The 56,798-nt window shown below is 60.6% G+C and carries 54 protein-coding genes (2 of these 54 cut by a window edge); 19 read left to right on the top strand and 35 right to left on the bottom strand.

Annotated elements, in window-relative coordinates; translation table 11 throughout:
- The 14 genes from lpxB to rpsB form a co-directional block, all read right to left on the bottom strand.
- Positions 1–407, bottom strand: the beginning of a protein-coding gene (gene lpxB, locus V3W39_RS23035; protein ID WP_177042027.1) for a lipid-A-disaccharide synthase. It extends 733 nt beyond the left edge of the window; the window shows 407 of its 1,140 coding nt (coding positions 1–407); its start codon is at positions 405–407; the stop codon falls past the left edge of the window.
- Between the two features lie 2 nt (positions 408–409).
- Positions 410–1,186 carry an acyl-ACP--UDP-N-acetylglucosamine O-acyltransferase gene (lpxA, locus tag V3W39_RS23030; RefSeq protein ID WP_177042025.1) on the bottom strand — a complete coding sequence of 259 codons (777 nt, stop codon included), beginning with the start codon at positions 1,184–1,186 and terminating at the stop codon, positions 410–412.
- Positions 1,183–1,623: a 3-hydroxyacyl-ACP dehydratase FabZ gene (fabZ, locus tag V3W39_RS23025; protein WP_003219309.1), complete on the bottom strand. Its 441-nt coding sequence runs from the start codon at positions 1,621–1,623 to the stop codon at positions 1,183–1,185. The genes lpxA and fabZ overlap by 4 nt, the downstream gene beginning before the upstream one ends.
- A 110-nt stretch (positions 1,624–1,733) precedes the next feature.
- Positions 1,734–2,789 carry a UDP-3-O-(3-hydroxymyristoyl)glucosamine N-acyltransferase gene (gene lpxD / locus V3W39_RS23020; RefSeq protein WP_330213381.1) on the bottom strand — a complete coding sequence of 352 codons (1,056 nt, stop codon included), beginning with the start codon at positions 2,787–2,789 and terminating at the stop codon, positions 1,734–1,736.
- Between the two features lie 3 nt (positions 2,790–2,792).
- A complete protein-coding gene (locus V3W39_RS23015; protein WP_003219314.1) occupies positions 2,793–3,296 on the bottom strand; it encodes an OmpH family outer membrane protein in 504 nt (167 codons plus the stop codon).
- 45 nt (positions 3,297–3,341) lie between these two features.
- Positions 3,342–5,729 (bottom strand): outer membrane protein assembly factor BamA, encoded by a 2,388-nt coding sequence (gene bamA, locus V3W39_RS23010; RefSeq protein WP_177042021.1) that lies wholly within the window; start codon positions 5,727–5,729, stop codon positions 3,342–3,344.
- Between the two features lie 74 nt (positions 5,730–5,803).
- Positions 5,804–7,156 carry a sigma E protease regulator RseP gene (gene rseP, locus V3W39_RS23005; protein WP_177042019.1) on the bottom strand — a complete coding sequence of 451 codons (1,353 nt, stop codon included), beginning with the start codon at positions 7,154–7,156 and terminating at the stop codon, positions 5,804–5,806.
- 53 nt (positions 7,157–7,209) lie between these two features.
- On the bottom strand, positions 7,210–8,400 hold the full coding sequence (gene ispC / locus V3W39_RS23000) for a 1-deoxy-D-xylulose-5-phosphate reductoisomerase (RefSeq protein ID WP_330213380.1): 1,191 nt from the start codon (positions 8,398–8,400) through the stop codon (positions 7,210–7,212).
- On the bottom strand, positions 8,397–9,203 hold the full coding sequence (locus V3W39_RS22995) for a phosphatidate cytidylyltransferase (protein WP_177042014.1): 807 nt from the start codon (positions 9,201–9,203) through the stop codon (positions 8,397–8,399). Before V3W39_RS22995 ends, ispC begins: the two co-directional genes overlap by 4 nt.
- Complete coding sequence (gene uppS, locus V3W39_RS22990; protein WP_177042013.1) at positions 9,203–9,958, bottom strand: polyprenyl diphosphate synthase; 756 nt, start codon at positions 9,956–9,958, stop codon at positions 9,203–9,205. The genes V3W39_RS22995 and uppS overlap by 1 nt, the downstream gene beginning before the upstream one ends.
- 17 nt (positions 9,959–9,975) lie before the next feature.
- Complete coding sequence (gene frr, locus V3W39_RS22985) at positions 9,976–10,533, bottom strand: ribosome recycling factor (RefSeq protein WP_177042011.1); 558 nt, start codon at positions 10,531–10,533, stop codon at positions 9,976–9,978.
- Positions 10,530–11,273, bottom strand: coding sequence for a UMP kinase (gene pyrH, locus V3W39_RS22980; RefSeq protein ID WP_003219327.1), 744 nt, complete (start codon positions 11,271–11,273; stop codon positions 10,530–10,532). The genes frr and pyrH overlap by 4 nt, the downstream gene beginning before the upstream one ends.
- A 210-nt stretch (positions 11,274–11,483) precedes the next feature.
- Entirely contained in the window at positions 11,484–12,347 is an 864-nt protein-coding gene (gene tsf, locus V3W39_RS22975) for a translation elongation factor Ts (protein WP_088423000.1), read from the bottom strand.
- Positions 12,348–12,539: 192 nt separating this feature from the next.
- Positions 12,540–13,277, bottom strand: coding sequence for a 30S ribosomal protein S2 (rpsB, locus tag V3W39_RS22970; protein ID WP_003219330.1), 738 nt, complete (start codon positions 13,275–13,277; stop codon positions 12,540–12,542).
- 385 nt (positions 13,278–13,662) lie between these two features.
- Here rpsB and map point away from each other — a divergent pair, with 385 nt between their 5' ends.
- From map to dapC, 3 genes are all read left to right on the top strand, one after another.
- On the top strand, positions 13,663–14,445 hold the full coding sequence (gene map, locus V3W39_RS22965) for a type I methionyl aminopeptidase (protein WP_003219332.1): 783 nt from the start codon (positions 13,663–13,665) through the stop codon (positions 14,443–14,445).
- A 62-nt stretch (positions 14,446–14,507) separates the two neighbouring features.
- Positions 14,508–17,210 carry a [protein-PII] uridylyltransferase gene (locus V3W39_RS22960; RefSeq protein ID WP_177042009.1) on the top strand — a complete coding sequence of 901 codons (2,703 nt, stop codon included), beginning with the start codon at positions 14,508–14,510 and terminating at the stop codon, positions 17,208–17,210.
- 137 nt (positions 17,211–17,347) lie between these two features.
- Positions 17,348–18,547, top strand: a complete 1,200-nt coding sequence (gene dapC / locus V3W39_RS22955) for a succinyldiaminopimelate transaminase (protein ID WP_330213379.1) — start codon at positions 17,348–17,350, stop codon at positions 18,545–18,547.
- Between the two features lie 158 nt (positions 18,548–18,705).
- On the opposite strand, the gene V3W39_RS22950 is transcribed toward dapC, so the two are convergent.
- On the bottom strand, positions 18,706–20,349 hold the full coding sequence (locus V3W39_RS22950; RefSeq protein ID WP_177042006.1) for a Na+/H+ antiporter: 1,644 nt from the start codon (positions 20,347–20,349) through the stop codon (positions 18,706–18,708).
- A gap of 213 nt (positions 20,350–20,562) precedes the next feature.
- On the opposite strand from V3W39_RS22950, the gene V3W39_RS22945 reads away from it, so the two are divergent.
- From V3W39_RS22945 to V3W39_RS22930, 4 genes are all read left to right on the top strand, one after another.
- Positions 20,563–20,925 carry an ArsC family reductase gene (locus V3W39_RS22945; protein ID WP_053137275.1) on the top strand — a complete coding sequence of 121 codons (363 nt, stop codon included), beginning with the start codon at positions 20,563–20,565 and terminating at the stop codon, positions 20,923–20,925.
- A gap of 33 nt (positions 20,926–20,958) precedes the next feature.
- Positions 20,959–21,993: a 2,3,4,5-tetrahydropyridine-2,6-dicarboxylate N-succinyltransferase gene (gene dapD / locus V3W39_RS22940; RefSeq protein WP_010176763.1), complete on the top strand. Its 1,035-nt coding sequence runs from the start codon at positions 20,959–20,961 to the stop codon at positions 21,991–21,993.
- A gap of 69 nt (positions 21,994–22,062) precedes the next feature.
- Complete coding sequence (locus V3W39_RS22935) at positions 22,063–23,268, top strand: aminotransferase class V-fold PLP-dependent enzyme (RefSeq protein WP_177042004.1); 1,206 nt, start codon at positions 22,063–22,065, stop codon at positions 23,266–23,268.
- Entirely contained in the window at positions 23,265–23,675 is a 411-nt protein-coding gene (locus V3W39_RS22930; RefSeq protein WP_177042002.1) for a SufE family protein, read from the top strand. Before V3W39_RS22935 ends, V3W39_RS22930 begins: the two co-directional genes overlap by 4 nt.
- Before the next feature lie 120 nt (positions 23,676–23,795).
- Here the strand turns inward: V3W39_RS22930 and tcdA are convergent, their stop codons facing one another.
- Positions 23,796–24,605: a tRNA cyclic N6-threonylcarbamoyladenosine(37) synthase TcdA gene (gene tcdA, locus V3W39_RS22925; protein WP_177042000.1), complete on the bottom strand. Its 810-nt coding sequence runs from the start codon at positions 24,603–24,605 to the stop codon at positions 23,796–23,798.
- 219 nt (positions 24,606–24,824) lie between these two features.
- On the opposite strand from tcdA, the gene V3W39_RS22920 reads away from it, so the two are divergent.
- From V3W39_RS22920 to V3W39_RS22905, 4 genes are all read left to right on the top strand, one after another.
- Positions 24,825–27,416: a glycosyltransferase gene (locus tag V3W39_RS22920; RefSeq protein ID WP_177131720.1), complete on the top strand. Its 2,592-nt coding sequence runs from the start codon at positions 24,825–24,827 to the stop codon at positions 27,414–27,416.
- Between the two features lie 91 nt (positions 27,417–27,507).
- Entirely contained in the window at positions 27,508–28,659 is a 1,152-nt protein-coding gene (gene dapE, locus V3W39_RS22915) for a succinyl-diaminopimelate desuccinylase (protein ID WP_063032923.1), read from the top strand.
- Complete coding sequence (locus V3W39_RS22910; protein ID WP_177115764.1) at positions 28,659–29,468, top strand: putative RNA methyltransferase; 810 nt, start codon at positions 28,659–28,661, stop codon at positions 29,466–29,468. Before dapE ends, V3W39_RS22910 begins: the two co-directional genes overlap by 1 nt.
- A 78-nt stretch (positions 29,469–29,546) precedes the next feature.
- Positions 29,547–29,924 carry a hypothetical protein gene (locus V3W39_RS22905; protein WP_010176770.1) on the top strand — a complete coding sequence of 126 codons (378 nt, stop codon included), beginning with the start codon at positions 29,547–29,549 and terminating at the stop codon, positions 29,922–29,924.
- 171 nt (positions 29,925–30,095) lie between these two features.
- Here the strand turns inward: V3W39_RS22905 and V3W39_RS22900 are convergent, their stop codons facing one another.
- On the bottom strand, positions 30,096–30,305 hold the full coding sequence (locus V3W39_RS22900; RefSeq protein ID WP_003219353.1) for a cold-shock protein: 210 nt from the start codon (positions 30,303–30,305) through the stop codon (positions 30,096–30,098).
- 193 nt (positions 30,306–30,498) lie between these two features.
- On the opposite strand from V3W39_RS22900, the gene plsB reads away from it, so the two are divergent.
- The 3 genes from plsB to V3W39_RS22885 are packed head-to-tail and all read left to right on the top strand — an operon-like array spanning position 30,499 to position 34,174.
- Positions 30,499–33,003, top strand: a complete 2,505-nt coding sequence (gene plsB, locus V3W39_RS22895) for a glycerol-3-phosphate 1-O-acyltransferase PlsB (RefSeq protein ID WP_177076710.1) — start codon at positions 30,499–30,501, stop codon at positions 33,001–33,003.
- 51 nt (positions 33,004–33,054) lie between these two features.
- Positions 33,055–33,456: a YbaY family lipoprotein gene (locus V3W39_RS22890; RefSeq protein WP_017479432.1), complete on the top strand. Its 402-nt coding sequence runs from the start codon at positions 33,055–33,057 to the stop codon at positions 33,454–33,456.
- A 28-nt stretch (positions 33,457–33,484) separates the two neighbouring features.
- A complete protein-coding gene (locus tag V3W39_RS22885) occupies positions 33,485–34,174 on the top strand; it encodes a DUF4197 domain-containing protein (RefSeq protein ID WP_010176773.1) in 690 nt (229 codons plus the stop codon).
- A gap of 99 nt (positions 34,175–34,273) precedes the next feature.
- Here the strand turns inward: V3W39_RS22885 and V3W39_RS22880 are convergent, their stop codons facing one another.
- The 3 genes from V3W39_RS22880 to V3W39_RS22870 all read right to left on the bottom strand — a co-directional run bounded on the left by V3W39_RS22880 (position 34,274) and on the right by V3W39_RS22870 (position 39,270).
- Positions 34,274–34,504, bottom strand: a complete 231-nt coding sequence (locus tag V3W39_RS22880; protein ID WP_177041990.1) for a type III secretion protein — start codon at positions 34,502–34,504, stop codon at positions 34,274–34,276.
- 593 nt (positions 34,505–35,097) lie between these two features.
- Complete coding sequence (locus tag V3W39_RS22875; RefSeq protein ID WP_177041988.1) at positions 35,098–38,163, bottom strand: efflux RND transporter permease subunit; 3,066 nt, start codon at positions 38,161–38,163, stop codon at positions 35,098–35,100.
- Positions 38,164–38,169: 6 nt separating this feature from the next.
- On the bottom strand, positions 38,170–39,270 hold the full coding sequence (locus V3W39_RS22870) for an efflux RND transporter periplasmic adaptor subunit (protein ID WP_330213378.1): 1,101 nt from the start codon (positions 39,268–39,270) through the stop codon (positions 38,170–38,172).
- Between the two features lie 92 nt (positions 39,271–39,362).
- On the opposite strand from V3W39_RS22870, the gene V3W39_RS22865 reads away from it, so the two are divergent.
- Positions 39,363–39,998, top strand: coding sequence for a TetR/AcrR family transcriptional regulator (locus tag V3W39_RS22865; RefSeq protein WP_177041984.1), 636 nt, complete (start codon positions 39,363–39,365; stop codon positions 39,996–39,998).
- Positions 39,999–40,864: 866 nt separating this feature from the next.
- Here the strand turns inward: V3W39_RS22865 and V3W39_RS22860 are convergent.
- Positions 40,865–41,647: a class I SAM-dependent methyltransferase gene (locus tag V3W39_RS22860; protein WP_177115532.1), complete on the bottom strand. Its 783-nt coding sequence runs from the start codon at positions 41,645–41,647 to the stop codon at positions 40,865–40,867.
- A 96-nt stretch (positions 41,648–41,743) separates the two neighbouring features.
- Here V3W39_RS22860 and V3W39_RS22855 point away from each other — a divergent pair, with 96 nt between their 5' ends.
- Entirely contained in the window at positions 41,744–42,364 is a 621-nt protein-coding gene (locus V3W39_RS22855) for an energy transducer TonB (protein WP_177047380.1), read from the top strand.
- A gap of 3 nt (positions 42,365–42,367) precedes the next feature.
- Here the strand turns inward: V3W39_RS22855 and V3W39_RS22850 are convergent, their stop codons facing one another.
- From V3W39_RS22850 to ppc, 7 genes are all read right to left on the bottom strand, one after another.
- Positions 42,368–43,066: an extensin-like domain-containing protein gene (locus V3W39_RS22850; protein WP_330213377.1), complete on the bottom strand. Its 699-nt coding sequence runs from the start codon at positions 43,064–43,066 to the stop codon at positions 42,368–42,370.
- 6 nt (positions 43,067–43,072) lie between these two features.
- Complete coding sequence (locus V3W39_RS22845; RefSeq protein WP_177047384.1) at positions 43,073–43,900, bottom strand: isocitrate lyase/PEP mutase family protein; 828 nt, start codon at positions 43,898–43,900, stop codon at positions 43,073–43,075.
- Positions 43,901–43,927: 27 nt separating this feature from the next.
- Complete coding sequence (locus V3W39_RS22840) at positions 43,928–44,788, bottom strand: DUF72 domain-containing protein (protein ID WP_330213376.1); 861 nt, start codon at positions 44,786–44,788, stop codon at positions 43,928–43,930.
- Positions 44,788–45,099 carry a hypothetical protein gene (locus V3W39_RS22835; RefSeq protein ID WP_010176783.1) on the bottom strand — a complete coding sequence of 104 codons (312 nt, stop codon included), beginning with the start codon at positions 45,097–45,099 and terminating at the stop codon, positions 44,788–44,790. The genes V3W39_RS22840 and V3W39_RS22835 overlap by 1 nt, the downstream gene beginning before the upstream one ends.
- A gap of 160 nt (positions 45,100–45,259) precedes the next feature.
- Positions 45,260–45,946: a tRNA (adenosine(37)-N6)-threonylcarbamoyltransferase complex dimerization subunit type 1 TsaB gene (gene tsaB / locus V3W39_RS22830; RefSeq protein ID WP_330213375.1), complete on the bottom strand. Its 687-nt coding sequence runs from the start codon at positions 45,944–45,946 to the stop codon at positions 45,260–45,262.
- Between the two features lie 100 nt (positions 45,947–46,046).
- On the bottom strand, positions 46,047–46,694 hold the full coding sequence (adk, locus tag V3W39_RS22825; RefSeq protein ID WP_010176785.1) for an adenylate kinase: 648 nt from the start codon (positions 46,692–46,694) through the stop codon (positions 46,047–46,049).
- 268 nt (positions 46,695–46,962) lie between these two features.
- Positions 46,963–49,608 (bottom strand): phosphoenolpyruvate carboxylase, encoded by a 2,646-nt coding sequence (gene ppc, locus V3W39_RS22820; RefSeq protein WP_177047389.1) that lies wholly within the window; start codon positions 49,606–49,608, stop codon positions 46,963–46,965.
- Positions 49,609–49,795: 187 nt separating this feature from the next.
- Here ppc and V3W39_RS22815 point away from each other — a divergent pair, with 187 nt between their 5' ends.
- From V3W39_RS22815 to V3W39_RS22805, 3 genes are all read left to right on the top strand, one after another.
- Positions 49,796–50,140: a pilin assembly protein gene (locus tag V3W39_RS22815; protein ID WP_177047391.1), complete on the top strand. Its 345-nt coding sequence runs from the start codon at positions 49,796–49,798 to the stop codon at positions 50,138–50,140.
- Positions 50,141–50,426: 286 nt separating this feature from the next.
- Complete coding sequence (locus V3W39_RS22810) at positions 50,427–50,855, top strand: DUF4398 domain-containing protein (protein ID WP_177047393.1); 429 nt, start codon at positions 50,427–50,429, stop codon at positions 50,853–50,855.
- Positions 50,856–50,910: 55 nt separating this feature from the next.
- Positions 50,911–51,696, top strand: a complete 786-nt coding sequence (locus V3W39_RS22805; RefSeq protein WP_177047395.1) for an OmpA family protein — start codon at positions 50,911–50,913, stop codon at positions 51,694–51,696.
- 96 nt (positions 51,697–51,792) lie between these two features.
- On the opposite strand, the gene V3W39_RS22800 is transcribed toward V3W39_RS22805, so the two are convergent.
- From V3W39_RS22800 to lysS, 7 genes are all read right to left on the bottom strand, one after another.
- The gene (locus tag V3W39_RS22800; RefSeq protein ID WP_177077427.1) at positions 51,793–52,101 is read right to left on the bottom strand and encodes a hypothetical protein; all 309 of its coding nucleotides are present in this window, start codon (positions 52,099–52,101) and stop codon (positions 51,793–51,795) included.
- Between the two features lie 37 nt (positions 52,102–52,138).
- Positions 52,139–52,465 carry a hypothetical protein gene (locus V3W39_RS22795; RefSeq protein WP_177115536.1) on the bottom strand — a complete coding sequence of 109 codons (327 nt, stop codon included), beginning with the start codon at positions 52,463–52,465 and terminating at the stop codon, positions 52,139–52,141.
- Positions 52,462–53,367: an alpha/beta hydrolase gene (locus tag V3W39_RS22790; RefSeq protein WP_177047399.1), complete on the bottom strand. Its 906-nt coding sequence runs from the start codon at positions 53,365–53,367 to the stop codon at positions 52,462–52,464. Before V3W39_RS22790 ends, V3W39_RS22795 begins: the two co-directional genes overlap by 4 nt.
- 157 nt (positions 53,368–53,524) lie before the next feature.
- A complete protein-coding gene (locus tag V3W39_RS22785; protein WP_177077433.1) occupies positions 53,525–54,802 on the bottom strand; it encodes a flavohemoglobin expression-modulating QEGLA motif protein in 1,278 nt (425 codons plus the stop codon).
- A 21-nt stretch (positions 54,803–54,823) separates the two neighbouring features.
- A complete protein-coding gene (locus tag V3W39_RS22780; RefSeq protein WP_177047401.1) occupies positions 54,824–55,372 on the bottom strand; it encodes a hypothetical protein in 549 nt (182 codons plus the stop codon).
- Between the two features lie 136 nt (positions 55,373–55,508).
- Entirely contained in the window at positions 55,509–56,225 is a 717-nt protein-coding gene (locus V3W39_RS22775; protein WP_177047402.1) for a TetR/AcrR family transcriptional regulator, read from the bottom strand.
- Between the two features lie 109 nt (positions 56,226–56,334).
- On the bottom strand, positions 56,335–56,798 hold the 3' end of the coding sequence (lysS, locus tag V3W39_RS22770) for a lysine--tRNA ligase (RefSeq protein ID WP_177047403.1). Its footprint extends 1,036 nt past the window's final position; only the last 464 of its 1,500 coding nucleotides appear in the window; its start codon lies beyond the right edge, outside the window; the stop codon is at positions 56,335–56,337.

The raw sequence follows: 56,798 nt of genomic DNA, 5'->3' as shown, positions 1-56,798 counted from the left end.
CCTTCGCGGATCTTCAGCACGCGCTTTTGCCGCCACGCCCACACGGACGGGCTGACGTAATGCACGGTCTTGATCCCGGCCTGACGCAACTTGAGTTCGATATTGAGGGTGAAGTCCGGAGCGTCGATTCCGATAAAGACGTCGGGCTTTTCTTCGATCAGGGTCTGGATCAGTTTCTTGCGGCGGGCCAGCAGCTCGCGCAAGCGGCCCAGTACCTCCACCAGCCCCATGACCGACAAGCGTTCCATGGGAAAGTAGGACGTCAGGCCTTCAGCCTGCATCAGCGGACCGCCGACACCGATGAATTCAACCGCAGGATGCTGGGCCTTGAGGGCTCGCATCAGGCCTGCACCGAGAATATCGCCGGAAGCTTCTCCGGCCACCAACGCTATACGCAGCTTGGCCATGATCAGCGGGTGATGCCGCGAGTCGACGACTGGATCGAGTCACGGAATGTCGCAACTTCGGGAAACAGTGCGGCCGGCTCCGTCAGTTCGGTCAAGGCCTGGTCCACCGTCAGCCCCTGGCGGTAAACCACTTTGTAGGCACGGCGCAGGGCATGGATCGCGTCTTCGCTGAAGCCACGACGGCGCATGCCTTCGAAGTTCATGCTGCGGGCTTCTGCCGGGTTGCCGAATACCGTGACAAACGCCGGAACGTCCTTGCCAATGGCGGTACCCATGCCTGAAAAGCTATGGGCGCCGATATGGCAGTATTGATGCACCAGGGTGAAGCCGGACAGGATCGCCCAGTCATCAACGTGCACGTGGCCAGCCAACGCAGTGTTGTTGACCAGGATGCAGTGGTTGCCGATCACGCTGTCATGGCCGATGTGCGCATAGGCCATCACCAGGTTGTGATCGCCCAGAGTGGTCTCGGCGCGGTCCTGGACGGTGCCGCGGTGAATGGTCACGCCTTCACGGATGATGTTGTGATCACCGATTACCAGGCGCGTTTCTTCACCCTTGTACTTCATGTCCGGGGTGTCTTCGCCTATCGATGAAAACTGATAGATGCGGTTGTGTTTGCCAATCCGCGTCGGGCCTTTGAGGATCACGTGCGGCCCGATGACTGTCCCCTCGCCGATTTCCACACCTGCGCCGACGATCGACCAAGGGCCGACCTCAACGTCGGCGGCCAACACGGCCGTCGGATCGATGATTGCGCGAGGGTCAATCAAACTCATAGTTTGCGTTCCGCACAGATGATTTCAGCCGAGCACACCGGCTTGCCGTCGACCGAGGCCTGGCATTCGAACTTCCAGATCTGGCGCTTGCAGCTGATGAACTTGGCTTCCAGGATCAACTGATCGCCCGGGGTGACCGGGTTGCGGAAGCGCAGTTTGTCGGAGCCCACGAAATAGTAAAGCGTGCCATCGGCAGGCTTCAGGTCGAGCATTTTGAAACCAAGGATACCGGCAGCCTGGGCCATTGCTTCGATGATCAAGACGCCCGGCATGATGGGATGCGCAGGGAAGTGACCGTTGAAGAACGGTTCGTTGATGCTGACATTCTTGTAGGCACGAATGCGCTTTTCCTCAACATTGAGGTCCGTCACCCGGTCCACCAGCAGGAACGGATAACGGTGAGGCAGGTATTCGCGAATCTCGTTGATGTCCATCATTTCGGGGGGAAGCCTGTAATAAAGATTGGGAGCGTGCGGACTAAGGCACGCCCCTCTAGCAAATCAAGGAGGCAGTCTAGCGGCTGTGCACACTTGATATGGAAATGGTATCAGCCATCTGATGAAGCATTACCGCCAGGGGTCACGTCCCCAACACGCTTTTCCAGATGTTTCAGGCGCCGAGCGATGTCGTCGAGCTGCCTCAGACGCGCCGCGCTCTTGCGCCATTCGGCCGCAGGCTGCATGGCCGTACCGGATGAATAGGCCCCAGGTTCGGTAATCGAATGGGTCACCATGGTCATGCCGGTGATGAATACGTTGTCGCACACTTCGATATGACCTACCAGGCCAACACCGCCGGCGAGCATGCAATGCTTGCCAATCTTGGTGCTACCGGAAATCCCTACGCAGGCTGCCATGGCAGTGTGATCGCCAATCTGCACGTTGTGAGCAATCTGAATCTGGTTATCCAGTTTCACGCCGTTACCTATGACGGTATCGGCCAAGGCGCCGCGGTCAACAGCGGTATTGACGCCAATTTCAACGTCATCGCCGATCAACACGCCGCCCACCTGGGCAATCTTGTTCCATACACCTTTGGAATTGGCGAAGCCGAAGCCCTCGCCACCGATCACGGCACCCGACTGAATCACTACACGTTCGCCAATGCGTACGTCGTGGTACAGGGTCACACGCGGGGCCAGCCAGCCACCGGCACCAATCTCGCTACGGGCACCGATAAAGCTTTGCGCGCCGATCGTCACGTCCGCCCCGATGCGCGCACCACTTTCGATCACCACAAAAGCACCGATGCTCGCGGCAGGATCGACCTGCACGTCATCGGCGATCACCGCCGTAGGATGGATACCGGCAGCAGCCTTGGGTTTTGGATCGAACAGGTGCGAAACCCGGGCATACGCCAGGTACGGGTCGGCAACAACCAACGCATCCCCGGCAAACCCTTCGGCATCAGCGGCCTTCAGCAACACGGCTGCGGCACGGCTGTCGCCCAGGTATTTACGGTATTGTGGGTTTGCCAGGAAGCTCAACTGAGCTGGGCCAGCCTCCTGCAAGGTGGCTAGCCCAGTGATTTCCTTCTCCGGGGAGCCACGCAAGGTGGCCCCCAGGAACTCGGCCAATTGACCGAGCTTGATAGTCGCAGTCATGGCTTACTTCAGCTGATTCATGCGCTCGATCACCTGACGGGTGATGTCGTACTGAGGTTTAACGTCGATGACGGCACCGCGTTCGAATACCAGGTCAAAGGCACCTTTCTTGATGACTTCTTCCACAGCGCTGTCGAGTTTCGGCTTGAGCTGCTTGAGCATTTCACGGTCAGCAACAGCTTTGGCTTCGTTCAGCTCCTTGGACTGGAACTGGTAGTCACGGGCCTTTTGCTTGAATTCAAGCTCCAGACGCTCGCGCTCACCTTGCTGCATCTTGTCACCACCGGCAACCAGACGGTCCTGGATACCCTTGGCGCTGCTTTCCAGAGTCTTCAGCTTGGTCAGTTGCGGACCGAACTTCTTCTCGGCATCCACGGCGTATTTCTTGGCCGCGTCGGATTCCAGCAGGGCCATCTGATAGTTCAGAACAGCAATCTTCATTTCGGCAAAGGCCGGGGTCGCTACCAGGACAGTCGCCAGGAGAACCAATTGAGTCAACTTACGCACGATGCACTCCTACAGAATCCGTTGTCGTTATCTTGGGTCAGACGCTTAGAACGTCTGGCCGAGGGAGAATTGGAAAATCTGGGTTTCAGCGTTATCCGGTTTCTTGATCGGCATGGCCAGAGCAAAGCTCAACGGGCCCAGCGCCGTCACCCAGGTCACGCCCACACCGACAGAACTCGCCAGGTTGCTCAGACTTACGTCGTTGCACTGCGTGTTGGACTTCGAGCCATTGGGGTTGGTGACCTGTTCGCACTTGGAGTCGAACACGTTACCCACATCCCAGAAGACCGAAGTACGCAGGGAACGTTGATCTTTCACGAATGGCAGCGGGAACAGGATCTCCGCACCACCCTGGATCAGAACGTTACCACCGAATGGCAGCGGGTCGTTGTCCGAGTCAGCCACAGTACCTTGGTTACCGGTCACACCCACGCCACGGCTTGGAGTACCACGAGGACCCAGGGTGCTGTCCTTGAAGCCACGTACCGAGTTGAAACCACCAGCATAGTAGTTCTCATAGAACGGCAAGCCGCTGGTCGAACCATAACCATCGCCATAACCCAGCTCGGTGTGCAGGCGCATGGTGTAGTTTTCGCTCAATGGCTGGAACAACTGGCCACGGTAGTCGAGTTTGAAGAACGACAGGTCGCTGCCCGGCGTGGTTGCTTCCAGAGTCAGGCTCTGGGAATGGCCACGGGTTGCCAGTACACCTTTGTTCAGGGTCGATTCCGACCAGCCGGCCGAAGCCTTGAAGTTCAGGAACTGGTCGCCTTCTTTACGCACGAAGTTGAAGATCTCATCCACGGTGTACACACCGGTCTTGATCTTGTCTTGTTGCGCGGTCAGGCCGAAGGTCAGACGCGAGGTCTCACTGATCGGGTAACCAATGTTGGCGCCAACACCCAGGCTGTCGATTGCATAGCTTGCAACGTCGACGTCGAGGTCTTTGTAGTCGGTTGTGCGGTAGAAGGCGTTGTAGCCCAGGCTCACACCGTCAGCAGTCCAGTAGGGGTCGACATAACCGAAGTTATAGCGGCTCTGGTATTCGCTTCGGGTCAGGCCGATGGAAACCTTGTTACCGGTACCGAGGAAGTTGTTCTGGGTGATCGAACCACCGAGGATCAGGCCGGCGCTCTGGGCGAAACCGACACTGGCGGTAATCGAACCGGAAGCCTGCTCTTCTACGGCGTAGTTCACGTCAACCTGGTCATCCACACCCGGTACAGCCGGGGTTTCGACGTTGACTTCTTTAAAGAAGCCCAGACGCTCAAGGCGAACCTTGGACTGGTCGATCAGGTAAGTCGACGCCCAGCCACCTTCCATCTGACGCATTTCACGGCGCAGCACTTCGTCGGCAGACTTGGTGTTGCCACGGAAGTTGATGCGGTTCACGTAGGCGCGCTTGCCCGGATCGACGACGAAGGTGATGTCCACGGTGTGGTCTTCATCATGCGGGGTCGGTACGCCGTTGACGTTGGCGAAGGTATAGCCTTCGTTACCCAGGCGACGGGTGATCAGCTCGGACGTGGTGGTCATCAGCTTGCGCGAGAACACCTGGTCTTTCTGCACCAGCAACAGGGACTTGACCTGGTCTTCAGGCACTTTCAAGTCGCCGCTGAGCTTGACGTCACGAACCTTGTACTTCTCGCCTTCGTTGACGTTGACAGTGATATAGACGTGCTTCTTGTCCGGGGTGATGGACACCTGGGTCGAAGCAATATCCATGTTGATATAGCCACGGTCCAGGTAGTAGGAACGCAGGCGCTCCAGGTCACCGGACAGTTTTTCACGAGCGTACTTGTCATCGTTCTTGAAGAACGACAGCCAGTTGGTGGTCTTGAGTTCGAACAGGTCGATCAGGTCATCATCGGAGAACTTGGTGTTACCCACCACGTTGATGTGCTGGATGGCCGCCACGGTGCCTTCGTTGATGTTCACCTTCAGGCCGACGCGGTTACGCGGCTGCGGCACGACCTCGGTCTCGACAGTAGCCGAGTAACGACCCTGCGCGACGTACTGGCGTTGCAGCTCGTTACGTACGCCTTCGAGGGTGGCACGCTGGAAGATCTCGCCTTCGGCAAGGCCCGATTGCTTCAGGCCTTTCATCAAGTCTTCAGTGGAGATCGCCTTGTTGCCTTCGATCTCGATACTGGCGACAGACGGCCGCTCGACGACAGTGATGACGAGGACGTTACCTTCGCGACCCAGTTGGATATCTTGAAAGAACCCGGTTTTGAACAGCGCACGAGTGGATTCCACCAGGCGACGGTCATCAGCCTGTTCCCCGACGTTCAACGGCAAGGCACCAAAGACGCTACCCGCGGAAACCCGCTGGAGGCCGTTGACGCGAATATCGGAGATGGTGAAGGACTCGGCGTGAACTTCGGCGATCATCAATACGGTGAGAACCGCAGTTAGCAGCAGACGTTTCATGAAGTCCTTTCTTATTCCAACTGGCAATAAACAAACTGCCGCAAAATGCGGCAGATTCGCAATTCAGCGAAGCGTTACAGTCGTCCCAGATCGTTGACCAAGGCTAACAACATCACCCCGACCACCAAACTGATACCGATCTGTATCCCCCAACCCTGCACCCGATCCGACAAGGGGCGACCACGCACCCACTCGACCAGATAAAACAACAGATGCCCCCCATCCAATACTGGAATGGGCAACAAATTCAGAACCCCAAGGCTAATACTCAGATAAGCCAGGAAATTCAGGAAATCTACAACGCCCGACTGTGCAGAAGCGCCCGCCACTTTAGCAATGGTTATCGGTCCACTCAAGTTTTTTACCGAGAGCTCGCCGAACAACATTTTCTTGAGGGAATCGAGGGTCAGCACACTCATGGTCCAGGTGCGTCTCGCGCCCTCGCCAATTGCCGCCAACGGCCCGAAACTGACCTCTCGCACCATCGAAGGTGGCCACTCGACACCCTTGACCCCTGCACCCAGGTAACCCCCGGCTGCCTTGGCTTCCCCGCGAACCGCCAGGGTCACAGGGATGTCGATTTGAGCACCCTCGCGCTCAACTTTCAGCACAATTTTGGTATCAGGGCGTACACGCACCAGGTCGACCACTTGCTGCCAATCGTTGAGCGCCTGGCCATCCAGCGCCAGCAGGCGATCACCGGTTTTCAGACCCGCGGCCTGGGCCGGCCCCTTCGGATCCAACTCTGCCAGTACCGGCGGCAAGGCCGGGCGCCATGGGCGAATACCCAGGGACTTGATCGGATCAGGCTCATCGGAGCCCTTCAGCCAGTGGTCCAGGGTGAGCTCGCGCGGCGTTTCAGCCGTGGAGTCCGGCTCGCGCACCACCAACTTGACGATGCCGCTTTCACCCAGGCGACGCACCAACTGCAAATTGACCGCCCCCCAACCCGTGGTTGGCTCGCCATCAACTGCAACAATTTCTTGACCGGCAGTCAGGCCAGCCTTGGCCGCCATGCTGTCCGCCTCGACGGCACCAATGACCGGGCGCACCTGCTGGCTGCCCAACATGGCCAGGACCCAGAAAAACACCATGGCCAACAGAAAGTTGGCGATCGGGCCTGCCGCCACAATGGCAATACGCTGACGAACGGTCTTGCGATTAAAGGATTGGTCCAACTGATCAGCTGGCACTTCGCCTTCACGCTCATCGAGCATCTTGACGTAGCCGCCCAGCGGAATGGCAGCAATCACAAACTCGGTACCGCGACGGTCGTGCCAACGCAGCAAGGGCATGCCGAAGCCTACGGAAAAGCGCAGTACCTTGACGCCGCAACGACGCGCGACCCAGAAATGGCCGAACTCGTGGAAGGTGACCAGCACACCCAGAGCAACCAGGGTGCCGACAATCATGTAGAGCGCACTCATCTAATTTCTCCGCATTTCAATCCAGTGCCTGAAGGCTCAAACACGCCAAAAGGCTAACGCGTATTGCGGTTCAACCATTGCTCGGCCAAGGCCCGGGCCTTGGCATCCGCCTCGAACACCGCGCCAAGGTCATTCACGGCGACGACGGGCTCAACGCTTAAAACGTCCTCGATGATACTCGCGATCTGCGGAAAGCGGACGCGCCGATCAAGAAACGCCGCCACGGCCACTTCGTTGGCCGCATTCAGCATCGCCGGCGCACTATTACCCGCATCCGCAGCTTGCCGCGCAAGACGCAGGCAAGGGAAGCGCTGCTCGTCAGGCGCTTCGAAATCCAGGCGGGCAATGGCAAACAGATCCAGGGGTGCAACACCCGAGTCAATGCGCTCCGGCCAGGCCAGTGCATTGGCGATCGGCGTGCGCATGTCCGGGTTGCCCAACTGGGCCAAGACCGAACCGTCCACGTAATCCACCAGGGAATGAATCACACTTTGCGGGTGAATCACCACCTCGACCTGATCCGGCCGGGCGTCAAACAGCCAGCAGGCCTCGATCAACTCCAGGCCCTTGTTCATCATGCTTGCCGAGTCCACCGAGATCTTGCGCCCCATGGACCAGTTCGGATGAGCACAGGCCTGGTCAGGGGAAACATGCTCCAGCTCGGCCAGCGGCGTCTGCCGGAACGGACCGCCAGAGGCTGTCAGCAGAATCCGACGCACACCCACCTGGCTCAGCCCACGGGCGAAGTCAGCGGGCATGCACTGGAAAATCGCGTTGTGTTCGCTGTCCAGCGGCAACAGCACGGCGCCGCTCTTGCGCACGGCCTGCATAAAGAGCGCGCCGGACATCACCAGGGCTTCTTTATTGGCCAGCAGAATCTTCTTGCCTGCATCAACGGCGGCCAGGGTCGGACGCAAACCGGCAGCGCCGACAATCGCGGCGACCACGGTGTCGACATCAGGATCAGCCGAAACCTGGCACAACCCCTCCTCCCCTACCAACACCCGGGTCGCCAGGCCCGCCGCGCGCAGGTCATCCTGCAAACCACGCGCAGCTGTCGCTTGCGGCACGACTGCGTATTGCGGCGTGTGCCGCACACACAGCGCCAACAGCTCGCTCAGGCGACTGAAGCCGGTCAATGCGAATACTTGATAACGCTCGGGATGACGGGCAATCACATCGAGTGTGCTGAGCCCCACCGAGCCGGTAGCCCCCAGCACGGTGACCTGTTGCAGGCGGCTCACGAGGCAGCCATCCACAACAGAACGGCAAAAATCGGGATCGCAGCCGTCAGGCTGTCGATACGGTCAAGCACACCACCGTGACCCGGCAGCAGGTTGCTGCTGTCCTTGATCCCGGCCTGACGCTTGAACATGCTTTCGGTGAGGTCACCGACCACCGAGATGAACACGACCACCGCCGCACCCACCAGGGCCAGGAGCATTTCCTTGACGGTCCAGCCGCGCACCACACCGACCACAATCGTAATCACCAGGGTCAATGCCAGGCCGCCATACACGCCTTCCCAGCTTTTGCCCGGGCTGACAGCCGGCGCCAGCTTGCGCTTGCCGAAAGCACGGCCGGAGAAGTAGGCTCCGATATCGGCGCCCCACACCAGCACCATCACCGCCATGATCAGCCAGTTACCCAACTGCATGTGCTTGATGTAGACCAGGCCTTGCCAGGCAGGCAGCAGAATCAAAAGGCCGATCACCAGCTTGCAGGCGACACTGGACCAGTGACTGCTGGTGCCTGGATAGGTCAGCACCAGATACGTCGCCAACGCCCACCACAACACCGCCGCACCCAGCACCCAAGGTGCCACGCCCGGCAGGATGTACATCAGGAACATCAACAGCGCCACGACAGCGGCGTACACCACACGAGGCAACTGCGCGGCGAAACCCGCCAGGCGCGCCCACTCCCATGCACCCAGCGTCACAACCAGGCCGATGAACAGCGCGAAATTCGCCCCTTCAAGCAGGAAAAACCCGCACAGGGCAATAGGCAGCAGGATCAGCGCCGTGATGATTCGTTGTTTAAGCATTAAACCCGGGCTCCAGCTTCGATCTGCTCGCTCGTTTTACCGAAGCGACGCTGACGGGAAGCGAAATCGGCCAGCGCGTTGCGCATGGCATCGTGTTTGAAGTCCGGCCAGAACAGGTCGGAGAAGTACAATTCGGTATAGGCCAACTGCCACAACAGGAAGTTGCTGATGCGGTGGTCGCCACCGGTACGAATGCACAGATCGGGCAGCGGCAGGTCGCCGGTCACCAGACAGGTTTGCAACAGTTCGGGCGTGATGTCTTCCGGACGCAAATGGCCGGCCTGCACTTCGCGCGCCAGACGCTGCGCAGCCTGGGCGATATCCCACTGGCCGCCGTAGTTGGCTGCAATCTGCAGCACAAAACGGTCACTGCCGGCAGTGATTGCCTCGGCTTCGCGCATCGCCGCCTGCAACTCTGGATGGAACCGCGAGCGGTCGCCGATGATGCGCAGGCTGATGTTGTTCTCGTTCAGGCGCTTGGCCTCACGACGCAGGGCCTTGAAGAACAGGTCCATCAAGGCACTGACCTCCTCGGCCGGGCGCTGCCAGTTTTCACTGGAGAACGCGAACAAGGTCAACACTTCGACCTTGGCCTCGGCACACACCTCGATCACGGCACGCACAGCATCGACACCCGCTTTATGCCCGGCAACACCCGGCATAAAGCGCTTCTTCGCCCAGCGATTATTCCCATCCATGATGATCGCGACATGGCGCGGCACCACGGAGGGCACAGTCTGCTTGGTCTTTTCCATGAAGGCGTCCTGACCCTTTATACGGCCATCAGGTCCTTTTCTTTATCTTCCGTGGCCTTGGTGATCTGGGCCTCGGCGTCTTTCGTCAGCTTGTCGATATCAGCAACGGCACGGCGCTCTTCGTCTTCGCTGATTTCCTTGTCCTTGACCAGTTTCTTCAGGTCACCCAAGGCATCACGACGGATGTTGCGCACGGCAACACGTGCATCTTCAGCGGCGCTGCGGGCCTGCTTGGTGAAGCCCTTGCGGGTTTCCTCGGTCAGGGCCGGCATGGAGATCAGCAGCAATTCGCCCAGGTTGGTCGGATTGAGGTTCAAGCCGGCGCTCTGGATGGCCTTGTCGACAGCGCCGAGCATGTTGCGCTCGAACGCCACGACCTGCAGGGTACGGGAGTCTTTTACGGTGATGTTGGCCACTTGGGTGATGGAGGTATCAGTGCCGTAGTACGGCACCATCACACTGCCCAGAATGCTTGGGTGGGCCTTGCCGGTACGAATCTGGCCAAATGCATGGTTCAGAGACTCCAGGGATTTGTGCATGCGCTCTTGAGCGTCTTTTTTGATTTCGTTGATCATTGTTCGATTTCCTCGATCAGAGTCCCTTCCGCGCCGCCGTGTACGATGTTCAGCAGGGCGCCGGGCTTGTTCATGTTAAATACGCGCAACGGCATCTTGTGGTCGCGGCACAAGCAAATTGCCGTCAGGTCCATCACGCCCAGCTTGCGATCCAGTACTTCATCATAAGTCAGATGATCGAACTTCTCGGCATGCGGGTCTTTGAATGGGTCTGCAGTGTAAACACCGTCAACCTTGGTGGCCTTGAGCACCACGTCCGCGTTGATCTCGATACCACGCAGGCACGCAGCCGAATCGGTGGTGAAGAACGGATTACCGGTACCGGCAGCAAAAATCACTACCTCCTTGGCATCCAGATGACGCATGGCTTTGCGACGATCATAGTGATCGGTTACGCCAACCATGGAAATAGCCGACATCACGATCGCGGTGATATTGGCGCGCTCCAGGGCGTCACGCATGGCCAGGGCGTTCATCACAGTGGCCAGCATGCCCATGTGGTCGCCCGTCACCCGATCCATGCCAGCGGCGCTGAGTGCCGCACCGCGGAACAGGTTGCCGCCGCCGATCACCAGACCGACCTGAACACCGATACCGACCAGTTGGCCGACTTCCAGTGCCATGCGGTCGAGTACTTTGGGATCAATCCCAAACTCTTCCGACCCCATCAGGGCCTCGCCGCTAAGCTTGAGTAGAATGCGTTTATAGCGAGCCTGATGACCACTGCCCTGCTGAGCCATTGCGAATCTCTCCTGCGGCGTATTTTTGAAAATTCTTGGCAAGCCGTTTACGGCCTGCGTTCACTCTAGCTTGACGCTGTCACAGCGCCATCGGAACACGGCTTTGTAAGCCAGTTCCAAAGGGAAACCAATAAAAATTGATCACCCCATTTGAAAAGAGGCTGCGCGCGTAAGCGGGCAGCCTCTTTTGGGCGACAGTTGAAAACTGTCTTACTGCTTGGCGGCAGCCAGCTGGGCGGCAACTTCTTCAGCAAAGTTGTCGACCGGCTTCTCGATACCGTCGCCTACTTTGTAGTAGGTGAAGGAAACGATTTCAGCACCGGCTTTCTTGGCCAGCTCGCCAACCTTGATTTCAGGGTTCTTGACGAACGCCTGCTCAACCAGGGAAGCCTCAGCCAGGAACTTGCTGATACGGCCCTTGATCATGTTTTCAACGATGTTTTCCGGCTTGCCGGCGATTTTGTCAGCGTTGAGGCTCAGGAACACGGCTTTTTCGCGTTCGATTGCTTCAGCGGACACTTCCGATGGCAGCAGGAATTCAGGGTTGCTGGCCGCTACGTGCATAGCGATGTCTTTGGCCAGTTCAACGTTGCCGCCTTTAAGGGCAACCACAACGCCGATCTTGTTACCGTGCAGGTAACCACCGACAACATCACCTTCAACGCGAGCCAGGCGACGGATGTTGACGTTTTCGCCAACCTTGCCGACCAGTACCAGGCGAGCAGCTTCTTGAGCTTCGATCAGCGGAGCGACGTCAGTCAGCTTGTCAGCGAACGCTTTTTCAACGCTTGCAGCAACAAATGCCTTGAAGTCGTCCTGCAGAGCCAGGAAGTCGGTCTGGGAGTTCACTTCCAGCAGAACGGCGGTCTTACCGTCTTCTTTAAGAGCGATAGCGCCTTCAGCAGCAACGTTGCCTGCTTTCTTGGCAGCCTTGATGGCGCCCGAAGCACGCATGTCATCAATGGCTTTTTCGATGTCGCCGCCGGCCTTGGTCAAGGCCTTTTTGCAATCCATCATGCCTTCGCCGGTACGCTCACGCAGTTCTTTAACCAACGCTGCAGTAATCTCTGCCATTTTCAAAATCCTCTTGGATAGGTTTTCAACCATTCCACCCGATTGAACGGGCGATCAATTCTTCCCGAACCACCCTTGTAGGCCGCTGCACGTTACAGATGTTGTAGCTGCGCTGCAGACAAATGGTTTTCGAGGTGGCAAAAAGGGGGCCAAGCCCCCTTTTTGCTTACTGAGTCAACGCCAAGGCGTCAGTTACTCAGCTGCTGCTACCGGAGCTTCTTCAACGAACTGCTCGGTGCCGCCAGCAACGTGGTTGCGGCCACGGATTACAGCGTCAGCCATCGAACCCATGTACAGCTGGATAGCGCGGATTGCGTCATCGTTGCCTGGGATGATGTAGTCAACGCCTTCCGGGCTGCTGTTGGTATCGACTACGCCGATAACCGGGATGCCCAGCTTGTTGGCTTCGGTGATCGCGATGCGCTCGTGATCAACGTCGATAACGAACAGTGCGTCAGGCAGACCGCCCATGTCCTTGATACCACCCAGGGAACGATCGAGCTTTTCCAGGTCGCGAGTGCGCATCAGCGCCTCTTTCTTGGTCAGCTTGGCGAAAGTACCGTCTTCGGCTTGCACTTCAAGGTCACGCAGACGCTTGATGGAAGCACGGATGGTTTTGAAGTTGGTCAGCATGCCGCCCAACCAGCGGTGATCGACGTACGGCGAACCGCAACGTGCTGCTTCTTCAGCAACGATCTTGCCAGCGGAACGCTTGGTGCCGACGAACAGAATCTTGTTTTTGCCCTGGGCCAGGCGCTCTACGAAAGTCAGAGCTTCGTTGAACATTGGCAGGGTTTTTTCAAGGTTGATGATGTGGATCTTGTTACGCGCGCCGAAAATGTATTTACCCATTTTCGGGTTCCAGTAACGGGTCTGGTGACCGAAGTGCACACCGGCCTTCAGCATATCGCGCATGTTGACTTGGGACATGATAGTTCCTTAATAAGTCGGGTTTGGCCTCCACGTATCCCAATGACCAACCAGTGGCATTCGCCTCCGGCACCCAGGTCATCGTGTCGACACGTGTGTGGATTTAAGCTTTGCGGGGTATCCCCGGAAAGCGGCGCATTTTATACCACACAGCTTGCAAAAACGAAACCCGCAATCACATTTGCCGCCTGTCGCTTTTGCCTAAGCCTTTGAATAAAGCCAGAATGCCCCCATCCTTATAGACAGAAGCGATCGCCAGACGCTCATGGTTTCACCCCTGCGTCTGCTAGAATCGCGTTTTTTGGGCTTGTGCGAATTCTGCAACCTTTTGTCGCACACCCGTAAACCGTATTGATTTCAGCGCGTCGCGCTAGAGAGAGCCTGTATGACCGTCACCCTCAAAACCGCCGAAGACATCGCTGGCATGCGCGTTGCCGGCAAACTGGCTGCCGACGTGCTGGAAATGATTGCCGAACACGTCAAGCCCGGCGTCACCACCGAAGCGCTGGACCGCATCTGCCATGACTATATTGTCGATGTGCAAAAAGCCATCCCGGCGCCACTGAACTACAAGGGCTTCCCCAAGTCGATCTGCACCTCGATCAACCACGTGGTGTGCCACGGGATTCCCGGCGACAAGCCCCTGAAAGACGGTGACACCCTGAACATCGACGTCACCGTGATCAAGGACGGCTACCACGGCGACACCAGCCGCATGTTCCACGTCGGCACCGTGCCAGTGTGGGCTGAGCGCCTGTCGCAAGTGACCCAGGAATGCATGTACAAGGCCATCGAAATCGTCAAGCCCGGCTGCCGCCTGGGCGACATCGGTGAAATCATCCAGAAGCACGCCGAAAAGAACGGCTTCTCGGTGGTCCGTGAGTTCTGCGGCCACGGCATCGGCAAGGTGTTCCATGAAGAGCCACAGATCCTGCACTACGGCCGCGCCGGCACCGGCATGGAGCTCAAGGCAGGCATGACCTTCACCATCGAGCCGATGATCAACCAGGGCAAGGCCGACACCAAGGTGCTGGGCGACGGCTGGACCGCCATCACCAAGGACCGCAAGCTCTCGGCCCAGTGGGAACACACCCTGCTGGTGACCGACACCGGCTACGAGATCTTCACCCTGCGCGCCGATGACACGATTCCTCGCGTTTCGGCGTAATGTTTGCACCGGTTTTCTGATTAGCAACGCTGTGCCCCATAGATAGATAGGAAAACCGATCGATGCCCCAGGTGGATCCCGAACTGTTTGACCGCGGCCAGTTCCAGGCGGAGCTGGCGCTGAAGGCAAGCCCCATCGCCGCCTTCAAGAAGGCCATCCGTCAGGCCCGCGAGGTGCTCGACGAGCGCTTTCGCACTGGCCGGGACATTCGCCGGCTGATCGAGGACCGCGCCTGGTTCGTCGACAACATCCTGCAAAAGGCCTGGGAACAGTTCAGCTGGAGCGAAGACGCCGATATCGCCCTGGTGGCCGTCGGCGGCTATGGCCGGGGCGAACTGCACCCCTACTCCGACATTGACCTGCTGATTTTGCTGGACAGCGCCGACCACGAGATCTTTCGCGACTCCATCGAGCGTTTTCTGACGCTGCTGTGGGACATCGGCCTGGAGGTCGGCCAAAGCGTGCGCTCGGTGGACGAATGCGCCCAGGAAGCCCGTGCCGACCTGACGGTGATCACCAACCTGATGGAAAGCCGCACCATCGCCGGCCCCGAGCACCTGCGCCAGCGCATGCTGGAAGTCACCAGCACCGCGCACATGTGGCCGAGCAAGGAGTTCTTCCTGGCCAAGCGCGCCGAGCAGAAGGCCCGGCACCACAAGTACAACGACACCGAATACAACCTGGAACCCAACGTCAAAGGTTCACCGGGCGGCCTGCGGGATATCCAGACGATCCTCTGGGTTGCCCGTCGCCAGTACGGCACCCTGAACCTGCGGGCCCTGGCCGGGGAAGGCTTTCTGGTAGAGAGCGAAAACGCCCTGCTGGCCTCCTCCCAGGAATTCCTCTGGAAAGTGCGCTACGCGCTGCACATGCTGGCCGGCCGCTCCGAAGACCGCCTGCTGTTCGATCACCAGCGCTCCATCGCGACCTTGCTGGGGTTTGAAGGCGAAGACGCGAAGACCAGCATCGAAAGCTTCATGCAGCAGTATTACCGGGTGGTGATGAGCATTGCCCAGCTCAGCGACCTGATCATCCAGCACTTCGAAGAAGTGATCCTGGCCCCGGAAGACGAAGCACCGCCGCAGCCGATCAACTCGCGCTTCCAGTTGCACGATGGCTACATCGAAGCCCGCAACGACAACGTGTTCAAACGCACGCCGTTCGCCATGCTGGAAATCTTCGTGCTGATGGCCCAACAGCCGGAAATCAAGGGTGTGCGCGCCGACACCATTCGCCTGCTGCGGGAAAATCGTCACCTGATCGACGACGATTTCCGCCACGACATCCGCAACACCAGCCTGTTTATCGAACTGTTCAAGTGCAAGATCGGTATCCACCGCAACCTGCGGCGCATGAACCGTTACGGGATCCTGGGGCGCTACCTGCCGGAGTTCGGCTTTATCGTCGGGCAGATGCAACACGACCTGTTCCACATCTATACCGTGGACGCCCACACCCTGAACCTGATCAAACACCTGCGTAAGTTGCAGTACACCCAGGTGTCAGAGAAATTCCCGCTGGCCAGCAAGCTCATGGCGCGCTTGCCCAAGCCTGAATTGATCTACCTCGCCGGCCTGTACCACGACATCGGCAAGGGCCGTCACGGCGATCACTCGGAAATTGGCGCCGTGGATGCCGAAGCGTTCTGCCAGCGTCACCAGTTGCCGCTGTGGGACAGCCGCCTGATCGTATGGCTGGTGCAAAACCACCTGGTGATGTCCACCACCGCCCAGCGCAAGGACTTGTCCGACCCGCAGGTGATCCATGATTTCGCCCAGGCCGTCGGCGACGAAACCCGTCTCGACTACCTGTACGTGCTCACGGTGTCCGACATCAACGCCACCAACCCGACGCTGTGGAACTCCTGGCGCGCCAGCCTGTTGCGCCAGCTCTACACCGAGACCAAGCGTGCCTTGCGTCGCGGCCTGGAGAACCCGGTGGACCGCGAGGAGCAGATCCGTCGCACCCAAAGCGCAGCCCTGGATATCCTGGTGCGTGGCGGCAACGACCCGGACGACGTCGAGCAGCTCTGGTCGCAACTGGGGGACGACTACTTCCTGCGCCACACCGCCGGCGACGTGGCCTGGCACAGCGACGCGATCCTGCAGCAGCCGGCCGATGGCGGGCCGCTGGTGCTGATCAAGGAAACCACCCAGCGCGAGTTCGAGGGCGGCACGCAGATCTTCATCTACGCACCCGACCAGCACGACTTCTTCGCCGTGACCGTGGCCGCGATGGACCAGCTCAACCTGAACATTCACGACGCCCGGGTCATCACCTCCAGCAGCCAGTTCACCCTCGACACCTACATCGTGCTCGACACGGAAGGCGAGTCCATCGGCGACAACCCGGAACGGGTGAAAAAAATCCGCAAAGGCCTCACCGACGCCCTGCGCAACCCCGACGACTACCCGACCATCATCCAGCGCCGGGTGCCGCGCCAGCTCAAGCACTTTGCATTCGCCCCCGAGGTGACGATCCACAACGACGCCCAGCGCCCGGTGACCGTACTGGAGCTCAGCGCGCCGGACCGCCCGGGCCTGTTGGCGCGGATCGGCACGATCTTCCTGGAATTCGACCTGTCGTTGCAGAACGCCAAGATCGCGACCCTGGGCGAACGGGTGGAAGACGTGTTCTTTATTACCGATGCCGACAACCAGCCGCTTTCCGACCCTGAACTGTGCCGACGCTTGCAGGAAGCCATCGTCCAGCAGTTGAGCGTCAACCAGGAGACCGGCGTCGAGATGTCCAGACTGACGATTTGATTTTTTAACTGTATAGATGCGGTTCCTGTAGGAGCTGGCTTGCCTGCGATGGCATCACCTCGGCGTACCTGATACACCGCGGTGCCTGCATCGCTGGCAAGACAGCTCCTACAGGGAGCCCCGTGATAGAGGCCCTCATGAACAACGCTCTGAACCAGCTGCAGCCTTACCCGTTCGAAAAACTGCGCGTCCTGCTGGGCAGCGTCACGCCGAACCCGGACAAACGCCCGATCGCCCTCTCCATCGGCGAGCCGAAGCACAAATCCCCGCAGTTCGTCGCCGATGCGCTGGCCAACAACCTGGACCAGATGGCGGTGTACCCGACCACCCTGGGCATCCCGGCCCTGCGCGAGGCCATTGGCACCTGGTGCGAACGCCGCTTCAGCGTGCCCAAGGGCTGGCTCGACCCGGCGCGCAATATCCTGCCGGTGAACGGCACCCGTGAAGCGCTGTTCGCCTTCACCCAGACCGTGGTCAACCGTGGCGACGACGCACTGGTGGTCAGCCCGAACCCGTTCTACCAAATCTACGAAGGCGCGGCCTTTCTTGCCGGCGCCAAGCCGCATTACCTGCCGTGCCTGGATGAAAACGGCTTCAACCCGGATTTCGACGCAGTCTCGCCAGACATCTGGAAACGCTGCCAGATCCTGTTCCTGTGCTCCCCTGGCAACCCGACCGGCGCACTGATTCCCGTCGACACCCTGAAAAAGCTGATCGCCCTGGCCGACGAATACGACTTCGTGATCGCCGCCGATGAGTGCTACAGCGAGCTGTACTTCGACGAACAAACCCCGCCGCCGGGCCTGCTCAGCGCCTGCGTGGAACTGGGCCGCCAGGACTTCAAGCGCTGCGTGGTGTTCCACAGCCTGTCCAAGCGCTCCAACCTGCCGGGCCTGCGTTCAGGTTTTGTGGCCGGTGATGCGGATATCCTCAAGGGTTTCCTGCTGTACCGCACCTACCACGGCTGCGCGATGCCGGTGCAAACCCAGCTGGCGAGCATTGCCGCCTGGCAGGACGAAGCCCACGTGCAGGCCAACCGTGACCTGTACCGGGAAAAATTCGATGCCGTGCTGGCGATCCTGAAGCCGGTGCTGGACGTGCAAAACCCCGACGGCGGTTTCTACCTGTGGCCGAATATTAAAGGTGATGACGCCGCCTTCTGCCGCGACCTGTTCGTGGAAGAACACGTGACCGTGGTGCCGGGTTCGTACCTGTCCCGGGAAGTCGATGGCGTCAACCCGGGCGCCGGGCGTGTGCGCCTGGCGCTGGTTGCGCCGCTGGCCGAGTGCGTGGAAGCAGCCGAGCGGATTCGCGACTTCATCACCCGCAATAAATAACTGCTCTGAACGTGGCGAGGGAGCTTGCTCCCGCTCGGCTGCGCAGCAGTCGTAGACCGGCTGACGCTGTTTCCCTGCATGAATGAAGTCGCCAGCGTTGGGGCGACTTCGTCACCCAGCGGGAGCAAGCTCCCTCGCCACAAGTAAGCACCGCGGTGTTATTTGACGTGACCCAGATTCGCCTCACTCATATCCAGATCCGCCAACACCTCCCGCAGCACGTCATCACCAATCTGGTGGTGACGACTCAGGCTATACAACTCCAAGCGCTGCGCCCTCAGGGCCTTGAGCCGTAACTTGCGCTCCAGTTGATCCATCTGAAACGCCAGCGCCTGGGCTTCCGCCGAGTCGTTGAACACTTCCAGCTGATGACGATATTCCGACATCAACCGCGCCTTGAGCTCAGTGGCCAAGGCTGCCTGGGCGGCATCCTGGGGTGCCGCTTCAGCAGGTTCTTCGGCTTCCAGGGCATGGATCGCCGCTTCAGCGGTTTTCTTCCAGGCGTCACGCACCTCGCTGCGGCGCCTGTCGTCCGGGCTCTTTTCGATTCCCCGCAGCAGAAGCGGCAAGGCAATGCAGGCAGCGACCAGAGACAGCAAAATCACACCCGCGGCAATAAAGATCAGCAGATCACGCTCCGGGAACGCCTCACCGGGCGCCAACAGCAACGGCACCGACATCACACCCGCCAACGTCACCGCACCCCGCACCCCGCCCACGGTCAACAACCAGCAGGAACGGGCTGTGGGCACCAGCGTCAGCTCACTTTTGCCACGCAGACGGCGCAGTAAACCTGACAGGCGCCAGATGCTCTGCACCCAGATAAACCGCAATACCACCAGCACCAGGAAAATCGCGATCACGTCCAGGCAGCGGTACAGCAACGTCGGCCACAGTGTTGGCTCATGGCTGACTACGGCCTTGATGATGTCGGGCAATTGCAGGCCCAGCAGCAGGAAGATCAACCCGTTAAACGCAAACTCCAGCAGCGACCACACGCTGCGATTGAGCAGCCGGGTGCTGGTCTGGCGCGGCAGCAGGTCCAGCCAGCTTTGCATCATCCCCGCGGCCACCGCTGACAAGATCCCCGATGCGCCTAGGCGTTCCGCCAGCACGTAGGCGGCAAACGGCAGCAACAACATGAACACCACGTGCGTCGCCGGGTCATCCCAGCCGCGGGCGATCATCCAGGACCGCAGGCGGCCCACCAGCCAGCTCAAGGCCACACCAATGGCCAGGCCACCGACCGCAACGAGCACAAAGGTCAGGCTGGCATCCGCCAGGGAAAACACCCCGGTCAGCGCCGCCGCCAGGGCGAACTTGAACGTCACCAAACCCGACGCGTCATTCATCAACGCCTCGCCCTGGAGCATATGCATCAACGGCGTCGGCAAGCGATTCTGGGAAATCGCCGACACCGCCACGGCATCCGTCGGCGACAATACCGCCGCCAGGGCGAAGGCCACCGGCAGCGGGATCGTAGGCAATATCCAATGGATGAAGTAACCGGCGCCCACTACCGTGAACAACACCAGCCCCACCGCCAGCGTCAGGATCGGCCCGCGCAGGCGCCACAGTTCACGCTTGGGCATACGCCAGCCATCGGAGAACAGCAGCGGCGGCAAAAACAGGAAAAGAAACAACTCAGGGTCCAGGGCCACATGCAGCCCCAGGGTCGGCCACGCCAGCAAGGCGCCGGCGGCAATCTGCACCAGCGGCAACGGCAGTGGGATAACACGCCCGACCAGACGCGAAACGCTGACCAGCATCAGCAGGATAAGTACGGTGTAGGCGGTTTGCATAAAGCGGGATTCCCAGACAATCAACTTGCAACAACACACATCAGGCAACAACTCGCCTTTGAAGTGCCATATTAGCCGCCTATGCTGCGCGATGGCCTTTGCACAAAAGTCGCACGTGGGCAAAACACGTTTGTGACGAGCGGCGCCGAAAGCTGCTGGCCATGGCATAATCCGTGACCTTTCATCTCCGTCAGCCCAAAGGGGGGCAATTCCTTGACCGCTTCAAGCAAAACGTTGCACCTTTTCGGCATCAAAGCCTGCGACACCATGAAAAAGGCGCGCACCTGGCTCGATGAACACGCTGTCAGCTATGAGTTTCATGACTACAAAACGGCCGGTATCGACCGCGAACACTTGACCCAATGGTGCAATGAGCACGGTTGGCAGGTGGTTTTGAACCGTGCGGGCACCACCTTTCGCAAACTCGAAGACGAACGCAAAGCCGATCTCGATCAGTCGAAAGCCATTGAATTGATGCTCGCACAACCCTCGATGATCAAGCGCCCGGTGCTTGATCTCGGTGACAGAACCCTGATTGGCTTCAAGCCAGATAGTTATTCGGCGGCCCTCAAGTAGGCCAGCCCACTTCATTTTTGTAGAGGTAATAGCATGTCCAATTCCCTGTTCAGCCTGGGCTTCGGCGTCGGCACTCAGAACCGCCAAGGTGCTTGGCTGGAAGTGTTTTACGCACAACCGCTGCTCAATCCATCGGCTGAAATCATCGCAGCCATCGCTCCAATCCTCGGTTACACCGAAGGCAACCAGGCGATCACCTTCACCGTCACCCAGGCCCTGCAACTGGCTGACGCGCTCAAGGGTGTCGACGCCGCCCAAGCCGCCCTGTTGAGCCGCCTGGCTGAAAGCCACACGCCACTGGTCGCCACGCTGCTGGCCGAAGACGCCGCGCTGACCTCCACCCCCGAGGCTTACCTCAAGCTGCATTTGCTGTCCCATCGCCTGGTCAAGCCACACGGCCTGAGCCTGGCCGGTGTGTTCCCGCAACTGCCGAACGTGGCCTGGACCAGCCAGGGCGCCATCGACATCGCCGAGCTGGCTGAGCGTCAACTGGAAGCACGCCTGCGTGGCGAGCTGCTGGAAGTGTTCTCGGTGGACAAGTTCCCGAAAATGACCGACTACGTAGTGCCAAGCGGCGTGCGTATCGCTGATGCCGCGCGCATCCGCCTGGGCGCCTACGTGGGTGAAGGCACCACCGTGATGCACGAAGGTTTCGTCAACTTCAACGCCGGCACCGAAGGCCCGGGCATGATCGAAGGCCGTGTGTCGGCTGGCGTATTCGTCGGCAAGGGTTCCGACCTGGGCGGCGGTTGCTCCACCATGGGCACCCTGTCGGGCGGCGGCAACATCGTGATCAAGGTGGGCGAAGGCTGCCTGATCGGCGCCAACGCCGGTATCGGTATCCCGCTGGGCGACCGCAACACCGTGGAGTCGGGCCTGTACGTCACCGCCGGCACCAAGGTTGCGCTGCTGGACGAGGCCAACCAACTGGTCAAAGTGGTCAAGGCCCGTGAGCTGGCCGGCCAACCGGACCTGCTGTTCCGCCGCAACTCCGAGACCGGTGCCGTGGAGTGCAAAACCCACAAATCGGCCATCGAACTGAACGCAGCGCTGCACGCTCACAACTAAGCAGCGACTCGATGCCACTGACGGCCCTCACCTGACCGGTGCGGGCCGTTTATACGAGCCTTGATCACCATGCTTGTGCCCTCTCCCTGGCGCGCCGACTTTCCGGCCATCGCCACCCTGCAACGGCAAGACCAGACCTATCTGGACAACGCCGCTACCACGCAAAAACCTCAAGCCTTGCTGGACGCCATCAGCCATTACTACGCCAATGGCGCAGCCAATGTGCACCGTGCCCAGCATCTGCCGGGCGCTCACGCGACCCAGGCCTTCGAGGACAGTCGCAGCAAGGTGGCACAGTGGCTGAACGTCGGTGACGACGGGCAAATCATCTTTACCCACGGCGCGACTTCGGCGCTGAACCTGCTGGCTTATGGCCTTGAGCACCTATTCAATCCGGGCGACGAGATTGTCATCAGCGCCCTGGAGCACCACGCCAACCTGCTGCCGTGGCAGCAACTGGCCAAACGTCGCGGGCTGGAACTGGTGGTACTGCCGCTTGACGATGACGGCTTGATTGACCTGCAAGCCGCCGCACGTTTGATCGGCCCTCGCACCCGATTGCTGGCGGTGAGCCAACTGTCCAACGTGCTTGGCGCCTGGCAGCCATTGCCGCAATTGCTGGCGCTGGCCAAGGCCCAGCAAGCACTGACCGTTGTCGATGGCGCCCAGGGCATCGTCCATGGCCGCCATGACATGCAGGCCCTGGGCTGCGACTTCTATGTGTTTTCCAGCCACAAGCTCTACGGGCCGGACGGGGTCGGCGTGCTGTATGGCCGCACTGAAGCCCTGCATCACCTGCGTCACTGGCAGTTTGGTGGCGAGATGGTGCAACAGGCTGACTATCAAAGCGCCAGCTTCCGCCCCGCGCCCCTTGGCTTCGAAGCGGGAACACCCCCGATCGCCAGCGTGATCGGCCTAGGCGCAACCCTCGATTACCTGAGTTCCCTGGATCAACAGGCGGTGACGGCCCACGAAGCCGCCCTGCACGACTACCTGCTGCGTGGCCTGCAAGCGCGCAACGGCGTGCGCCTGCTGGGCTCTCCGCAAGTCGCCCTGGCCAGCTTTGTGGTGGAGGGCGTGCACAACGCCGACCTCGCCCACTTGCTGACCGAGCAGGGGATTGCCGTGCGCGCCGGCCATCACTGTGCGATGCCGCTGCTCAAGCAGATGGGGCTCTCCGGGGCGATTCGGGTGTCGCTGGCGCTGTACAACGACTCCGACGACCTGGAGCGTTTTTTTGAAGCGCTGGATCAGGCCATGGATATGTTGCGATGAGCTTGCCGACGGACGCGGTTGTCGCGTTGGAAGCGTTCCAGGCGGTCGGCAGTTGGGAACAACGCGCCCGCCTGCTGATGCAATGGGGCGAGCGGTTGCCCGCCTTGCCGGCTGAAGACAAGGTCGACGCCAACCTAGTGCAGGGCTGTGAAAGCCTGGTGTGGCTGGTGGGGCGTTTGCAGGACGGCCACTGGCAGTTTGCCGCCAGCAGCGATGCACGGCTGATTCGCGGGTTGGTGGCGCTGTTGCTGGCGCGGGTTAATGGTTTATCGGCCGCCGAACTGCACTCCGTCGACTTGCCCGACTGGTTTGACCAACTGGCCTTATCGCGGCAGTTATCACCGTCGCGCAGCAATGGCCTGAATGCAGTCTTGCAGCGTATGCGCGACCTGAGCTCAAACACATAACTACTGTGGGAGCTGGCTTGCCTGCGATTGCGGTGTATCAGTCATCGTTGTAGTAACTGACAGACCGCCATCGCAGGCAAGCCAGCTCCCACATTTTTTGATTTGTGTAAGGTGCCAGAATTAAGGGGCCTTGACCCGATCCGAAGGCCGGCGCACCCCGGCCACAATCTTGTCCACCGCCTTGGTCGCCGCCACCATGCCGAAGGTCGCGGTGACCATCATCACCGCGCCAAACCCGCCGGCGCAGTCCAGCTTCACGCCATCCCCGACAAAACTTTTCTGCAAACAGATGCTGCCGTCCGGCTTCGGATAGCGCAGTTGTTCGGTGGAGAACACGCAAGGCACGCTGTAATGGCGGGTCACGGTGCGCGAGAAGCCATAGTCGCGGCGCAAGGTGGAGCGCACTTTCGACGCCAGCGGATCGTTGAACGTACGGTTCAAGTCACACACCTGGATCAGCGTCGGATCAATCTGCCCGCCCGCGCCGCCGGTGGTGATGATCTGGATCTTGCGCCGCTTGCACCAGGCAATCAGCGCCGCCTTGGCGTTTACGCTGTCGATGCAGTCGATCACGCAGTCAATGTTCGGCGTGATGTACTCGGCCATGGTCTCGCGGGTCACGAAGTCCGCCACCGCATGCACGGTGCAGTCGGGGTTGATGCCCTTCAGGCGCTCGGCCATGACCTCGACCTTGGCCCTGCCCACGGTGCTGTCCAGCGCATGTAACTGGCGGTTGCTGTTGCTGACGCACACGTCGTCCAGGTCAAACAGCGAAATCTCGCCTACGCCGCAACGGGCGATGGCTTCCGCCGCCCACGAGCCAACCCCGCCCACGCCGACGATGGCCACATGGGCCGCCTTCAGGCGTTCCAGGCCTTCAATGCCATACAAGCGGGCGACGCCGGCAAACCGTGGATCTTCTGTACTCATGACCATTACCCCAAAAACCGGCGCGCATTATAGGGCGTTGCCGCGACAAGTTCGACGCATCCAGCTACAAGTAAAGAACTTAGGTGAAGTTTCGCTGCCCAATGTCCGGTTTTTCTCGGCTTGCTGTACGGTCAGTGAAAGGCCGGTGTAGGATGCGCGCCGTTCGGCGTTAGGCCGACACCTCTTTTCGTTCCACACCTTTTGGAACCCGAAATAGCCATGTCATCGCGTAAATTTGGACTCAACCTGGTGGTGGTGCTGGCAATTGCCGCGCTGTTCACCGGCTTCTGGGCGCTGATCAACCGCCCGGTCACTGCCCCCAACTGGCCTGAACAGATCTCCGGTTTTTCCTACTCGCCGTTCCAGCAAGGCCAGTTCCCACAGAAAGACCAGTATCCGACTGACGATCAAATGCGTCAGGACCTTGCGATCATGAGCAAGCTGACGGACAACATCCGTACCTACTCGGTCGACGGCACCCTGGGGGATATCCCCAAGCTGGCGGAAGAGTTCGGCCTGCGGGTGACCCTGGGGATCTGGATCAGCCCGGACCTTGCGCGCAACGAGCGCGAAATCCAGCGTGCCATCGAGATCGCCAACAGTTCCCGCAGCGTCGTGCGGGTGGTGGTGGGTAACGAAGCGCTGTTCCGTGAGGAAATCACCCCGGAGGCGCTGATTGTGCTGCTGGACCGGGTGCGCGCCGCCGTGAAAGTGCCGGTGACGACTTCCGAGCAATGGCACATCTGGGAAAAGAACCCGCAACTGGCCAAGCACGTCGACCTGATCGCCGCGCACATCCTGCCGTTCTGGGAATTTATCCCGATGGACAAGGCCGGCCAGTACGTACTTGATCGTGCCCGGGACCTGAAGAAACTGTTCCCGAAAAAGCCGCTGCTGCTGTCGGAGGTTGGCTGGCCGAGTAACGGACGCATGCGCGGTGGCAATGAAACGTCTCCGGCCGACCAGGCGATTTACCTGCGCACACTGGTAAACAAGCTCAATCGCCAGGGCTACAACTACTTCGTGATCGAGGCCTTCGACCAGCCTTGGAAAGTCAGCGACGAAGGCTCGGCGGGCGCCTACTGGGGCGTGTACAACGCCGCACGCCAGCAGAAATTCAACTTTGACGGCCCGGTTGTCGCGATCCCGCAATGGCGCGTGCTGGCCATCGGTTCGGTGGTGCTTGCGCTGCTGTCCCTGACCCTGCTGATGATCGACGGCTCGGCCCTGCGCCAGCGTGGCCGCACCTTCCTGACCTTTATCGCGTTCCTGTGCGGTTCGGTGCTGGTGTGGATCGGCTACGACTACAGCCAGCAATACAGCACCTGGTTCAGCGTCACCGTGGGCATCCTCCTGGCCCTCGGCGCCCTCGGCGTGTTTATCGTGCTGCTCACCGAAGCCCACGAACTGGCGGAAGCGGTCTGGACCCACAAACGCCGGCGCGAATTCCTGCCGGTTGAGGGGGATTCGGACTACCGCCCGAAAGTCTCGATCCATGTGCCGTGCTACAACGAGCCGCCGGAGATGGTCAAACAGACCCTCGACGCCCTGGCCGCCCTCGACTATCCGGACTACGAAGTCCTGATCATCGACAACAACACCAAGGACCCGGCCGTGTGGGAGCCCGTGCGCGACTACTGCGAAACCCTGGGCCCGCGCTTCAAGTTCTTCCACGTCTCGCCCCTGGCCGGTTTCAAGGGTGGCGCGCTGAACTACTTGATACCGCATACCGCCAAGGATGCCGAAGTTATCGCCGTGATCGACTCTGATTACTGCGTGTCGCCGAACTGGCTCAAGCACATGGTGCCGCACTTCGCCGACCCGAAAATTGCCGTGGTGCAGTCGCCACAGGATTATCGCGACCAGAACGAAAGCACCTTCAAGAAGCTCTGCTACGCGGAATACAAAGGCTTCTTCCATATCGGCATGGTCACCCGCAACGACCGTGACGCAATCATCCAGCACGGCACCATGACCATGACCCGTCGCTCGGTCCTGGAAGAACTGGGCTGGGCCGACTGGTGCATCTGTGAAGATGCCGAGCTGGGCCTGCGGGTCTTCGAGAAAGGCCTGTCGGCGGCGTACTACCACGACAGCTACGGCAAGGGCCTGATGCCCGATACCTTTATCGACTTCAAGAAACAGCGTTTCCGCTGGGCCTACGGTGCGATCCAGATCATCAAGCGTCACACCGCGAGCCTGTTGCGCGGCAAGGACACCGAGCTGACCCGTGGCCAGCGTTATCACTTCCTCGCAGGCTGGTTGCCGTGGGTGGCGGACGGCATGAACATCTTCTTCACCGTGGGCGCCCTGTTGTGGTCGGCGGCGATGATTATCGTGCCGACGCGGGTTGACCCGCCGCTGCTGATTTTCGCGATCCCGCCCCTGGCGTTGTTCGTGTTCAAGGTCGGCAAGATCATCTTCCTCTACCGTCGTGCGGTGGGTGTGAACCTCAAGGATGCGTTCTGCGCGGCATTGGCCGGGTTGGCGTTGTCCCACACCATCGCCAAGGCGGTGCTGTACGGTTTCTTCACCACCAGCATTCCGTTCTTTCGTACACCGAAGAACGCCGATAACCACGGTTTCTGGGTGGCGATTTCCGAAGCCCGGGAAGAGATGTTCATCATGCTGCTGTTGTGGGGCGCGGCACTGGGGATTTACCTGGTGCAGGGCCTGCCAAGCAATGACATACGCTTCTGGGTGGTGATGTTGCTGGTGCAGTCGCTGCCGTATGTGGCGGCGCTGATCATGGCGTTCCTGTCGTCGCTGCCGAAACCGGCGCCGGCGCAAGAGCCCGCAACCGCAGCTTAAAATCCTGCGCAATGCACTAAACGGCGGCCTCTGGCCGCCGTTTTGCTATAAGATAACGGCCATTTTGCGCGCCCTGCACTGGAGTTTTTACATGACGGCCCACGCCGACCTTTCGCCAACCCTCCAACTTGCTATCGACCTGATCCGTCGCCCGTCGGTGACGCCGATCGACGCCGATTGCCAGAAGCTGATGATGCAGCGCCTGGGCGACGCCGGTTTTGCGCTTGAGCCGATGCGCATCGAGGATGTGGATAACTTCTGGGCCACCCACGGCAAACACGAAGGCCCGGTATTGTGCTTCGCCGGCCACACCGACGTGGTGCCGACCGGCCCGGTCAAGGCCTGGCAGAACGATCCGTTTGATGCGTTGATCGACGAAAACGGCATGCTCTGCGGCCGTGGCGCGGCGGACATGAAAGGCAGCCTGGCGGCAATGCTGGTCGCGTCCGAGCGTTTCGTCACCGACTACCCGGACCACAAGGGTTCGGTGGCTTTCCTGATCACCAGCGATGAAGAAGGCCCGGCGCACCACGGCACCAAAGCCGTGATCGAACGCCTGGCGGCCCGCAAGGAACGCCTGGACTGGTGCATCGTTGGCGAGCCGTCGAGCACCACTCTGGTGGGCGACGTGGTCAAGAACGGCCGTCGCGGCTCCCTCGGTGCCACCCTGACCGTGCGCGGCGTGCAAGGCCATGTGGCCTACCCGCACCTGGCAAAGAACCCGATCCACCTGGCCGCTCCGGCGCTGGCGGAACTGGCCGCCGAGCACTGGGACGATGGCAACACCTTCTTCCCGCCCACCAGCTTCCAGATTTCCAACCTCAATTCCGGCACCGGCGCCACTAACGTGATCCCGGGTGACCTGACGGCGGTGTTCAACTTCCGTTTCTCCACCGAGTCCACCGTCGAAGGCCTGCAGCAGCGGGTCGCGGCGATTCTCGACAAGCATGGCCTGGACTGGCATGTGGAGTGGGCGCTGTCGGGCCTGCCGTTCCTTACCGAACCGGGCGCGTTGCTCGATGCGGTTTCCGCCAGCATCAAGGCCGTCACCGGCCGCGAGACCAAGGCCTCTACCAGCGGCGGCACCTCCGACGGGCGCTTCATCGCCACCCTCGGCACCCAGGTCGTGGAGCTGGGCCCGGTCAACGCGACGATCCATCAGGTCAACGAGCGCATCCTCGCCAGCGACCTCGACGTGCTGACCGAAATCTACTACCAGACCCTGATCAAGTTGCTCGCCTGATGCTTGCTTGCCCCATTTGCAGCGCACCGCTCCATGAAGTGGACAACGGCGTGGCCTGCCCGGTCGGGCACCGTTTCGACCGCGCGCGCCAGGGTTACCTGAACCTGCTGCCGGTGCAGCACAAGAACAGCCGCGACCCGGGGGATAACCTGGCGATGGTGGAAGCGCGCCGCGACTTCCTCAACGCCGGGCATTACGCCCCGGTGGCCAGGCGCCTGGCCGAACTGGCCGCTGAACGCAAACCCCAGCGCTGGCTGGACATCGGTTGTGGCGAGGGTTACTACACCGCGCAAATCGCCGATACCCTGCTGCGCGCCGATGGCTATGCGCTGGATATTTCCAAGGAAGCGGTCAAGCGCGCCTGCAAGCGCAACCCCACGGTGACCTGGTTGATCGCCAGCATGGCCCGGGTGCCGTTGGCCGATGCCAGCTGCCAGTTCCTGGCCAGCGTCTTCAGCCCGCTGGACTGGCTGGAGGCCAAGCGCCTGCTCAGCCCGGGCGGCGGCTTGATGAAGGTTGGCCCTACCAGCGGCCACCTGATGGAGCTGCGCGAGCGTTTGTACGACGAAGTGCGCGAGTACACCGACGACAAGCACCTGGCGCTGGTGCCTGACGGCATGAGCCTGCAACACAGCGAAACCCTGGAGTTCAAACTCAGCCTGGCCGACCCCCAGGATCGCGCCAATCTGCTGGCCATGACGCCCCACGGCTGGCGCGCCAGTGCCGAGCGCCGGGCCCAGGTGATCGAGGCCGCCGAACCGCTGCTGGTCACTGTGTCGATGCGCTACGACTATTTCGTGCTTCAATAACCCATTATTTTGAGGGCCTCTTGGGGCCCGCACCGAATCCGCGAATGGATTTTCAAAATCCCGCAATGAGGAACATCCATGCGCCAACCTGATATCGAGATTTACCTCAAGGACGCCGACGTCGACCACAAGGCCATCGCCGCCTGGCTGGGCGCCGCCCTGGGCCCGTGCACCGACTGGGTCCAGCGCGGCCAGACCTACAAGTGCACCGCCGGCAGCGTGCCGGTCACCTGGTTGCCCAAAGCCGTAGGCAAATGGAACAGCCTGTACCTGGAAAGCGACCAGACCCCGTGGGAAGACGACATCGCCTGCGCCCGTGCGGCCTTTGCCGCGCTGAACGTCGAAGTGCGTTGCGCGCCCGGTAGCTGGGTTGAGGAAGAAGGCGAAGAAAGCGCGGATACCTGGATTCGTATCAGCGAAGACGGTGAAGAGCAGATCACCTGGAAAACGGCGTAAGTCAGGCTAACAAAGCCTCGATGTGCAAACCCAATCAAATGTGGGAGCTGGCTTGCCTGCGATGGGCGCACCTCGGTCATTCAGCCAAACCGCGGCGATGCTATCGCGGGCAAGCCCGGCTCCCACATTCGGCCGGGCTCCCACATTTAAAGGTGTGTTGTGCCTATCGGGTTACAGGCCCACCACATCCTCAGCCTGCAAGCCCTTCTCGCCCGTCACCACGGCGTATTCCACCTGCTGGCCTTCAGCCAATGAACGATGCCCCTCACCGCGAATGGCGCGGTAGTGCACAAACACGTCCTTGCCATCTTCCCGCTGGATAAAGCCGTAGCCCTTTGCGTCGTTGAACCACTTCACATTGCCGGTTTCGCGCGTTGCCATCTGTTTTGCTCCCACATGCTTTTTATAAGTACGTTTATTGTTGAGTCGTCGCAGTTGAACTGCCGAGTATAAGACAGGCTCAAAAAGCTTCAACTCAAGATTACTTCGCCGCTTTTTTGCCGATTTTCGGCTAATACTGCACACTAGCGCCCCGAGCATCTGCTCGGTATTCCCCACTCAAAGCAGAAGCCGTATGACCCGTTCTCCTTTTCGCCGTCTGGTATTTGGCACCTTGCGCCGGCTGTTGTACCTCTGGGTTCGCTCAGAGACGATCAACCAGTCGTCCCTTACCCTGAACCTCGACCGCAGCCGCCCGGTGTTTTACGTCCTGCAATCCCCGTCCCTCACCGAATTGGCGGTGGTTGATACCGAATGTACCAAGGCCGGCCTGCCGCGCCCGGTGCTGCCGGTATCGGTCGGCCCGTTGATGGAACCCGCGGCCTTTTTCTACCTGACCCCCGAGCCAGACTGGCTCGGCCGCCAGGACAAGCGCGGCGCACCGCCCACCCTGACCCGCCTGGTGGACGTGCTCACCGAACACGCCGAAGAGAATGCACAGATCATTCCAGTCAGCGTGTTCTGGGGCCAGTCGCCCGACAGCGAGTCCAGCCCGTGGAAACTGCTGTTCGCCGACAGCTGGGCCGTGACCGGCCGCCTGCGCCGGCTGCTGAGCATCCTGATCCTGGGCCGCAAGACCCGGGTGCAATTCTCCGCGCCCATCAACCTGCGTGAATTGATCGAGCACAATAAAGGCCACGAACGCACCGTGCGCATGGCCCAACGCATCCTGCGGGTGCACTTTCGCAACCTGAAAACCGCGGTGATCGGCCCCGACCTGTCCCACCGGCGCAACCTGGTCAAAGGCCTGGTGAACATGCCGCTGGTGCGCCAGGCGATTCTCGACGAAGCCGAACGCGAGAAAATCACCCCGGAGAAAGCCAAGGCCCAGGCCCTGCGCTACGGCAACGAAATTGCTTCGGACTACACCTATACCGCCATCCGCTTCCTCGAAGTGGTGCTGAGCTGGTTCTGGAACAAGATTTACGACGGCATCAAGGTCAACAACATCGAAGGTGTGCAAAAGGTCGCCCAGGGTTACGAGGTGATTTATGTGCCGTGCCATCGCAGCCACATCGACTACCTGCTGCTGTCCTACCTGCTGTTCAAGAACGGCCTGACCCCGCCGCACATCGCCGCCGGGATCAACCTCAACATGCCGGTGATCGGCAGCCTGCTACGCCGTGGCGGGGCGTTTTTCATGCGCCGCACGTTCAAGGGCAACCCGCTGTACACCTCGGTGTTCAACGAATACCTGCACACCCTGTTCACCAAGGGTTTCCCGGTGGAGTACTTCGTCGAAGGCGGCCGTTCGCGCACCGGGCGCATGCTGCAACCGAAGACCGGGATGCTGGCAATCACCCTGCGCAGTTTCCTGCGCTCCTCGCGCATGCCCATCGTGTTTGTGCCGGTGTACATCGGCTATGAGCGCGTGCTGGAAGGCCGTACTTACCTCGGCGAGCTGCGCGGTGCGAGCAAGAAAAAAGAGTCGATTTTCGATATTTTCAAAGTGGTCGGCGCCCTCAAGCAGCGCTTTGGCCAGGTGGCGGTGAACTTCGGCGAACCGATCAAGCTGGCGGAATTTCTCGACAGCGAGCAGCCCGACTGGCGTTCCCAGGAGCTGGGGCCGAACTACAAGCCGGCGTGGCTCAACGAAACCACCAACCGCCTCGGCGAGCGGGTGGCGCAACACCTGAACGAAGCGGCGGCGATCAACCCGGTGAACCTGGTGGCCCTGGCGCTGCTGTCCACCACGCGCCTGGCTTTGGACGAGCAAGCGATGGCACGCCAGCTTGATCTGTACCTGGCCTTGCTGCGCAAGGTGCCCTACTCGCCCCACACCACCTTGCCCGAAGGTGACGGCCTGGCGCTGATCAAGCACGTCAAGGACATGGACCTGCTGTCGGAACAGAGTGACGCGCTGGGCAAGATTCTCTACCTGGACGAGCAGAATGCCGTCCTGATGACCTACTACCGCAACAACGTGCTGCACATCTTCGCCTTGCCGGCGCTGCTGGCGAGTTTCTTCCAGAGCAGCTCGCGCATGAGCCGCGAACAGATCCTGCGCTACACCCGCGCGCTTTACCCGTACCTGCAATCAGAGCTGTTTATCCGCTGGTCCCTGGACGAGCTGGACGCGGTAGTCGACCAGTGGCTGGAGGCCTTCGTCGAACAAGGCCTGCTGCGTTTCGAGAACGAGGTGTACCTGCGTCCGGCCCCGAGTTCACGGCACTTTGTACTGCTGACGCTGCTGTCCAAGAGCATCGCCCAGACCCTGCAACGCTTCTACATGGCCATCTCGCTGCTGCTCAACAGCGGCCAGCACAGCATCAGTGCCGAGGAGCTGGAAGACCTGTGTACCGTCATGGCCCAGCGCCTGTCGATCCTGCATGGTTTGAATGCACCGGAGTTCTTCGACAAGAGCCTTTTCCGACATTTTATCCAGACGTTGCTGGAGCAAGATGTGCTACGCCGCGACGAGGCCGGCAAGCTGAGCTATCACCCGTTGCTGGGTGAGCTGGCCGAAGGCGCGGCCAAGCGCGTGTTGCCGGCGGAGATTCGCCTGTCGATTCGCCAGGTGGCCCTGCATCGCAGTGAAGAGGCGGCAGACAAGCCCGTTGCCCCCGAAGAAACACACTAGAGTGACCAAGGCGCCAGGGTGTTTCTGGCGCCGTTGACAAGGAGCTGTACCATGAAAAAAATCATTCTCCTGGGCCTGACCGCCCTGCTGGGAGCCTGCCAGACCATGAGCCCCGCCCCCAAAGCCAGCCTTGATGGCGAAGTGTTCTACCTGCAACGCATCGCCCTGCCGCCCGCGGCCACCTTGAGTGTGACCCTGCAAGATGTGTCCTTGATGGATGCCCCGGCCGTGACCCTGGCCGAGCAGAAAGGCCCGGTGAAAGGCCAGGTGCCGCTGCCGTTTCACCTGAGCTACGACCCGGCCCAAGTCAAACCTGGCCACAGTTACTCGGTCAGCGCTCGCATCGAACTGGATGGCAAGCTACTGTTTATCACCACCGAACGGCACTCCGTGCAGTTGAACGGCCAGGATCCACAACCGCTGCGCGTACGCGTGGACGCGGTTGCACACTGATTAAGATATCGAACATAAGGAAGCGCCCATGCTCCGCAACTCCCTTCGCCTCACTGCCCTGTGTGCCGGCCTGCTGCTCGGTGCCAACGCCATGGCCTTGTCCCTTGGCAGCCTGTCCCAGGGCGACGCCACCGGCGGCCTCAAGGACGCACTGACCCAAGGCGCGCAGATTGCCGTCAAACAACTGGGGGTTCCCGGTGGTTTCAGTAACAACCCGGAAGTGAAAATCGGCCTGCCGGGCAAGTTGGGTAAAGTCGCCGACAAGCTGAAAATGTTCGGCATGGGTGACCAGGTCAACCAGCTTGAAGCCAGCATGAACAAGGCCGCCGAGTCTGCCGTGACCCAGGCCCAGCCGATCCTGGTAAACGCCGTGAAAAACATGAGCGTGACCGACGCCAAGGGCATCCTAACCGGCGGCCAGGACTCGGCCACCCAGTACCTGAACAAAAGCAGCCGTGACGAGATCCGGGCCAAGTTCCTGCCGATCGTCAAGGCGGCTACCGACAAGGTTGGCGTTGCCCAGCAGTACAACGCCCTCGCAGGCAAGGCGGCCAGCTTTGGTGCCATTGATGCCAAGAGCGCCAACGTCGAAAGCTACGTGACCGAGCAGGCGCTGGACGGGTTGTTCAAGATGATCGCCCAGCAGGAAGAGACCATTCGCAAGAACCCCGCAGCGGCTGCTACCAGCCTGGCGAAGAAGGTCTTCGGAGCGCTGTAAACCCGCGGCTTTGGCTGATCGTAAACATGCAAACGCCCCGCTGATTGCGGGGCGTTTGCATTGACTCGATATAAACAAGCACGCGCTCGATCTACACACTCAGCGACTGACGAGGGTGTTGCTGTTATTAATCGTAATGCTGTTTCGCGGCTGCGAATGGCTGTATTGAACGGATTCAAGATTCGCCAGTCTTGCTTCAAGCTCGCGCCGGCTTGCAGGCTCGCCGCGTTTGGATTTATCGCAATGCTGGTTTATTGGTTGGCTAGCAGAACCACCTCCCAACAACATGCCCACGCCCATGTAAAAGTTGCCTAACGCTTGTAAAAGCATCTTGTGTCGCCTCTATAAGTTTCCGACAGAAAAACACACCTGCCTATCAGGTAACTCTATGTGGCTCCCGTGAAAAAAAGGTTCCAGCCCGGCGAGGCTGAGACAGAGCCAGCATTTCATTGGCCTTCAGGATGTCATCGACTCAGCGGGAGAAGCCCATGGGATGGCCTGTAGGGCTGATGGATCTCGCTCACGGCAGGGAGATACTGGCGGTGCCCGTCTTGCAGCACAGGACGCAAGGTTGGCAGTGATGGGCGGTGCCGGTCAAAGCCGCGGCGTCCATGCCCCGGCTTTTGCGGGGGGCCCTTATCAGCGCCTTTCGGGGTGACCATATTGCCGAATAATGATCCCAGGAGGGCTCCTTTGAACGCAGCAATTCCAGCAATGGCAGACAAAATAAACATATGACGCTCCATGAACTCATTATTGTTCATCGGAGCCGCTGCCTGCGGCTCCGACAACCATGCCTGTCAATCAGACAATTCTGAGTGGAGCAGCACGTACAAACGTTCCACCGGCCAACACTGCACTTTGCGTCTACATGTGAATGACAAAAGGAACTTCCTTACAGGACATCCCTGCCGCTCGCAGACTTACACAGCGTCCTTCCTGACCCTGAACCACGCCGCATACAACGCCGGCAGGAACAACAGCGTCAACGCCGTCGCCACAATCAACCCGCCCATGATCGCCACAGCCATCGGCCCGAAGAACACGCTGCGTGACAACGGGATCATCGCCAGCACCGCCGCCAGCGCTGTCAGCACGATCGGCCGGAAGCGTCGCACCGTCGCCTCGATAATCGCCTGCCAGGGCGCCAGCCCGGCCTTGATGTCCTGCTCGATCTGGTCCACCAGGATCACCGAGTTGCGCATGATCATCCCCGACAGGGCGATGGTTCCCAGCATCGCCACGAACCCAAAGGGTTGGCGGAACACCAACAGGAACAGCGTCACCCCGATCAACCCCAGTGGCGCCGTAAGAAAGACCATGGCCGTGCGTGAGAAACTGCGCAGCTGCAGCATCAGCAACGTCAGCACCACCACGATAAACAGCGGCACGCCGGCCTTGACCGAGTTCTGTCCACGGGCGGAATCCTCCACCGTGCCGCCAACTTCCAGCAGGTAACCGTCGGGCAATTCAGCGCGCACGCCTTCCAGTGTCGGCAGGATCTGCTGCACCAGGGTTGCCGGTTGTTCCTTGCCATAGATATCGGCGCGGATGGTCACGGTCGGCAGGCGGTTGCGGTGCCAGATGATGCCTTCTTCAAAGCCGTATTCCAGGGTCGCGATCTGCGACAGCGCCACGCTTTTGCCGTTGTCGGTGGGCACTGCCAGGCTTGGCAGCAACGACAGCTCGGTACGCTCGTGAACGGTGCCGCGCAGCAGGATTTCGATCAACTCGTTGTCCTCGCGGTACTGGCTGACGCTGGAGCCGGTGAGGGAGCTCTGGAGGAATTTCGACAGGTTGGCGGTGCTCACACCAAGGGCGCGGGCGCGGTCCTGATCGACGTTGAGGTAGACGATCTTGCTCGGCTCTTCCCAGTCGAGATGTACGTTGACCACATGGGTGTTTTCGCGAACCTTGGCCGCCACTTTCCGCGCCAGGGCCCGGACTTCTTCGATGTGCTCCCCCGTCACCCGGAACTGCACGGGGTAGCCAACGGGCGGGCCGTTCTCAAGCCGCGTGACCCGCGAGCGCAGGTCCGGGAACTGTTCGTTGAGGGTCTCGATCAGCCAGGTGCGCAGGCTTTCGCGCTCCTCGATGGTCTTGGCCAACACCACAAACTGGGCAAAGCTGGCCGCGGGCAGTTGCTGGTCCAGGGGCAGGTAGAAACGTGGCGAGCCTGTGCCGACGTAGGCCACATAGTTCTCAATACCGGCATGTTCCTTGAGCAACGCTTCAAGGCGTTTGACCTGGTCTGCCGTGTTGCTCAGGGACGCACCTTCAGCCAGCTTGAGGTCGACCATCAGCTCCAGCCGCCCGGAAGCCGGGAAGAACTGCTGGGGCACAAAGCGGAACAGCGCCACCGAGCCGATAAACAGCAGCAAGGTCAGGACAATCACCGTCTTGCGCCGACGCACGCACCATTCCACCAGGCGTCTTACACGCTGATAGAACGGCGTACCGTAGGGATCCGGCCCATCGGCGCCATGCTTGGCCGCATGAATCTTCGCCAGGTCCGGCAGGAGTTTTTCCCCCAGGTACGGCACGAACACCACCGCTGCGACCCAGGAGGCCAGCAGCGCGATGGTCACTACCTGGAAGATCGAACGGGTGTATTCGCCGGTGCTCGATTGCGCCGTGGCAATCGGCAGGAAACCCGCCGCCGTGATCAGCGTACCGGTGAGCATCGGGAACGCGGTACTGGTCCAGGCGAAACTGGCGGCCTTGAGCCGGTCGTAGCCCTGCTCCATCTTGATCGCCATCATTTCCACGGCGATGATCGCGTCGTCCACCAGCAAGCCCAGTGCGAGCACCAATGCACCGAGGGAAATCTTGTGCAGGCCGATGCCGAGGTAGTACATGGTGGCGAAGGTCATGGCCAACACCAGCGGGATTGCCAGGGCCACCACCATGCCGGTGCGTACGCCCAGGGAGAAGAAGCTCACCAGCAACACAATCGCCAAGGCTTCCGCCAGCACCTGGACGAATTCGCCGACACTGGTTTTCACCGCTGCCGGCTGGTCCGACACCTTGCGCAGCTCCATGCCGGCAGGAAGGTTCTTCTGCAGGCGTGCGAATTCGCTTTCCAGGGCCTTGCCCAGTACCAGGATGTCGCCACCATCGCGCATGGCCACGGCCAGGCCGATGGCATCGTCGCCCATGTAGCGCATGCGCGGTGCCGGCGGGTCGTTGAAGCCGCGGTGAATCTCGGCCACGTCACCGATACGGAACGTGCGGTCACCAACGCGGATAGGGAAGTCGCGGATTTCCTTAACGGTCTTGAAGTTGCCGGACACCCGTAACTGCACGCGCTCGCTCGGGGTTTCAAAGAAGCCGGCGGTCGATACCGCGTTCTGCTCCTGCAACGCCTGCTGCACCGCGGCCAGCGGCAGGCCGAGGGTGGCGAGCTTGAGGTTGGACAGTTCGATCCAGATCTTCTCGTCCTGCAAACCCTGCAGTTCGACCTTGCCCACATCCGGCACCCGTTGCAGCTGAATCTGGATGCGGTCGGCGTAGTCCTTGAGCACGGCATAGTCAAAGCCGTCGCCGGTCAGGGCGTAGATATTGCCAAAGGTGGTGCCGAACTCATCGTTGAAAAACGGGCCCTGGATATCCGGCGGCAAGGTCTGGCGAATATCGCTGATCTTCTTGCGCACCTGGTACCAGAGGTCCGGGATCTGCGCGGAATGCATCGAGTCCCGGGCCATGAAGGTGACCTGGGATTCGCCAGGGCGCGAGAACGACACGATGCGCTCGTAGTCACCGGTCTCCATCAGTTTCTTTTCAATACGTTCGGTGACCTGGCGCGAGACTTCCTGGGCAGTCGCCCCCGGCCAGTTGGTCTTGATCACCATGGCCTTGAAAGTAAACGGCGGGTCTTCGCTTTGTCCCAGCTTGGTGTAGGACAAGGTGCCTACCACTGCCAGCAGGATCATCAGAAACAATACGATCTGGCGATTGCGCAACGCCCATTCGGAAAGATTGAAACCCATCGGGGACTACTCCTTGGCCGCCAGGCTTACCACTCGGTTGGCCCGATCCACCGGGCGCACTTGCTGGCCCTCATGGAGTACATGCACGCCGGCGGCGATCACCCAATCGGTAGGGCTCAGGCCTTCCAGCACCGGTACGGTTTTCTCGCCAAAGGCACCGATCCGCACCGGTGTGCGCTTGAGGGTATTGTCGGGCTGCACCACCCAGACGTAGGACGCGCCGTTCTCCGCACTGAGGGCCGACAGTGGCACCGCCAGGGGAATCACGCCGTCGGCCTGTATGAATACGCGAGCGCTCTGCCCCAGCTCTGCAGGCACCTTGCCGCCGGTGAAAGCGACGCGGGCGGCAAAGGTTCGCGACTTGGGATCAGCGGCGGGTGATAGTTCGCGAATGCGGCCGTTGAAGCGCTGGTCCGGCTGGCTCCACAGCTCCACGGACACCGGCTGGCCAATCTTGAAGCGCCCGAAGCTTTGCTCCGGCACGCTGATCAGCACCTCCCGCTCGCCATCGGTGGCCAGGGTAAATACGGTCTGGCCGGCCGATACCACCTGGCCCACTTCCACCGCACGCTTGGCCACCACGCCATCCTGGGGCGCGCGCAGCACGGCATACCCGGCCTGGTTATTGGCCACGTCGAATTCGGCCTTGATCTGCTTGAGACGGGCTTCACCTGAACGGTAGAGGTTTTCGGAATTGTCGTACTGGGAGCGGCTGACCATCTGACGGTCCATCAGTGTCTTGTAGCGGTCACGCTCGGCGCGCACCAGGCTCAGGTTGGCTTCGGCGGCGGCGACCTGGGCGCGAGTGGCTTCCAGTTGCAGGCGCACATCCTGCGGATCGAGTTCTGCCAGGGGCTGGTTGGCCTTGACGCGCTCGCCCTCCTCGACCAGTCGTCGGCTGACTTTGCCGCCAATGCGAAAGGCCAGGTCGGGTTCATAGCGGGCACGCACCTCACCCGGGTAGCTGTCGGAAGCCTGCGCCGAAGGCTCTGGCTGAACCACCATGGCCGGGCGGACGGTAGTCTGCGCCGCTTCTTCATGGCCACAGGCAGCCAACAGGAACAGCAAGCTGGCAGGCAACGCGAATGGCAGGAAATAGCTGCGCATGCTGAAGGACCTTTCGCTAATAGTTGTAGGAATAATTATACTGGCCAGTATGTTATTAATACCAAACTCACCAGTCCAGTAATAAAGTGAAAATGTCCGACAATCCTGTGAACACCAATAGCCCCGGGCGTCCCAAGGACATGGCAAAACGCCAGGCGATCCTCGAAGCGGCGAAGATCCTGTTCTTGAGTAATGGGTATGCGAGCACCAGCATGGATGCGGTGGCGGTGGAGGCCGGGGTATCGAAGCTGACCGTGTACAGTCATTTCACCGACAAGGAGACGCTGTTCTCGGCGGCGGTGGTTGCCAAGTGCGAAGAGCAGTTACCGGTGATGTATTTCGAACTGCCGGCAGATGTGCCGGTGGAGAAGGTGCTGCTCAATATTGCGCGTGGGTTTCATGTGCTGATCAATAGCGAGGAGTCGGTGAACCTGCACCGGTTGATGATGACCTCCGGGAGTCAGGATCCGAAGTTGTCGCAGATCTTTTTCGAGGCGGGGCCGATGCGCATGTTGCAGGGGATGGAGCGGCTGCTGAGCAAGATCGACCAGAGTGGCGCGCTGAGTATTCCCAAGCCGCTCACTGCCGCTGAGCACTTTTTTTGCCTGCTGAAGGGTACGGCGAATTTTTGCTTGTTGTATGGGTGCGGGGGGCAGTTGAGTGCCGAGGCGGCTGAGGAGCATGTGCAGGAGGTGGTGGGGTTGTTTATGCGGGCTTATCGGGTTTGATGTACATATCCGTTGCTGCGGTAACGGCCGCTTAGGGTTCCGCTCTTACAGCGGCTCACTTTTGAACAGCGCAAAAGTAAGCAAAACGCTCTTGCCCCACCACTCGGCACCTCGCCTAGGCTCGGTGTGCCCTCAGCTCCGGTAGCACGAAGCGGGCCGCCGCGACGGGGCGTCCCTGCCCCGTCGCGGCTAAACCGGCGTCCTGCCGGTTTACCCGCTCCGTACTACCTGCGTTCGGCCAGCGTGGTTTAACGGGGCGCCTAAGATCAAGATCAAAAACAGATCAAAAGCCAGAGCACAGCGGCCTACAGGCCGGCTTGAGTGTGGTGAAGCAAAGGCAAGATCAACATCTGAAACCAGAGCGGGCACGGTCAACTGTGGGAGCTGGCTTGCCTGCGATGGCATCACCTCGGTGTATCTGAAAGACCGAGTTGTCTGCATCGCAGGCAAGCCAGCTCCCACAGAAAAGCAGCTCTGCGCTTGCCTTGGCTTTTGATCTGGCTTTTACCACTCAGGTCGGCTTTCAGGCCGCCGTGCTCTTGATCTGCTTTTGATCTTGATCTGCGGGCCCCGTTAACCACGATGGCCGCAAGCAGGCACGGTGGAGCGGGTAAATCGGCAGGGATGCCGATTTAGCCGCGCCGGGCCATGGATGGCCCGTCGCGGCGGCCCGCGGAACCGGGCCTTCGTTCCGGCATGCCGAGCCTAAGCGAGGCACCGAGTGGTGGGGCAAAGACCTTTTGGTTACTTTTGGCTGGGCCGGCATTCCGGGCGTTTGCCAAAAGTGACCCGCTGTAAGAGCGGAACCATAAGCCGCCGTGACCGCAGCAACGGATATGTACTCAACCCTCAGCCCCTCAGCCCCCTCACGACTTCAGCGCCTTCTTAGGATAAATATCATACCGACTGGACTTCCCATCCAACGCATGACTCGGCTTCACCCCCTCAATACAAGGCGCCTTACGCGGCCGCTTGACCACCACCCGATGGCTGGCCAAAGCCAACGCTGCAGCAAGCAACGCCGGCGCGTCGGGATCATCCCCCACCAAAGGCCGAAACAACCGCATCTCCTTCTTCACCAACGCGGTCTTCTCCCGATGCGGAAACATCGGATCCAGATAGATCACCTGAGGCGGCTCCCCCTCCCAATCGCGCATCACCTCGATGGAATTGCCCTTGAGCAACTTCATCCGCGCCACAATCGGCGCCACTTCAAAATCCTCAGCCCCACGCGCCAAACCATCCTCCAGCAAGGCACCAATCAACGGCTGACGCTCAACCAGGCTCATCTCGCAACCCAGGCTGGCCAGAACGAACGCGTCCTTGCCCAACCCGGCGGTCGCGTCCAACACCCGCGGCCGCACGCCCTGAGCCACACCCACCGCCTTGGCAATCATCTGCCCACTGCCACCCCCGTACAACCGCCGATGCGCCGCACCGCCTTCCACAAAATCCACCCGCACCGGTCCGGGCGCGTCCGGCCCCAGCTGTTGCAGCTGCAGGCCCTGCTCCCCCAACTGCAAGGCAAAATCCGCTTCATCCAGCTGCAAAGGCAACCCAAGCTCCTCGGCCCACTGCTGGGCACGGGCCTGAAAACCCTCGGCCAAGGCCTCGACCCGAATGCGGCTGGCCGCTGGTTGTTCGCTCATCGGTGACTACGCTCAAAAATATTAAGGATCGGCCAAAAGCGGCCGATAAAAAAAAGGATCCGGCATTTTGCCAGAGCTGAGCGACGATCGAGAGAAATGTCAGACATTCCTTCGCTATTCACCGGTGTACTGCCGACCCACAACCACTTCGGCCTGCGCAATACCCAAGCGCTGGCCGGGGTCAGTCATGTGTGGCAAGACTTCTTCGCCCAGGCGTTGGCCGAACAGCTCGGCGACACGCCGGGCGCGCTCGCCAAATCCCCGGCGAAGCCTGTGGATCCATCGGTTGAACCCAGCGAAGGCAGTGACCTGCTGTCACAGATCGTCACCCAGCGCGCGTGCGACGTAAAAGACACCGAAATCGCCCCGCCCGAGCCGCTGTTCCTGCCCATCGCCGAATTCGAACTGGACTTGCTGCCACCGGCACCGCCACCGTATCCGGCGCAAGAAGTGGTCGCCCAGCAAAAGCAGCAAAACTTCGAAAGCGGCTGGGTACGCCCGATCGTCCTGAACGCCGGGCAACCGCTGCCCACGCCTGGCCCGGCGCCGCAACCACGACCGCTGCACCTGCCGATTGCCGAATTCGAACTGGACCTGCTGCCGCCCGCCCCGCCGCCGTTCCCGGCAGAAGAGCTGGTTGAGCAACAGAAAGCCCTGGACTTCGACAGCCGCTGGGCGCGCCCGCTGATCATCCACAACCTGCGCCTGGCGGCCTGATTCTCAGCGACACACCCACCAACGCCCCATATCCAGATGAAAGTGATTACGGTGGGCGGCGTTGTAATCCGGGCTCAACACCACGTTGAAATCCTTGCAGGCGCCATCGCGCACTTGCCGCAAAAAACCCGCGCCCTCCCCGTCACCCGGCCAATCCTTGAGCACACTGATGGTGCGTCCATCCGCCAGGCGAAACCCGGCGATATCCAAGGCATTGGCCGACGCGTGCTGGCTGAGTCGCCCACCGGCGCGGTTGTAGACGTTGCGACAGGCAAAGCTGCCCAGATGATCGACCCGCGTCACCGCCTGGCCAAATACCGCCTGGGCTGCCGGTTGCAGGCTGTGGCGCTCGAACAGGGCGAACGCCACGGCCAGCGGACAACTGGCGAGAAAGCTGCTGTTCAGCCCCACGTCCGCCCCCTGAACGCGCAAGGTATTGCGCAACGGGCAGGCTGCATCCGCCGGGCTGTCCGCCTGATGGGTGACCCGCAGCCCGGAGGTTTTCAGCACCTGGTCACACAGCGCGGGGTCATCCTGCAGGCGCCCCAGCTTGAACCGGGTCAGCAGGTTCGGGCTGGTACGCACATCCAGCGGCGCCCAAGGGTTCCACTCATCGGGCAGCGGTAACCAACCCCGCCACACGCCGACCAGCAGACCACCCGCCAACACGAGCAGTACGCCCAGCACCTTGAAAAACCGCACGGCTGATTATCCCTTGAACAGCTGATTAGCCTGGCTGAACGGCATCGAACGCTCGGTAAAGGTAAACGTGCCCAGCTCGTGAACCTCCTGGGCCGCCCTGAAGAATTCCCCGTAAGCCGCCAGGGCCATGGCCGAGCCGACGCTGATGCGTTTGACGCCCATCTCGCTCAACTGCGCCACGCTGAGTTTCAGCGCACCGGACATCAGGATATTCACAGGCTTGGGCGCTACCGCCTTCACGACCGCCAACACTTCCTCGGCACTGCGCAGGGCCGGCGCATAGAGCACGTCGGCACCGGCTTCGGCGTAGGCCTGCAGGCGGCGGATGGTGTCGGGCAAATCCAGACGACCATGCAGGAGGTTTTCCGCACGGGCGGTCAGGGTGAAAGGGAATGGCAAGCTGCGGGCAGCAGCGACGGCGGCTTCGACGCGCTCGACCGACAGATCAAACGGATAGATCGGGTCGACGGCAATGCCGGTGGCGTCTTCGATGGAGCCACCGACAATCCCGGTGGCTGCGGCGCGCAGGATGGTGTCGGCGCAACCTTGCGGCGTGTCGCTGAAGCCGTTCTCCAGGTCGGCGGCGACAGGCAGCGAGGTTGCCTGAACGATCGCCCCTGCATTGCCGAGGGTGTCTTCCAGGGACAACGCACCTTCGGCATCCGGGCGGCCCAGGCTGAAGGCAAAGCCGGCGCTGGTGGTGGCCAGGGCTTCGAAGCCGAGGCTGGCGAGCATTTTGGCGGAACCGGCATCCCAGGGGTTGGGCATCACAAAGGCACGGTCACGCTCATGCAGGGCCTTGAAGGTTTCGGCACGAAGGGTTTGGGCATCCATGACTGACTCCTGTCGGAAAAAGGAGCCTTAGAGTAACCCCAGTTGCTCCACTGCGGGTTCTCGATGCAGCGTGGGCAATGCTGGCAAGCCGGGCAATCGCGCCATCAACTTGTCATGAAAACGCAGGGCCAGTTGCGCGGCCAGGCGATTGTCCGAGGTGTGGAGAAACACGTAGGGCGTGCGGCCGTCTTCGATCCAGCCGGCGACCTTTTCAACCCAGGGCATCAGGAACGGGTCATTGGCTTCCAGCTCCGGATGGCCAATAAACCGTACTTGCGGAAACTGCGTCAGCGCCGCCGGACGAGGTGGCACCTTGGGCTTTTTCGATTGGGCGTGCAGCACGGCGGCCGAGGTGGACGTGCAACTGAACAGCGCCCGCGGGTCCAGGCAGATGCGTTCCACGCCACGATCACGCAGCAAGCGGTTAAGGCTGCGCTCGGCGTCGCCCTTGGCGAAAAACTCCGAGTGGCGCACTTCTACCGCCAAGGGTCGCTCCAATCCGTCGATAAACCCCGCCAACTCACCCAGGCGTTGCGGGGTAAAACTGGCCGGCAGTTGCAGCCACAACGGCGAAATACGCTCGCCCAACGGGCTCATCAACCCCAGAAAACTTTCCGCCGCGGGCAACTGCTCAATCAAGTTGCCGCTATGGCTGATGTCACCTGGAAACTTGGCCGTGAAACGGAAATGCTCGGGCATGATTTCAGCCCAGCGCTGCACGGTGGCGACGGAAGGACGGGCATAAAACGTGGTGTTGCCCTCAACCGCGTTGAACACGTGGGAGTACAGGGCGAGGTAATCGCTGGAACGGGCGTCGGCGGGATACAGGTACTCGCGCCAGGCGTTTTCACTCCAGGACGGGCAACCGAGGTAGTAAGGCAGTAGCATCAGATGTGGATGTCGAGACCCAGCACTTCCATATCCCATTCGACAAAGCCGGCGGTGGTCAGGTAGCTGGCCAGGGCAGTGGCGACGTTTTTGCTCATGGAGCGGGGGAAGACCATGTCTTGCTGGCGGGCCGGTACACCGCTGATGCGTTCACCGCTGGAGCCTTGGGAACGAGCAGAAACCGCCGTGGAGTCGGACTGGATTTCAACAAAGTCGGGCGAGTCTTCGACGGAGTCGTCTACCGTCACGTTCGCCTTGCGGGGCTTACGCTTGAGGGGGTAGGACTGTGATGAAAAGCCGTCTATGCGCATACATGCGAACTCGGTATCGGTGATGGCATTTTAGTGGCGCTTTCCATGGCGCGCAAATGCTCTGGTGATAACTAGAACACATAATTTGAAAAAGGTTTAAAAGCCGGGGCAAATTCTGACGATTGGTGATTTTCAGCTGAATTTGCCCGCACTTTTGACGTCAAATAATCCCGCGTTCCGCCTTGGTCTGCGCCACTTTATCGCGCAGGTACACAGGGGCTGCCTGGTCGGCGGGAATCGCTTCGCCGCGCTCCCAGGCAAAGCGTGCCAGGGTCAGCAAGTCTTCGGCATGGGGCAACATTGCGGCATCCTGGCCGGAAAGCGTCACGCCAATGCGTTCGCCGTAACCCCAGCCGGTGCCAGCACCGAACCAGTCGCCGCTCGCATCAGCCGGCAAAGCCGCCGCTTCAGGGGGCAACACGGCTTCAACGCCGATCAGGCGCATCTCGCCAGCCGTTTCGCGGTAGCTGCCCCAATACACTTCGTCCATGCGCGCATCAATGGCCGCCGCGACCTGGCGGGCGCCGTGCTCGCGAAACGCCCGCTGCGCCAGCACTGCCAGGTTGGACACCGGCAATACCGGACGCTCCAGCGCAAACGCCAGGCCCTGGACCACGCCAATGGCGATGCGCACACCGGTGAATGCACCCGGGCCGCGCCCGAACGCGATGGCGTCCACGGCCGACAAGGTGGTGCCCGCCTCCAGCAGCAGTTGCTTGATCATCGGCAACAGCTTCTGCGCGTGCAGGCGCGGGATCACCTCGTAGTGGCTCGTTACCTTGCCATCGTGCAGCAGGGCAACGGAGCAAGCTTCAGTCGCGGTGTCCAGGGCCAGCAAGGTGCTCATCGGTGTATGCATCCACGTTGAAAAAAAGTGCGCCAGTATAAACAACAACGGCCCGCAAGCGGGCCGTTGTGTAGGAGCAAGCTTGCTCGCGATTTGAGCATCAGCTCAACGCTTGCAGTACCTTGCCGGTGATGGACTCAACCGAGCCAACGCCTTCGATGTGGCTGTATTTCGGCTTGCCCTGGGCATCGGCCAGCTTCTGGTAGAAGTCCACCAGTGGCTTGGTCTGGGAATGGTAGACCGACAGGCGATGACGCACGGTTTCTTCGGTGTCGTCTTTACGTTGCACCAGGTCTTCACCGGTGATGTCGTCCTTGCCGGCCACTTTCGGCGGGTTGTAGACGATGTGGTAGACGCGGCCAGACGCTTCATGAACACGACGGCCGGCAATACGCTGCACGATCTCTTCGTCTTCAACGGCGATTTCCACCACGTTGTCCAGCTCGACGCCGGCCTTCACCAGGGCTTCGGCCTGGGGAATGGTGCGCGGGAAACCGTCGAACAGGAACCCGTTCTTGCAGTCGTCCTGGCTGATGCGTTCCTTGACCAGGTTGATGATCAGGTCATCGGAGACCAGGCCGCCGCTGTCCATCACGCTCTTGGCGATCAGGCCCAGCTCGGTGCCGGCCTTGACGGCCGCACGCAGCATGTCGCCGGTGGAGATTTGTGGAATGCCGAATTTTTCAGTGATGAACTTTGCCTGAGTACCTTTACCGGCCCCGGGAGCTCCCAGCAGAATGACGCGCATCGATGTGCTCCTCAATTTTTTATAGAGATGACGCTCGGATTCGCCGCGTGGGGCCAATCTCGGAAATCTTGGGTCCAGGCCGCACAAACGGCCAAAGGCTGATCAAGATACACAGCAGGCCCAAACCACACAAGCCGCCGAAAGTAGGAGAAACCCGCGCCGCGCTGGCTTTATAGGCGGGTACAACCCCGACAGCAAAACGCCGGTCGCCAATTTTACGGCGACCGGCGCGGTGTGTCTGCAAGCTATTGAGAACACGCCATAAATGTCAGCCGGTGTTGCGCAATCCGGCCGCAATACCGGCCACAGACACCAGCAGCGCCTGTTCCAGAGGGCTGTCCTGCGCCGCTTCCTGCTGCCGCGATCGGGCCAGCAATTCGGCCTGCAACAGGTGCAACGGGTCCAGGTAGGTGTTGCGCAGGCGGATGAACTCAAGTGTATCGGGGCTATGGGCCAGCAGTTGCGACTGGCCGGTCAGGCCAAGCACCACACTGCACGCCTGCGACAATAGGTCGCGTAAGTGCGCACCCAATGGCAGCAGATCGGGCTGCACCAGACGCTCGTCATACAGCCGGGCGATGTCGGCGTCGGCCTTGGCCAGTACCATTTCCAGCATATCGATGCGGGTGCGGAAGAACGGCCACTGCTCGCGCATCTGCCCCAGCAACTCGCCTTCGCCCCGCTCCAGGGCCTTGCTCAACGCGGCTTCCCAGCCGAGCCAGGCCGGCAGCATCAGGCGCGTTTGGGTCCAGCCAAAAATCCACGGGATCGCCCGCAGGCTCTCAATACCACCGGCACGGCGCTTGGCCGGGCGACTGCCCAGGGGCAAGCGGCCCAGTTCCTGCTCCGGGGTGGACTGGCGGAAATACTCGACGAACTGCGGATTTTCCCGCACCACGGCGCGGTAAGCGCTGACACCGTCAGCCGCCAATTCGTCCATCAAATGGCGCCACGCCGGTTCCGGTGGTGGCGGTGGCAGCAAGGTCGCCTCCAGCACCGCCGCCAGGTACAGGTTGAGGTTTTGCTCGGCGATGTCCGGCAGGCCGAACTTGAAGCGGATCATCTCGCCTTGTTCAGTGGTACGGAAACGCCCCGCCACCGAGCCCGGTGGCTGCGACAGAATCGCCGCGTGGGCCGGGCCGCCGCCACGGCCCACGGTGCCGCCGCGACCGTGGAACAACAGCAGCTCGACTTGTTGTTCGCGGCAGATGTCCACCAAGCGTTCCTGGGCCCGGTATTGCGCCCAGGCGGCGGCGGTGGTGCCGGCGTCCTTGGCGGAGTCCGAATAACCGATCATCACTTCCTGCGGGCCTTGCAACCGCGCGCGATAGCCCGGCAACAGCAGCAGTTTCTCCATCACCGGGCCTGCGTTGTCCAGGTCGGCCAGGGTCTCGAACAGCGGCACCACCCGCATCGGCCGCTGTACGCCGGACTCCTTGAGCAGCAGTTGCACGGCCAACACGTCCGACGCGGCACCGGCCATGGAGATGACGTAGGAGCCCAGCGAAGCGGCCGGCGCGGCGGCGATTTCCTTACAGGTGTTCAGCACTTCGGCGGTATCTGCCGAGGGTTTGAAGTAACCCGGCAACAAGGGGCGACGGTTGGCCAGCTCCTTGGTGAGGAAACTGATGCGCGCCTCCTCATCCCACTCTTCGTAACGGCCAAGGCCCAAGTAATCAGTGATTTCGGTCATGGCCGCGCAGTGGCGGGTGGAGTCCTGACGTACATCGAGGCGCACCAGGAACAGGCCAAACGTCACCGCCCGACGCAAGCAATCGAGCAGCGGGCCGTCGGCAATCACGCCCATGCCGCAGGTGTGCAGCGACTCGTAGCACAGCTCCAGGGGGTCCAGCAGGTCGCGGTTGTTTTGCAGCACGTCGGCCGGCGCCGGCGTGGCGGTGGTCAACGAGGTGTGGGCCCATTGGCGTGTGGCACGCAAGCGTTCGCGCAGTTGCTTGAGCAGCGCGCGGTAAGGCTCCACGCTGTCACCGACCTTGGCCTGCAAGGCCGGGCTGGCCTGTTGCATCGACAGCTCGGAAGCGAGGTGATCGATATCGCGCAAGTACAGGTCCGCCGCCATCCAGCGTGCCAGCAGCAACACTTCGCGGGTGACTGGCGCGGTGACGTTGGGGTTGCCATCACGGTCGCCACCCATCCAGGACGCGAAGCGAATCGGCGCGGCTTCCAGGGGTAGGCGCAGGCCGGTGGCGGCGTGCAAGGCCTGGTCGGCCTTGCGCAGATAATTCGGGATGGCGTGCCACAGCGAATGCTCGATCACCGCAAAGCCCCATTTGGCTTCGTCGACCGGCGTGGGCCGGGTGCGGCGGATTTCTTCGGTGTGCCAGGCTTCGGCGATCAGGCGTTGCAGGCGATTGCGGATCTGCTCGCGCTCGGCGGTGGTGAGGTCGCGGTGATCCTGCAGGGCCAGTTGGGCGGCAATGGCGTCGTATTTCTGGATCAGGGTGCGGCGGGCAACTTCGGTGGGGTGCGCAGTGAGCACCAACTCGATTTCCAGCCGGCCCAACTGGCGCGCCAGGGATTCGCTGCTGTGGCCTTCGCTCTGCAGGCGCGCCAGCAGTTCCGGCAGCACACGCGACTCGAAGGGCGCCGGCGTTGATTCATCCCGGCGGTGGATCAACTGGTACTGCTCGGCAATGTTGGCCAGGTTGAGAAACTGATTGAAGGCCCGCGCCACCGGCAGCAGTTCGTCTTCTTTCAGTTGATTAAGGCTGGCGCTCAGCTCTTCGCCGGCGGCCTGCTCCGAGGCCGCACCACGGCGGTCGGCCTTGGCGCCTTTACGGATCTGCTCGATCTTGTCGAGGAATTCATCGCCGTACTGCTCTCGAATCGTGTTGCCCAACAGCTCACCCAGCAGGTGAACATCCTCACGCAAACGTGCATCGATATCGCTCATCAGCCAATCTCCAGCAGAAAATCCGGGACGCTTTGATCCTCAAGAGTGCCGCCCACAGCGGCGTCTTACAAGGAACTTTAAACCTTGTGAGTTGCAGCTAGTCTCAAGAGTAAGCCGCAGCGTTATCCGCGCTGGTCGGCTGGTCACTCATCATCGCCCGCTTACCGTGGGCTCCATTGAGGTTGCCATGAAAATCCGAGAACTGGCCCAGCATTGGGAAGAAAACGCCAAGGGTCGCCTGACCAAAACCGAATACGCCATCCATCTGGACGTAGAGGCCGCCGCGAGGCTGGCGGCAATCTGCGAAATGTACCCCAAACGCCATACCGAAGAACTGCTCGGCGAGTTGATTGGCGCAGCCCTCGAAGAGCTGGAAGCGAGCTTCCCCTATATCAAGGGCAAGCAGGTGATTGCCACCGATGAGGAAGGCGACCCGCTGTACGAAGACGTCGGCCCAACCCCGCGTTTTCTCTCTCTGTCACGGCGTTATCTGCACGACTTGTCAGCCCAATCCGACAAGCAGAAACACTAGTAAACCTCCGCTAAAAAAACCTTAACCCCCAGTATTCAGGGCCTCCCACAGGCCCTGGATACCCCTGCGCCGTGCAAAAGTTCCAACTTTTAAACGCTGACCGTTCAGTCAAATATTTTTTTAGGCAAATCGCCATCTCCGCTGAACTATTCAAAAAAGCCTCCGGTCACAGCCAGTAAGCCATCACTTGGAACAGCCGTTTGAATAGGCGTCCTGAGCCTTACCGCCGGACCCCGCAGACACTGCAAGCCGGAGATGGATTTTGATGTTTTTCAGGAGTTATCTAATGGAGTTGAAGACGATGAAGACCAGCACTGCCAAAACCTCGTTTAACCACCTGCGCGGGCTTAAATTGGCCGCGCTGGCAATCGGCACCAGCTTCGTACTGGCTGGCTGCGCCGGCAATCCACCGAGCGAGCAATACGCGGTTACCCAGTCGGCGGTGAACAGCGCCGTCAGCGCCGGTGGCACCGAGTACGCCGCCGTGGAGATGAAGTCGGCTCAGGACAAACTGAAACAAGCCGAAATCGCCATGCACGACAAGAACTATGACGAGGCCCGTCGCCTGGCCGAGCAATCCGAGTGGGACGCTCGCGTAGCAGAGCGTAAAGCCCAGGCTGCCAAGGCCGAACAGGCTGTGAAGGATTCCCAGAAAGCTGTTCAGGAGCTGCGTCAGGAAGGCATGCGCCCGGCTGTGATCCAGCCGCAGCAATAAGCCACCGCCCCTGATTGCACTGCACCCGAAACCGAATTGAAAGGACGACACGACTATGCGTAAACAATTGATGATCCCTGCCCTGCTGGCGATGAGCGTTGCTCTGGCGGCGTGCTCCACCCCGCCGAACCAGAACCTGGAAAACGCTCGGACCAACTTCTCGGCCCTGCAAGCCAACCCGCAAGCCACCAAAGTAGCGGCCCTGGAAACCAAGGACGCCAGCGACTGGCTGGACAAGGCTGACAAGGCCTACCGCGACAAGGAAGACCAGAAGAAAGTCGACCAACTGGCCTACCTGACCAACCAGCGCGTTGAAGTGGCCAAGGACACCATCGTCCTGCGTGAGTCCGAAGCCAAGCTGAAAAACGCCGGTGACGAACGCGCTCGCGCCCTGCTGCAAGCCCGTGACGCACAGATCAAACAACTGCAAGACAGCTTGAACGCCAAGCAGACTGATCGCGGCACACTGGTGACTTTCGGTGACGTGCTGTTCGCCACCAACAAGTCGGACCTCAAGTCCAGCGGCCTGGTGAACATCACCAAGCTGGCGCAGTTCCTGCGCGACAACCCGGACCGTAAAGTGATTGTCGAAGGCTACACCGACAGCACCGGTTCCGACTCGTACAACCAGAGCCTGTCCGAGCGCCGTGCCGCTTCCGTACAGCGCGCACTGGCCAACCAGGGTGTGGATATCTCGCGCATCGTGACCCAGGGTTATGGCAAGGAATACCCGGTTGCCGATAACACCAGCGTTTCGGGCCGTGCCATGAACCGCCGCGTTGAAGTGACCATCTCCAACGACAACCAGCCGGTCAAGCCACGTTCTTCGATGGCCAACTGATCGACTGATGCTCCATAAAGAACCCCGCCAATTGGCGGGGTTCTTTGTTTAGAGCCACCGGTGCATCACGGCGATATCTCCAGGGCCTTTACACACTCAATACTGAACCTGCCCGCCGCCACCGCCGCCGTTTCCAGCCTGTGAACCTTGACCTTGGCTGCCTCCTTGTTGCTCGGCTTGCATCAGCATCTTCCTGAGCAATTCCAGAAGATCCTCTTTCCCTGCCCCCTGGGAGCCACCGGCGCCTTGGTCTGCCGCTGGCTGGGAAGAACCTGAATCCTGAATACCCTGAGTGCCGAAATTGCCACCGACTGGATAAGATGAATCATTAACTTGCATATAGATGACTCCACAATAAGTAACCGAATCAGCGACGCTGATCAGTTCGAAATATGTGGCAATCAATCCAGATTAGTTCCAGCCGGTTCCTCCAAGATTCGTCTTACTGCTCCAGTTGCGGCGTTTCCTGGCCCATGCAGCGCACTGCCTGTTTCTTGTTGTTCACCAGCACACCGGTCAGGCCTTTCTGTTCGGTGTCGAACAGCACCAGCACGCCATCGACGCACTGCGCCACCTGGGCGGCCGGGGCCAGGGAGATCTTGTAGTCTTCCCCCGGCACGGTCTTGAGCATGGTGAAATCGCTGAGCAGCAACGCATCCTCGGGCTTGGCGAAATGCAAATAGCCGTAGTACCACAGGCAGCCCACGGTACCGATGATGGTGCCGATGCCGGTGAGGATCAGGGGGATCATGTTGCGTTCTTCGCTCATTGCGGGTTCTCTGCGTTGGAATTCGGGGCCGCCGGGTAATTGGGGATTTCCCCCAGGCGGCGCAGCCCGTTGAAATGCTGCGGGTCGTCGAGGTAGCGCAGCATCACGGTTTGCCAGGTCTTGTCGGCAAAGGTCTGCACGTGGCCGCCCCGGGTCAGTTGCAGCACCCTGGGTGGTGGCGCAGCTTGATACAGGCGGATGCCGTTGGACAGCGGCACGATCGGGTCATCAAGGCTGTGGAACAACAGTTTCGGCACGCCGGTCAGTTGGGGCATGGCGTTGATCGCACTGTCGGCGTCCGGCACCAGCCACGACAATGGGACCTGGAACGGCCATGTTAGCCAGGAGGTGCTGAGGGCGAATTGTCCTACGTCACGATAACTGGCCGGCACACCGTCCAGCACCAACGCCTTGAGTTGCGGCTGACGTTCGGGATGCACCGCCAGATAGTGCACCACCAGCGCGCCGCCCAGGCTTTGGCCCAGCACGATCAACGGCTGGCCCTGGGTTTCGGGAGCGTTGTCGATCCATTTGAAAGCCGCATCGATGTCCTGATAAACCGCCGGCAGCGAAGGTTCACCTTCGGACAGGCCGTAACCGCGATAGTCCACCAACAGTACTTGATAGCCCTGCTCCGGCAGCCACCAACTGCCGCCGAGGTGCCAGGCGAGGTTGCCGCCATTGCCGTGCAGGTGCAGCACCGTGCCCTTGAGCGGCACGCCGGCCTTGGCGGGCAGCCACCAGGCGTGCAGCTTGAGGCCATCGGCGGTGGTCAGCGTCACGTCACGGTATTGCAGGCGGGCCTTTTCCGGGGTGAACGGCAAGCCGCGCTCGGGGTAGAACAGCAGGGAGCTGCAGCCGTTCAAGGTCAGTAGCAGGCAAAGAATGCCGAGGATTCTCATCCGTTGAAGCCTCGTGAATGGGTTGGAACAGAACCCCATGGCTGATGAAGATCAACTGTGGGAGCTGGCTTGCCTGCGATAACGGTGGTGGATTCACCATCGTCATCGCAGGCAAGCCAGCTCCCACATTTTGACCGAGTTCCTTCAAGGGAATCCCTTAAAGGATATTGGAGTAATCCGCCTCGATCCGGTCCAGGCTCAAATGGTTGAGGAAGTTGGAGAAACACATCCACGCCGCCAACGCATTCATGTCGCGGAACTGGTCCGGCAGGTATTTGGGCGGCACCACCAGGCCTTCATCCACCAATTGACGCAAGGTGCGCATGTCTTCCAGCGTGGTCTTGCCGCAGAACAACAACGGCACTTGCTCCAGCTTGCCTTTGCGCACCGCCAACTGAATGTAGTTGTAAACCATGATAAAGCCCTTGAGGTAGGACAAATCCTTGGTAAACGGCAGACCCGTAGGCGTCGACCCGCGGAAAACCCGGCTGGCGTTGCCGTAGCTTTCCGCCATCTCAAAGCCCTGCTCACGGAAGAATTCGAACACCTGCAGGAAGTCGGCGCCCTGCTCCACCATGTGAATGGCGCGGGTGCGGTTGGTCAGTTTGCGCAAGCGGCTGGGGTAGGAGGCGAAGGTGATGATTTCCATCAGGATCGCCAGGCCTTCCTGGGTCACGGTCGACGAGGGCGGGCCCTTGGACAGGAAGGTGCAGATTGGCTGGTTCTGGCCATTGAGGGTGGTGCCCACATGCACCAGGCCTTCATGAACTTCCAGGGCGCGCACGTCACGGTCATTGAACATCGCGTCGGCGCGAATCTTGATGTAGTCGGCGCCCGCCGCCGCATCCGCCACGATACCGTCGGACTCGAACACCCGGATGGTTTCCTCGGCCTCGCCAAATACCTTGTTCAGGCGGCTTTGCAACAGGTTGACCGCGTCCTTGGCGGTGAGGGTCTTGGCTTCGTCCTTGAGGTCGCCACGGCCGTCGATATTGTTCAGGTAGTCCGACATCATCAGGCCCAGGTCAGCCAGGGTCGGGTCACCGGCGTGGAACGCATCGGAGGCGGCGCCGTACAGTTCCTGGGAAATCAGGCCGAAATCCTCGGTGCCGCGCGCTTCGAGCATGCGCACCACCATGCGGTATTCCTTGCACATGCGCCGCATGATCTGCCCGACCGGGTTGAACTGGCCAAGCTGGCGCGTGATGTCACGCTCGATATTCTGGAATTCCAGCTTCACCGCGCTGGAATCAAACGACAGCGGCCGGTTCAGGTAGTAGTCGCGGTTCACCGCCGGCATTTCCTTGCCCTTGGCCTTGAGGAATCCCTGGCGAATATTCTCGTCCCACTTCACGGCGTCGAGGACGCGAATCGGTGTTTGTGCCAGCACAATGCGATCGGACAAGGTGCGTATCGTCTGCTGGTAATCGTCCACCCGGAGCTTCCTCTTTAAACGTTATTTTCCCGCACGCTGGTAGCGCACGGCTTCGACGAACACGTCGGCATTGGCCGGGTCATCCAGGTAGGCAAATACCCGGGCCATGGAACTGTCGACCCGCACACCGTCGCCTTCGACGGTTTCAACGGTGCTGCCGCTCAAGACCTTCTGGCCGATGGCCTGGTGGACCTGATCCAGGTCGAGGTTGTAGACCACCAGTTCGTGTTCATCATTCAATTCGAACCCGGCGAGGAAATAATGCCCGCCGAACCTGGCCGGCAACGGTGCCGACAAGTACCAGCGGCTGCCATGGCGGGAAACCGTGAACAGGTATTCATCAAGCTGGCCCGGCTTGGCCTTAGGGTAGCTCACGGCTTTGTAGCGGTGCTCACCCACGCGGCTGATTTGCAGGTTGAGGGGCTCACCCCAGGCATTTTTGCTGGCCCATTTGCCCAACAGGGCATCCGGCGCCGCCTCGCTGGCGGGCAGCGGGTCCTTGAAGGTCACCAGGCAACCGCTGAGCAACAGGAACGACAAGGCGATCACAACGACACGCCAGGCTTTCATTGGACACTCCCTTGGATGTTTTTTGTGGGAGCTGGCTTGCCTGCGATGCGGGCAACTCGGTCTGCCAGTTGAGCCGAGGCGATGCTATCGCAGGCAAGCCAGCTCCCACATTTGAGCTTCATCGCACCCGGAACAGTTATACCGAAGCCAACACTAAATGCATGTAACGCTTGAGGATCTCAAGCATTTCGTCGCTGGTCAGAGGCTCTGCACCGCCCAGCAGGCCCTGATATTCCATCCGACCGATAATCGCCGTCAACACTTTGGCATCCTGTTGCGGCTCACGGGAACCCAATACCTGGAAAAACTGGCAAGTGCCCTGCAGCAGGATTTGCTGGTGTGAGCGCACCAACTCCGCCAGGCGCGGGTTCAGCAGCGCCTCCTGGCGAAACGCCTGCTCGGCCATCAGGTGCTCACGACGGTTGAGCAATTGGCGTTGCACGTAGTCGGCGGTCAGGCGCGCGATGTCATCGGCCAGTTGCGAGCGCGACTGCGGGCTGCCGTCGCCGTAAGCGACCATCTCCCGCAGCAGGCCTTCGTTGCGCACCCACAGCTTGCCCATGAACGCTGCGCTGCGCTCCACGTATTGGGCGAAGGTGTCGGTGAGCAGGTCATCGATGTCCTTGAAGTAATAGGTGGTGGCCGACAACGGCACCCCGGCCTCCGCCGCCACCGCGCGGTGACGCACGGCGCGCACGCCTTCGCGCACCACGATGCGCATCGCCGCATCGAGAATGTCCTGCCTGCGTTGCTCACTGCCCCGGCGACTGGCCTTGCGGCCCTGGTACTGAACACTTTCAGCCACGGCAGCGGCAATGCCGGCGGCACCCTTTTGAGCCATTACGCGGTTCACGACGGATCTTCCTCTCACATCAATGAAAACCTGGCGCTGTAAGCTTGACGCTTGTGCAGGCCACATAAAAAAGCCGCCTTATAAAAGGCGGCTTCGGATTTCGCTACGGTTACGCTTGTGGCCGCATGTGCGGGAACAAGATCACATCGCGGATCGACGGCGAGTTGGTCAACAACATCACCAACCGGTCGATGCCGATGCCTTCACCGGCCGTTGGCGGCATGCCGTATTCCAGGGCGCGAACGAAGTCGGCGTCGTAGTGCATCGCCTCGTCGTCGCCGGCGTCCTTGTCGGCCACCTGGGCCATGAAGCGCTCGGCCTGGTCTTCCGCGTCGTTCAACTCGGAGTAGGCGTTGGCGATTTCGCGGCCGCCAATGAACAGCTCGAAGCGGTCGGTGACGTTCGGGTTGTCATCGTTGCGACGAGCCAGCGGCGACACTTCGAACGGGTACTGGGTAATGAAGTGCGGCTGTTCCAGCTTGTGCTCCACCAGCTCTTCGAAAATCATCACCTGCAGTTTGCCCAGGCCTTCGAAGCCCAGCACCTTGGCGCCAGCTTTCTTGGCGATGGCGC

It is taken from the genome of Pseudomonas sp. Z18(2022) (genome assembly GCF_036346535.1).
In the GTDB taxonomy this organism is placed as follows: Bacteria; Pseudomonadota; Gammaproteobacteria; order Pseudomonadales; family Pseudomonadaceae; genus Aquipseudomonas; species Aquipseudomonas yamanorum_A.
This window is presented reverse-complemented; position numbering and strand designations above follow the sequence as displayed.

Excerpts from the sequence above, each read along its gene's own strand:
- V3W39_RS22890 (WP_017479432.1), top strand. The coding sequence starts at position 33,055 with ATGAAAAAAATCATTCTCCTGGGCCTGACCGCCCTGCTGGGAGCCTGC.
- V3W39_RS22845 (WP_177047384.1), bottom strand. The coding sequence starts at position 43,900 with ATGGATGCCCAAACCCTTCGTGCCGAAACCTTCAAGGCCCTGCATGAG.
- tsaB (WP_330213375.1), bottom strand. The coding sequence starts at position 45,946 with ATGAGCACCTTGCTGGCCCTGGACACCGCGACTGAAGCTTGCTCCGTT.
- lpxD (WP_330213381.1), bottom strand. The coding sequence starts at position 2,789 with ATGACTGCGACTATCAAGCTCGGTCAATTGGCCGAGTTCCTGGGGGCC.
- fabZ (WP_003219309.1), bottom strand. The coding sequence starts at position 1,623 with ATGATGGACATCAACGAGATTCGCGAATACCTGCCTCACCGTTATCCG.
- V3W39_RS22790 (WP_177047399.1), bottom strand. The coding sequence starts at position 53,367 with ATGAGAATCCTCGGCATTCTTTGCCTGCTACTGACCTTGAACGGCTGC.
- dapC (WP_330213379.1), top strand. The coding sequence starts at position 17,348 with ATGAACAACGCTCTGAACCAGCTGCAGCCTTACCCGTTCGAAAAACTG.
- V3W39_RS22855 (WP_177047380.1), top strand. The coding sequence starts at position 41,744 with ATGTCAGACATTCCTTCGCTATTCACCGGTGTACTGCCGACCCACAAC.
- dapD (WP_010176763.1), top strand. The coding sequence starts at position 20,959 with ATGTCCAATTCCCTGTTCAGCCTGGGCTTCGGCGTCGGCACTCAGAAC.
- map (WP_003219332.1), top strand. The coding sequence starts at position 13,663 with ATGACCGTCACCCTCAAAACCGCCGAAGACATCGCTGGCATGCGCGTT.
- rpsB (WP_003219330.1), bottom strand. The coding sequence starts at position 13,277 with ATGTCCCAAGTCAACATGCGCGATATGCTGAAGGCCGGTGTGCACTTC.
- V3W39_RS22905 (WP_010176770.1), top strand. The coding sequence starts at position 29,547 with ATGCGCCAACCTGATATCGAGATTTACCTCAAGGACGCCGACGTCGAC.
- V3W39_RS22995 (WP_177042014.1), bottom strand. The coding sequence starts at position 9,203 with ATGCTTAAACAACGAATCATCACGGCGCTGATCCTGCTGCCTATTGCC.
- V3W39_RS22880 (WP_177041990.1), bottom strand. The coding sequence starts at position 34,504 with ATGCTTTTACAAGCGTTAGGCAACTTTTACATGGGCGTGGGCATGTTG.
- V3W39_RS22870 (WP_330213378.1), bottom strand. The coding sequence starts at position 39,270 with ATGCGCAGCTATTTCCTGCCATTCGCGTTGCCTGCCAGCTTGCTGTTC.
- V3W39_RS22885 (WP_010176773.1), top strand. The coding sequence starts at position 33,485 with ATGCTCCGCAACTCCCTTCGCCTCACTGCCCTGTGTGCCGGCCTGCTG.
- V3W39_RS22795 (WP_177115536.1), bottom strand. The coding sequence starts at position 52,465 with ATGAGCGAAGAACGCAACATGATCCCCCTGATCCTCACCGGCATCGGC.
- V3W39_RS22780 (WP_177047401.1), bottom strand. The coding sequence starts at position 55,372 with ATGAAAGCCTGGCGTGTCGTTGTGATCGCCTTGTCGTTCCTGTTGCTC.
- V3W39_RS22950 (WP_177042006.1), bottom strand. The coding sequence starts at position 20,349 with ATGCAAACCGCCTACACCGTACTTATCCTGCTGATGCTGGTCAGCGTT.
- tcdA (WP_177042000.1), bottom strand. The coding sequence starts at position 24,605 with ATGAGTACAGAAGATCCACGGTTTGCCGGCGTCGCCCGCTTGTATGGC.
- tsf (WP_088423000.1), bottom strand. The coding sequence starts at position 12,347 with ATGGCAGAGATTACTGCAGCGTTGGTTAAAGAACTGCGTGAGCGTACC.
- V3W39_RS22900 (WP_003219353.1), bottom strand. The coding sequence starts at position 30,305 with ATGGCAACGCGCGAAACCGGCAATGTGAAGTGGTTCAACGACGCAAAG.
- uppS (WP_177042013.1), bottom strand. The coding sequence starts at position 9,958 with ATGGAAAAGACCAAGCAGACTGTGCCCTCCGTGGTGCCGCGCCATGTC.
- V3W39_RS22865 (WP_177041984.1), top strand. The coding sequence starts at position 39,363 with ATGTCCGACAATCCTGTGAACACCAATAGCCCCGGGCGTCCCAAGGAC.
- plsB (WP_177076710.1), top strand. The coding sequence starts at position 30,499 with ATGACCCGTTCTCCTTTTCGCCGTCTGGTATTTGGCACCTTGCGCCGG.
- V3W39_RS22860 (WP_177115532.1), bottom strand. The coding sequence starts at position 41,647 with ATGAGCGAACAACCAGCGGCCAGCCGCATTCGGGTCGAGGCCTTGGCC.
- ppc (WP_177047389.1), bottom strand. The coding sequence starts at position 49,608 with ATGAGCGATATCGATGCACGTTTGCGTGAGGATGTTCACCTGCTGGGT.
- V3W39_RS22805 (WP_177047395.1), top strand. The coding sequence starts at position 50,911 with ATGCGTAAACAATTGATGATCCCTGCCCTGCTGGCGATGAGCGTTGCT.
- V3W39_RS22840 (WP_330213376.1), bottom strand. The coding sequence starts at position 44,788 with ATGCTACTGCCTTACTACCTCGGTTGCCCGTCCTGGAGTGAAAACGCC.
- V3W39_RS22815 (WP_177047391.1), top strand. The coding sequence starts at position 49,796 with ATGAAAATCCGAGAACTGGCCCAGCATTGGGAAGAAAACGCCAAGGGT.
- V3W39_RS22960 (WP_177042009.1), top strand. The coding sequence starts at position 14,508 with ATGCCCCAGGTGGATCCCGAACTGTTTGACCGCGGCCAGTTCCAGGCG.
- V3W39_RS22810 (WP_177047393.1), top strand. The coding sequence starts at position 50,427 with ATGGAGTTGAAGACGATGAAGACCAGCACTGCCAAAACCTCGTTTAAC.
- V3W39_RS22920 (WP_177131720.1), top strand. The coding sequence starts at position 24,825 with ATGTCATCGCGTAAATTTGGACTCAACCTGGTGGTGGTGCTGGCAATT.
- V3W39_RS22875 (WP_177041988.1), bottom strand. The coding sequence starts at position 38,163 with ATGGGTTTCAATCTTTCCGAATGGGCGTTGCGCAATCGCCAGATCGTA.
- V3W39_RS22835 (WP_010176783.1), bottom strand. The coding sequence starts at position 45,099 with ATGCGCATAGACGGCTTTTCATCACAGTCCTACCCCCTCAAGCGTAAG.
- dapE (WP_063032923.1), top strand. The coding sequence starts at position 27,508 with ATGACGGCCCACGCCGACCTTTCGCCAACCCTCCAACTTGCTATCGAC.
- frr (WP_177042011.1), bottom strand. The coding sequence starts at position 10,533 with ATGATCAACGAAATCAAAAAAGACGCTCAAGAGCGCATGCACAAATCC.
- lpxA (WP_177042025.1), bottom strand. The coding sequence starts at position 1,186 with ATGAGTTTGATTGACCCTCGCGCAATCATCGATCCGACGGCCGTGTTG.
- V3W39_RS22930 (WP_177042002.1), top strand. The coding sequence starts at position 23,265 with ATGAGCTTGCCGACGGACGCGGTTGTCGCGTTGGAAGCGTTCCAGGCG.
- bamA (WP_177042021.1), bottom strand. The coding sequence starts at position 5,729 with ATGAAACGTCTGCTGCTAACTGCGGTTCTCACCGTATTGATGATCGCC.
- V3W39_RS22910 (WP_177115764.1), top strand. The coding sequence starts at position 28,659 with ATGCTTGCTTGCCCCATTTGCAGCGCACCGCTCCATGAAGTGGACAAC.
- rseP (WP_177042019.1), bottom strand. The coding sequence starts at position 7,156 with ATGAGTGCGCTCTACATGATTGTCGGCACCCTGGTTGCTCTGGGTGTG.
- adk (WP_010176785.1), bottom strand. The coding sequence starts at position 46,694 with ATGCGCGTCATTCTGCTGGGAGCTCCCGGGGCCGGTAAAGGTACTCAG.
- pyrH (WP_003219327.1), bottom strand. The coding sequence starts at position 11,273 with ATGGCTCAGCAGGGCAGTGGTCATCAGGCTCGCTATAAACGCATTCTA.
- V3W39_RS22935 (WP_177042004.1), top strand. The coding sequence starts at position 22,063 with ATGCTTGTGCCCTCTCCCTGGCGCGCCGACTTTCCGGCCATCGCCACC.